At 62.0% G+C, this 57,671-nt stretch carries 42 protein-coding genes and 4 tRNA genes (2 of these 46 cut by a window edge); 26 read left to right on the plus strand and 20 right to left on the minus strand.

Going from position 1 to position 57,671, the window contains the following annotated elements:
- The 4 genes from GA645_RS04785 to GA645_RS04800 all read right to left on the minus strand — a co-directional run.
- Positions 1–565 carry the 5' portion of a PilW family protein gene (locus GA645_RS04785; RefSeq protein ID WP_152220440.1) on the minus strand. It extends 332 nt beyond the left edge of the window, so 565 of the gene's 897 nt are visible here — the first part of the coding sequence; its start codon is at positions 563–565; its stop codon lies beyond the left edge, outside the window.
- Entirely contained in the window at positions 562–1,020 is a 459-nt protein-coding gene (gene pilV, locus GA645_RS04790) for a type IV pilus modification protein PilV (RefSeq protein WP_152220442.1), read from the minus strand. Before pilV ends, GA645_RS04785 begins: the two co-directional genes overlap by 4 nt.
- Positions 1,017–1,505 carry a GspH/FimT family pseudopilin gene (locus GA645_RS04795; protein ID WP_152220444.1) on the minus strand — a complete coding sequence of 163 codons (489 nt, stop codon included), beginning with the start codon at positions 1,503–1,505 and terminating at the stop codon, positions 1,017–1,019. Before GA645_RS04795 ends, pilV begins: the two co-directional genes overlap by 4 nt.
- Positions 1,506–1,655: 150 nt before the next feature.
- Complete coding sequence (locus tag GA645_RS04800) at positions 1,656–2,168, minus strand: GspH/FimT family protein (RefSeq protein WP_152220445.1); 513 nt, start codon at positions 2,166–2,168, stop codon at positions 1,656–1,658.
- A gap of 188 nt (positions 2,169–2,356) precedes the next feature.
- Here GA645_RS04800 and thiO point away from each other — a divergent pair, with 188 nt between their 5' ends.
- Positions 2,357–3,466 carry a glycine oxidase ThiO gene (thiO, locus tag GA645_RS04805; RefSeq protein ID WP_152220447.1) on the plus strand — a complete coding sequence of 370 codons (1,110 nt, stop codon included), beginning with the start codon at positions 2,357–2,359 and terminating at the stop codon, positions 3,464–3,466.
- A 13-nt stretch (positions 3,467–3,479) separates the two neighbouring features.
- Here the strand turns inward: thiO and GA645_RS04810 are convergent, their stop codons facing one another.
- The 4 genes from GA645_RS04810 to GA645_RS04825 all read right to left on the minus strand — a co-directional run bounded on the left by GA645_RS04810 (position 3,480) and on the right by GA645_RS04825 (position 7,814).
- Positions 3,480–4,820 carry a sigma-54 dependent transcriptional regulator gene (locus tag GA645_RS04810; RefSeq protein ID WP_152220449.1) on the minus strand — a complete coding sequence of 447 codons (1,341 nt, stop codon included), beginning with the start codon at positions 4,818–4,820 and terminating at the stop codon, positions 3,480–3,482.
- A gap of 15 nt (positions 4,821–4,835) precedes the next feature.
- Positions 4,836–6,425, minus strand: a complete 1,590-nt coding sequence (locus tag GA645_RS04815; RefSeq protein ID WP_152220451.1) for a PAS domain-containing sensor histidine kinase — start codon at positions 6,423–6,425, stop codon at positions 4,836–4,838.
- Positions 6,415–6,651 (minus strand): PP0621 family protein, encoded by a 237-nt coding sequence (locus GA645_RS04820; RefSeq protein ID WP_152220453.1) that lies wholly within the window; start codon positions 6,649–6,651, stop codon positions 6,415–6,417. The genes GA645_RS04815 and GA645_RS04820 overlap by 11 nt, the downstream gene beginning before the upstream one ends.
- 137 nt (positions 6,652–6,788) lie before the next feature.
- Complete coding sequence (locus tag GA645_RS04825; RefSeq protein WP_152220455.1) at positions 6,789–7,814, minus strand: outer membrane protein assembly factor BamD; 1,026 nt, start codon at positions 7,812–7,814, stop codon at positions 6,789–6,791.
- Between the two features lie 149 nt (positions 7,815–7,963).
- Between GA645_RS04825 and rluD the strand changes: the two genes are divergently transcribed.
- From rluD to clpB, 3 genes are all read left to right on the plus strand, one after another.
- Positions 7,964–8,923: a 23S rRNA pseudouridine(1911/1915/1917) synthase RluD gene (rluD, locus tag GA645_RS04830; RefSeq protein ID WP_152220457.1), complete on the plus strand. Its 960-nt coding sequence runs from the start codon at positions 7,964–7,966 to the stop codon at positions 8,921–8,923.
- Entirely contained in the window at positions 8,920–9,645 is a 726-nt protein-coding gene (gene pgeF, locus GA645_RS04835) for a peptidoglycan editing factor PgeF (RefSeq protein ID WP_152220459.1), read from the plus strand. The genes rluD and pgeF overlap by 4 nt, the downstream gene beginning before the upstream one ends.
- Before the next feature lie 233 nt (positions 9,646–9,878).
- Positions 9,879–12,443, plus strand: coding sequence for an ATP-dependent chaperone ClpB (clpB, locus tag GA645_RS04840; protein ID WP_152220461.1), 2,565 nt, complete (start codon positions 9,879–9,881; stop codon positions 12,441–12,443).
- Positions 12,444–12,495: 52 nt separating this feature from the next.
- Here the strand turns inward: clpB and GA645_RS04845 are convergent, their stop codons facing one another.
- Positions 12,496–12,849 (minus strand): PilZ domain-containing protein, encoded by a 354-nt coding sequence (locus tag GA645_RS04845; RefSeq protein ID WP_152220463.1) that lies wholly within the window; start codon positions 12,847–12,849, stop codon positions 12,496–12,498.
- 10 nt (positions 12,850–12,859) lie between these two features.
- A complete protein-coding gene (locus GA645_RS04850) occupies positions 12,860–15,160 on the minus strand; it encodes a DUF1631 domain-containing protein (RefSeq protein ID WP_178119485.1) in 2,301 nt (766 codons plus the stop codon).
- Positions 15,161–15,373: 213 nt separating this feature from the next.
- Between GA645_RS04850 and GA645_RS04855 the strand changes: the two genes are divergently transcribed.
- The 13 genes from GA645_RS04855 to cyoE all read left to right on the plus strand — a co-directional run bounded on the left by GA645_RS04855 (position 15,374) and on the right by cyoE (position 37,918).
- Positions 15,374–15,449, plus strand: a tRNA-Asn gene (locus GA645_RS04855).
- Between the two features lie 9 nt (positions 15,450–15,458).
- Positions 15,459–15,535 (plus strand) — tRNA-Pro (locus tag GA645_RS04860).
- 6 nt (positions 15,536–15,541) lie between these two features.
- Positions 15,542–15,617, plus strand: a tRNA-Lys gene (locus GA645_RS04865).
- Positions 15,618–16,064: 447 nt separating this feature from the next.
- On the plus strand, positions 16,065–25,694 hold the full coding sequence (locus tag GA645_RS04870) for an Ig-like domain-containing protein (RefSeq protein ID WP_152220465.1): 9,630 nt from the start codon (positions 16,065–16,067) through the stop codon (positions 25,692–25,694).
- Positions 25,695–25,797: 103 nt separating this feature from the next.
- On the plus strand, positions 25,798–26,718 hold the full coding sequence (locus tag GA645_RS04875; protein ID WP_152220467.1) for an OmpA family protein: 921 nt from the start codon (positions 25,798–25,800) through the stop codon (positions 26,716–26,718).
- A gap of 231 nt (positions 26,719–26,949) precedes the next feature.
- Entirely contained in the window at positions 26,950–29,139 is a 2,190-nt protein-coding gene (locus tag GA645_RS04880; protein WP_152220469.1) for a type I secretion system permease/ATPase, read from the plus strand.
- 7 nt (positions 29,140–29,146) lie between these two features.
- Complete coding sequence (locus GA645_RS04885; RefSeq protein ID WP_372239779.1) at positions 29,147–30,451, plus strand: HlyD family type I secretion periplasmic adaptor subunit; 1,305 nt, start codon at positions 29,147–29,149, stop codon at positions 30,449–30,451.
- Positions 30,452–30,456: 5 nt separating this feature from the next.
- Positions 30,457–32,127 carry a TolC family protein gene (locus GA645_RS04890; protein ID WP_152220471.1) on the plus strand — a complete coding sequence of 557 codons (1,671 nt, stop codon included), beginning with the start codon at positions 30,457–30,459 and terminating at the stop codon, positions 32,125–32,127.
- 927 nt (positions 32,128–33,054) lie between these two features.
- Entirely contained in the window at positions 33,055–34,038 is a 984-nt protein-coding gene (gene cyoA, locus GA645_RS04895; RefSeq protein ID WP_152220473.1) for a ubiquinol oxidase subunit II, read from the plus strand.
- Positions 34,039–34,044: 6 nt separating this feature from the next.
- Positions 34,045–36,024 carry a cytochrome o ubiquinol oxidase subunit I gene (cyoB, locus tag GA645_RS04900; RefSeq protein ID WP_152220476.1) on the plus strand — a complete coding sequence of 660 codons (1,980 nt, stop codon included), beginning with the start codon at positions 34,045–34,047 and terminating at the stop codon, positions 36,022–36,024.
- A 3-nt stretch (positions 36,025–36,027) separates the two neighbouring features.
- Positions 36,028–36,657: a cytochrome o ubiquinol oxidase subunit III gene (cyoC, locus tag GA645_RS04905; RefSeq protein WP_015475724.1), complete on the plus strand. Its 630-nt coding sequence runs from the start codon at positions 36,028–36,030 to the stop codon at positions 36,655–36,657.
- A complete protein-coding gene (gene cyoD, locus GA645_RS04910; RefSeq protein ID WP_015475725.1) occupies positions 36,657–37,019 on the plus strand; it encodes a cytochrome o ubiquinol oxidase subunit IV in 363 nt (120 codons plus the stop codon). The genes cyoC and cyoD overlap by 1 nt, the downstream gene beginning before the upstream one ends.
- Before the next feature lie 11 nt (positions 37,020–37,030).
- Positions 37,031–37,918, plus strand: a complete 888-nt coding sequence (gene cyoE, locus GA645_RS04915; RefSeq protein ID WP_152220478.1) for a heme o synthase — start codon at positions 37,031–37,033, stop codon at positions 37,916–37,918.
- 183 nt (positions 37,919–38,101) lie between these two features.
- Here the strand turns inward: cyoE and GA645_RS04920 are convergent, their stop codons facing one another.
- The 3 genes from GA645_RS04920 to GA645_RS04930 form a co-directional block, all read right to left on the minus strand.
- The gene (locus tag GA645_RS04920) at positions 38,102–39,400 is read right to left on the minus strand and encodes an NAD(P)/FAD-dependent oxidoreductase (protein WP_152220480.1); all 1,299 of its coding nucleotides are present in this window, start codon (positions 39,398–39,400) and stop codon (positions 38,102–38,104) included.
- Between the two features lie 53 nt (positions 39,401–39,453).
- On the minus strand, positions 39,454–39,624 hold the full coding sequence (locus tag GA645_RS04925; protein WP_152220482.1) for a DUF3094 domain-containing protein: 171 nt from the start codon (positions 39,622–39,624) through the stop codon (positions 39,454–39,456).
- A gap of 78 nt (positions 39,625–39,702) precedes the next feature.
- Positions 39,703–40,332: a DUF1780 domain-containing protein gene (locus tag GA645_RS04930; RefSeq protein ID WP_152220483.1), complete on the minus strand. Its 630-nt coding sequence runs from the start codon at positions 40,330–40,332 to the stop codon at positions 39,703–39,705.
- 108 nt (positions 40,333–40,440) lie between these two features.
- On the opposite strand from GA645_RS04930, the gene GA645_RS04935 reads away from it, so the two are divergent.
- The 4 genes from GA645_RS04935 (at position 40,441) to GA645_RS04950 (ending at position 42,336) form a co-directional block, all read left to right on the plus strand.
- Positions 40,441–40,857, plus strand: a complete 417-nt coding sequence (locus GA645_RS04935; RefSeq protein WP_152220486.1) for a GNAT family N-acetyltransferase — start codon at positions 40,441–40,443, stop codon at positions 40,855–40,857.
- A gap of 2 nt (positions 40,858–40,859) precedes the next feature.
- Entirely contained in the window at positions 40,860–41,327 is a 468-nt protein-coding gene (locus tag GA645_RS04940; protein ID WP_256676068.1) for an FAD/FMN-containing dehydrogenase, read from the plus strand.
- Complete coding sequence (locus GA645_RS04945; protein ID WP_152220488.1) at positions 41,324–42,013, plus strand: energy-coupling factor ABC transporter permease; 690 nt, start codon at positions 41,324–41,326, stop codon at positions 42,011–42,013. Before GA645_RS04940 ends, GA645_RS04945 begins: the two co-directional genes overlap by 4 nt.
- A gap of 107 nt (positions 42,014–42,120) precedes the next feature.
- Positions 42,121–42,336: a hypothetical protein gene (locus tag GA645_RS04950; protein ID WP_152220490.1), complete on the plus strand. Its 216-nt coding sequence runs from the start codon at positions 42,121–42,123 to the stop codon at positions 42,334–42,336.
- A gap of 175 nt (positions 42,337–42,511) precedes the next feature.
- On the opposite strand, the gene yacG is transcribed toward GA645_RS04950, so the two are convergent.
- The 5 genes from yacG to pilB form a co-directional block, all read right to left on the minus strand.
- Positions 42,512–42,715 (minus strand): DNA gyrase inhibitor YacG, encoded by a 204-nt coding sequence (yacG, locus tag GA645_RS04955; RefSeq protein ID WP_015475735.1) that lies wholly within the window; start codon positions 42,713–42,715, stop codon positions 42,512–42,514.
- Positions 42,712–43,320: a dephospho-CoA kinase gene (coaE, locus tag GA645_RS04960; RefSeq protein ID WP_152220492.1), complete on the minus strand. Its 609-nt coding sequence runs from the start codon at positions 43,318–43,320 to the stop codon at positions 42,712–42,714. Before coaE ends, yacG begins: the two co-directional genes overlap by 4 nt.
- Positions 43,321–43,385: 65 nt before the next feature.
- Entirely contained in the window at positions 43,386–44,258 is an 873-nt protein-coding gene (locus GA645_RS04965) for an A24 family peptidase (protein ID WP_152220494.1), read from the minus strand.
- A 5-nt stretch (positions 44,259–44,263) separates the two neighbouring features.
- Complete coding sequence (locus tag GA645_RS04970; protein WP_152220496.1) at positions 44,264–45,481, minus strand: type II secretion system F family protein; 1,218 nt, start codon at positions 45,479–45,481, stop codon at positions 44,264–44,266.
- A 3-nt stretch (positions 45,482–45,484) separates the two neighbouring features.
- Positions 45,485–47,188, minus strand: coding sequence for a type IV-A pilus assembly ATPase PilB (gene pilB / locus GA645_RS04975; RefSeq protein ID WP_152220498.1), 1,704 nt, complete (start codon positions 47,186–47,188; stop codon positions 45,485–45,487).
- Between the two features lie 225 nt (positions 47,189–47,413).
- On the opposite strand from pilB, the gene GA645_RS04980 reads away from it, so the two are divergent.
- The 3 genes from GA645_RS04980 (at position 47,414) to GA645_RS04990 (ending at position 50,138) form a co-directional block, all read left to right on the plus strand.
- Entirely contained in the window at positions 47,414–47,929 is a 516-nt protein-coding gene (locus tag GA645_RS04980) for a pilin (protein WP_178119486.1), read from the plus strand.
- Between the two features lie 42 nt (positions 47,930–47,971).
- A tRNA-Thr gene (locus GA645_RS04985) sits at positions 47,972–48,047 on the plus strand.
- Between the two features lie 195 nt (positions 48,048–48,242).
- Positions 48,243–50,138, plus strand: a complete 1,896-nt coding sequence (locus tag GA645_RS04990) for a hypothetical protein (protein ID WP_152220500.1) — start codon at positions 48,243–48,245, stop codon at positions 50,136–50,138.
- A 361-nt stretch (positions 50,139–50,499) separates the two neighbouring features.
- Here the strand turns inward: GA645_RS04990 and GA645_RS04995 are convergent, their stop codons facing one another.
- Positions 50,500–51,066: a hypothetical protein gene (locus GA645_RS04995; protein WP_152220502.1), complete on the minus strand. Its 567-nt coding sequence runs from the start codon at positions 51,064–51,066 to the stop codon at positions 50,500–50,502.
- A 722-nt stretch (positions 51,067–51,788) separates the two neighbouring features.
- Here GA645_RS04995 and GA645_RS05000 point away from each other — a divergent pair.
- A complete protein-coding gene (locus GA645_RS05000) occupies positions 51,789–52,823 on the plus strand; it encodes an HIRAN domain-containing protein (RefSeq protein WP_178119487.1) in 1,035 nt (344 codons plus the stop codon).
- 312 nt (positions 52,824–53,135) lie between these two features.
- On the opposite strand, the gene GA645_RS05005 is transcribed toward GA645_RS05000, so the two are convergent.
- Positions 53,136–54,092 (minus strand): hypothetical protein, encoded by a 957-nt coding sequence (locus GA645_RS05005; RefSeq protein WP_152220505.1) that lies wholly within the window; start codon positions 54,090–54,092, stop codon positions 53,136–53,138.
- Between the two features lie 339 nt (positions 54,093–54,431).
- Between GA645_RS05005 and GA645_RS05010 the strand changes: the two genes are divergently transcribed.
- On the plus strand, positions 54,432–57,671 hold the 5' portion of the coding sequence (locus tag GA645_RS05010) for an ATP-binding protein (RefSeq protein WP_152220507.1). It continues 2,808 nt past the right edge of the window; only the first 3,240 of its 6,048 coding nucleotides appear in the window; the start codon lies at positions 54,432–54,434; its stop codon lies off the right edge, out of view.

Here is a 57,671-nt window from a genome sequence, read left to right on the forward strand (position 1 = left end):
AGGTGTGCCCGAAGGATGCGCCATCCACCGACACGGCGGAGCTGCTGGCCCCGGAGTTGTTGCGGAACATGTCGCATCCGATCGGGTCGGACAGGACGAGAAGCGTACCCTGGGCGATTCCGGTTGCTGCTGTCGTACTGATGCTATCGCTGGCGGAGGCTGCCGAAGGAGTCGCCCCGCTGGCTGCGGCGGCGTGCTTGATCAGGATGGCGTCCGTTCCGCTGCGGCGAGCCCCCGAGAACCAGTTCGGGATGCTCTGACCGCTCTCCCAACCCTGCAACGCCATATCCAGGGTGTAGCGTGCATCCGTGAGGTTGGTGAGATTGTTCAGTACGCTGACACATTCACCCTTGTATCCGGCGTTGCGCAGGTCATAGGTGAGGAAGGTCATGGCGAAGCGGCCGTTTTCCTGCACGCGGGAAAGGGCGGTATTGGAGCTGAACGTCTGCTTGCTGGAGAGGAATATCTGCAGCACGCCGCCGATCAGCAGGAGTCCCAGCAGCATGGCGATCATCAGCTCGACCAGGGACAGGCCCGACTGCGTTGAGTGGCGAGCGAGTTTCATAGGCGCGTCCGGTACTCGAAGGTTTCCGCGGGGGTGCTGGTATCGCTTGTCGCCTTGATGCGGGCCCGGTTGTCGTTCCAGCGTACGGCAATGGTGAAGACGTTGGCGTTCAAAGTGACCTTGCCGGTGCCGTCGGGTAGTGACTCCGCGAGCCGATTGAGCCACTCGGCCTGGTCCTTTGCTGCGCGGGTACCGGTCACGCCGTTGCTGGAGGAGGAGGCCGGGAAATCGCTCATGCTGTAGTCGCCGGCCAGAGCCTTGTCGCGGTTGGCGCGCATGCGGTCGGCCATGTCGTTGGCAAGGATGCTGGCCTGGGAGCGGTAGTACGCGCCCTGGTTGGTCTGGATGCTGGTGGCCTGTAGTCCGGCCATGCCCAGTAGCCCTACCGCGAGAATCACCACCGCAATCAGAACTTCGAGCAGGGTCGCGCCCTGTTGTGCCGGTAGTCTGGTCACTGGCAGTCCGCCTTCTCGATCTTGGTCAAGCCGCTCAGCGCGACGGATATCGTGCGCTTCTGCTTGCCGCTGCAGCTCGATTGCGAAACCGAAAGGCTGGTGGCGGTACTGACCATCCCATTGCCCTGATAGGTGACGCCGCTGTTCGGGCCGACGATGGCGACATCGGAGGGGGCTTGCCAGACCTTGATGATGTCGCCGCCGCTTTGCCGGAGCAGCCATCCAGTGCTCCAGTCGGTGCCGTTCTCGCAGTCGTCGCCCGCTGCGTTGCGGCGGCAGACTGTCACCCGATTGTGCCGCATGACGGCTTCCGATCGAGCCAGTTGCAGGGCGGTCTGCAACTCGCCACTGGTCGTCGCGACCTGGCTGTCGCGAAGGGTGCTGGTGAAGGACGGTGCGGCGACGCTGATGAGGATGACCAGGACAACGATGGTCACCATCAGCTCGATCAGCGTAAATCCAGCCAATCCCTTGGGGCGCAACATGGCGCATTCCTCGCTTCTAAAGTCGCGGCAATGCTGCCGTCTGTCGTACGAAAAGTCCTACGCGGACGGATGACCGTTCGTTATAGCGCGATGTTCGGTCATGCCGTTGGTGCATATGTGACAGGCGTCGCGGCGCGAACGTGACGTGGGTCAGCGGGGACAGACCGGGTCCATCTCTGCGGATTCCTGGCGAATTCTTCCTGCCCTGTTGATCACGATCCGGGAGGCGGACAGCGTGCTGGCGCAGAGTAGGAAGTGCCCGGAGTGGAAGGCGCCACTGGGCTGGATGCTGTAGCCGCCGGGTGTGTAGTGGACGTAGCGGCGCGACGTGCTGTCCGGAGTGACGGTGATGTGCGCGAGGGCGGCGTGGGCCGACAGCAATTGCTCGGTGGGTTCGCGAACGCCGTTGTTATTGCTGTCGACGAACAGTGTCCAGCCCCGGGCCCAGTTGCCGTCGAGTGCCGCGATGCTGATCGGTTGCCCGCTCAGCACGGCAGTCGTGCGCGCCTGATTCAGGGCGCTGTGCAACTCCTGCGTGGCAACCTGCAGGCGGTGCTCTTCGAGCAGGCGACCGAAGCCCGGCACTGCGAGGGAGAGGGCGACGGCGAGGACGGCCAGAACCACCAGCAGTTCGATGAGGCCTAGGCCGTTATGTTTGCGCATGTTCCGTCCCTGGTTTGTGGTTCCCGTCAGGGATTATCGGAGCTGCCAGTTTTGTAGTGCCTGATGCCGTCGTAGGGCGTTTCCGGGGTGTCTGTAGTTGTCGCCCGTCACCCGGTCGATCCCGTTGCCCGGTATAGTGCTCGACTGGCGATTTCCTTTGGTTTTTCGTAAGTGATGTGGGGCGTTGTATGCCGGATGTGATCGTGGTGGGCGGCGGGGTCGTCGGGTTGTTGTCGGCCTGGACCCTGGGACAGGCCGGGGCCGAGGTGCTCCTGCTGGAACGGGGCGAGACCGGGCGTGAGGCCTCCTGGGCCGGCGGCGGGATCGTTTCGCCACTCTATCCCTGGCGCTACAGCCGCGCGGTGGCCAATCTGGCGCACTGGTCGCAGGACTTCTATCCGGGTCTGGGGCAGCGGCTGCTGGCTGACACCGGCGTAGACCCGGAAGTCCATGTGACCGGCCTGTACTGGCTGGATCTGGATGACCAGGACGAAGCGCTGGCCTGGGCCCGTGCCCAGGGGCGTCCGCTGTCCGAGGTGGACATCTGCGCCGTGCACGACGCCGTTCCCGTGCTGGGTCAGGGTTTCAGCCGGGCGGTGTACATGTCTGGTGTCGCCAATGTGCGAAATCCGCGCCTGGCCAGGTCGCTGCGTGAGGCGCTGGTGCGTATGCCAAACGTTTCCGTGCGCGAGCAGGTCGAGGTGACTGGGTTCCTGTGGACGGGGGCGCGGGTACAGGGCGTCAGCACCGCTCAGGGCGATTTCGTCGCGGACTCGGTGGTATTGGCGGCGGGGGCCTGGAGTGGTCAGCTATTGGCGAAACTGGGATTGGAATTGCCGGTTGAGCCGGTCAAAGGCCAGATGATCCTCTACCGCTGCGCCCCCGACTTCCTCTCCAGCATGGTGCTTGCAAAGGGACGCTACGCGATTCCCCGGCGCGACGGCCATATCTTGGTGGGCAGCACCCTGGAGCATGCCGGCTTCGACAAGACGCCCTCTGATGAAGCGCTGGCGAGTCTGCGAGCGTCCGCCGAGGAGCTGATTCCCGCGCTGGCGGAGCAGGAGCCGGTCAAGCATTGGGCGGGGCTGCGTCCAGGGTCGCCACAGGGCATTCCGTTCATCGGCGAGGTGCCGGGGCATGGCGGCTTGTGGCTGAACACCGGGCATTACCGCAACGGTCTGGTGCTGGCGCCGGCGTCCTGCCAGTTGCTGGCAGACCTGATGCAGCAGCGTCAGCCGATCATCGAAGCGGCACCCTACGCGCCGGAAGGGCGCCTGGTGCCGACACCCATCGTCTGAGGCCGATAGGGGATCAATCGATCCCCAGCTTCTTCAGTCGATAGCGCATTGATCGGAACGTAAGCCCGAGTCGCTGCGCCGCCGCAGTGCGGTTCCAGCGGGTCTCTTCGAGGGCCTGCATGATCAGCTTGCGCTCGATGTCTTCCAGGTAGTCCTCGAGGTTGTCGATCTGCGCGAGGCTGGCCTCTGCGCTTCCGTCGCCGCTGCTGGCGGTTTCGGCCAGGCGCAGGTCCTGCGCCTGGATCACATCGTTCTCGCACAGGGTGTAGGCGCGCTCGAGCATGTTCTCCAGCTCGCGCACGTTGCCGGGGAAACGGTAGCTCTTGAGCTTCTCCACAGCGTCGGGGCTGACGGCCGCCACGGGCAGTCCTGCATCGCCGGCCAGGCGCTGGAGCACGCGGTCGGTGAGCAGTGGTATGTCGTCGCGGCGCTCTCGCAGCGGCGGAACGCGCAATTCGATGACGTTGAGGCGGTAGTACAGGTCCTGGCGGAAGCGACCGGCGGCTACTTCAGCCGCGAGGTCCTTGTGGGTCGCGCAGAGTACGCGCACGTCCACCGAGTTTTCCTGCTGGCCGCCGACGGCGCGCACGGCCTTTTCCTGGATTGCGCGCAGCAGCTTGACCTGCATGGGCAACGGCAGGTCGGCAACCTCGTCGAGGAACAGGGTGCCACCGTTGGCGGCCTGGAACAGGCCCTGCTTGTCTTCCACCGCGCCAGTGAAGCTGCCTTTCTTGTGGCCGAAGAACTCGCTTTCCATCAGCTCCGACGGAATTGCACCGCAGTTCACCGGAACGAAGGCGATGTTCGAGCGTGGGCCCTGCTCATGGATCAACCGGGCCACCAGTTCCTTGCCGCTGCCGGATTCACCGCTGATGTAGACCGGCGCCTGGCTGCGCGCCAGTTTGGCAATCTGATTGCGCATCTGCCGCATGGGAGGCGAGTCGCCCAGTAGACGGTTGTCCACCGGGGCCTCCTCGGCATCGGGGAAGCGCAGACGCAGCGCCGTGCTGACCAGCTCGCGCAGGCGTCCCAGGTCGACCGGCTTGGTGAGGAAGTCGAAGGCGCCGGCCTTGAGTGCCTGCACGGCGGTGTCCAGGCTGCCGAAGGCGGTGATCATCGCCACGGGTGTCTGCGGATGGCGCTGCTGGATGTACTGCACCAGATCCAGGCCGGTGCCGTCGGGCAGGCGCATGTCGGTGAGGCAGAAGTCGAACGGCTCGCGGGCCAGGAACTCGCGCGCTTCCTTGACGTTGCGGGCGCTTCGGGTATCCAGCTTCATGCGGCCAAGGGTGATCTCCAGCAGCTCGCGAATATCGGGTTCGTCATCGACGATCAGGGCTTTTTGACGACTCATGGTCTTTGCGTGTTCTTAGCTTTGTTTGCGTGGGTGGGCGAAGGTTATACGGAAGCAACTGCCGCCTTCGTCACGCGATTTATAGTCCAGGCGCGCCTGGTTGCTTTCACAGAGTTCCCGGGAGATGTACAGCCCAAGCCCCGTGCCCTTGCTTTCGGTGGTGAAGAACGGCTCGAACAGCTTGGCCCGTTGTTCCGCCGCAATGCCCGGGCCATCGTCCAGGACCTCAAGGACCGGCAGGTCAGTTTCGCTGTCGCGGAACAGTTGCAGCCACACCTGGCCGATGTCGTTCTTCTTGGCGCTGTACCGTAACCCATTCTGGACCAGGTTGGTCAGCACCTGGGTCAGCTGGTGCGGGTCGATGCGCGTCTGCACGGTGCCAGGCCCCGTTTCGACATGCAGCTGCTGTCCTGCGCGCAACCCTTCGCGGTGTTCGCCGGCGAATCGGTGCAGCCAGTATTTCAGGTCGAGCAGCTGTGGTTCGGCCTGGCGTCGACGGGACAATTGCAGCACGTTCTCGATCACCAGGTTCATCCGGCGCGACTGGTCCTGGATGATCTGCGTCAGCCGCCGGTCCGGCGGGTCGAGTTCTTCGGACTCCAGGAGCAGTTGCGCGGCGTGGCTGATGGCGCCCAGGGGGTTGCGGATTTCGTGGGCGATGCCGGCAGTCAGGCGGCCGAGGGCGGCCAGCTTGAGCTGTTGCGCCTGTTGTGCGATCTGAGAGATGTCCTCGAGGAAAATCAGGGTGTGCTGTTCATTGCCGCGACTCAGGGGAATGAAGGCCGGCTGCACGCTGGGGGCGGTGTCGTGGGGTTGCAGGCTTGTCGGGCGCAGGGCGGGGTTCTGCTGCCACTGCTGCAGGCTGCTGAGCAGGTCCGGATTGTGCTCGACCAGTGGGCGCCCGGTCAGCGTCTGACTGCCAAGCATGGCAGTAGCGCTCTGGTTGGCCAGCAGCACGTGTTGCTGATCGTCCAGCACCAAAATGCCCGTGCGCATGCGCTGGAGAATCAGGGCGTTGAGCTCTTCGAGGTTGGCCACCGTGGTGGCCCGTTGTTCCGCGAGGTTCTCGATGACCTGCTGGCGGCGCGCCAGCGCCTGGATCAGCAGGGCCGAGGCGAAGCACAGGGCGCCCAGGCCACCGGCCTGTACGTAATGGTTGAAGGCGACCGCCTGGGTAAGGCTGATATAGAAGGTCAGGTAGATCAGCCCGATGGACGCCAGGGCTGCGATCAGCAGGCCGATCCGGCCGCGCAACAGGATATTGGCGATGGCGACGGCGATCACCATCAGCGTGCCAATACCGCTCGGGATGCCGCCAGCTGTGTAGAACAGCCCGCTGAGCATCAGTACGTCCAGTGCCGCCAGTATGAACAGGGGCATCAACTGGCGGGGCGTTGGCATCAGCACGGCGATCAGGATGTTCACTACCAGGTAGGCCCAGCAGCCGATGTGGAACAGCTCGCTATGGGCTGGAGTGAGAACTTCGCCGTCAAGGTTGCTGGAAATCAGCAGTACCAGTACCAGGCCGATGGTCAGGCGATACAGGTGATACAGGCGCAGGACGCGCCGTCCCGGCCCGGTGAGCGAAATGCCCTCAGCGGCCACGGTCGGCGCGGTCCTGCTCGAGATGAGCGCGGCTGCAGTACCAGTTGCTTTCGTCCTGCAGGGCATTGCTGCGCGGAACATGTACCCCGCACTGGGCGCAGCGGACCATCGGCACGGTCTGCTCCTCGCGCGGCTCCGGCGGATTGGAGCGGGCAGGGCGGGTGGCCTTGCGCCAAAGCCACCAACCGAGCGCGAACAGTACGATCCAGAACAGCAGACGGGTCATGGCGTTCCCTTATTCCATTGAGAACCGCAGTGTATCCAAGGCGTGGGTTGGCGCACAGAGACGTGGTCCGCGCCGGTAGATGATCGCCCATGAAAAAGGGAGGCCGAAGCCTCCCTTGCTCAGCGCATCTTCGTCACTCAGTCGAAGATGCCAAAAGTCATGTAGCTGAACCAGGAGCGATTGCTGCTGCCGCTGTTACCTTCGGCCCCGTGCTGCTCTTCCTGCACGTCAGTCTGGTTCTCGGGCTTGAGTTCGGCCGGGATCTGCTGCTCGGCGTCTTCGTACTGCTTGATCACGTCCTTGCTCGCCTGGGTTTCCATCTGCGGCGGGGCGTCGTTGGTTTCGATCAGGCCCAGGGTCGCCTTGGCCAGCCAGGAGCGGTTGTCGGCCTCGTCTTCACGCGGGACGAACTGACCGTCTTTCAGGCTCGGGTTGTCCGGGTAGTTCAGCTTCAGGGTCTGCAGGCTGGAGTCCGCCAGGTCGTTCATGCCCAGACGTTGGTAGGCTTCGACCATGATCGCCAGACCATCGCCGACGGCCGGGGTTTCCTGGAAGTTTTCCACCACGTAGCGGCCGCGGTTGGCGGCGGCGACATAGGCCTGGCGCTTGAGGTAGTAGTGGCCGACGTGCACTTCATAGGCGGCCAGCAGGTTGCGCAGGTAGATCATGCGCGCCTTGGCGTCCGGCGAGTAGCGGCTGTTCGGGTAGCGGCTGACCAGTTGGGCGAACTCGTTGAAGGAGTCGCGGGCGGCGCCCGGGTCGCGCTTGGTCATGTCCAGCGGCAGGAAGCGCGCCAGCAGGCCACGGTCCTGGTCGAAGGACGCCAGGCCCTTCAGGTAGTAGGCGTAGTCGACGTTCGGGTGCTGCGGGTGCAGGCGGATGAAGCGCTCGGCGGCGGAACGCGCGGCTTCGGGCTCCATGTTCTTGTAGTTGGCGTAGATCAGTTCCAACTGGGCCTGTTCCGCATAACGACCGAACGGATAGCGGGACTCCAGCGCCTTCAGCTTGGCCACGGCGTTGGTGTAGCTCTTGTTGTTCAGATCGTCCTGTGCCTGCTGGTACAGCTGGCTTTCGCTCAGGTTCTCATCCACCTTATCGCCCTTGGAGGAGCAGGCGGTGACGAAGGCGAGGGTGGCGATCAGCAGCAGGTGTTTCACTTGCATGGCGGCTTGCGTCCCTGGACGGTCGGCTGTCGCGGCGGCAACCGTCTGTTATGATTGGCGCCCCAGGGGAATACCCCTGGGACAAAGGCCCAGTATTTAACCACAGCGCGCAGCTGAACCAAAAGGCCGCGCGCCCTTCGTGTCCCGTCATGTCCGATATCATCCAACTCGCGGCAGAAGTGCCGTTCGACCTCGGTGGTCAGCGTCTCGACCAGGTCGCCGCCCAGCTCTTCTCCGATCACTCCCGCTCGCGTCTGGCCGGCTGGATCAAGGACGGCCGCCTGACGGTCGACGGCGCCGTGCTGCGCCCACGCGACACCGTGCACGCCGGCTCCCGCCTGGCGCTGCAGGTGGAGCTGGAAGCCCAGGGCGAATGGAAGGCCCAGGACATCGAGCTGGACATCGTCTATGAAGATGACCACATCCTGGTCATCGACAAGCCGACCGGCCTGGTAGTTCACCCTGCCGCCGGCCATCAGGACGGCACCCTGCTCAACGCGTTGCTGCACCATGTGCCGCACCTGGCCAACGTGCCGCGCGCGGGCATCGTGCACCGCCTGGACAAGGACACCACTGGTCTGATGGTGGTGGCCAAGACCCTTGAGGCCCACACCAATCTGGTGGCGCAGCTGCAGGCCCGTACCGTCAGTCGGATCTATGAAGCCATCGTCACCGGCGTGATCGTTTCCGGCGGCACCGTCGATGCACCGATCGGCCGTCACGGCGTGCAGCGGCAGAAGATGGCCGTGGTGGATGCCGGCAAGGTTGCCATCAGCCATTACCGTGTCCTTGACCGCTTCCGCGCCCATACCCATGTGCGGGTGAAGCTGGAGACCGGCCGTACCCATCAGATTCGTGTCCACATGACGCATATCGGTCACCCGCTGGTGGGCGATCCGACCTACGGCGGGCGTTTCCGCATTCCGCCGGGCGCGAGTCCGACCCTGATCGAGTCCCTGCGCGACTTCCCCCGCCAGGCCCTGCACGCGCGCTTCCTGGAGCTGGACCACCCGGCCACCAACGTGCGCATGAAGTGGGAATCGCCGCTACCGGATGACTTCACCTGGCTGCTGAGCCTGCTGCGCCAGGATAACGAGTCCTTCGTATGAGCCCTTGGCTGACGCCTGACTGGCCGGCTCCGGCGAATGTCCGCGCCTGCGTGAGCACGCGTGCCGGTGGTGTCAGCGTGGAACCTTTCGACAGCTTCAACCTGGGCGACCATGTCGGCGATGAGCCGGCGGCGGTCGCCGAGAACCGCCGTCGCCTGACGACGGAGTTGGGCTGCCAACCGGCCTGGTTGAGCCAGGTGCACGGGATCGACGTGGTCGAGGCGGATCCGTCCGTCGTTGCCACTGCGGATGCCAGTTGGAGCTCGATGCCGGGAATCGCTTGCACCGTAATGACGGCGGATTGCCTGCCCGCACTGTTCTGCGACCGCGCCGGTACGCGTGTAGCCGCCGCCCATGCCGGCTGGCGCGGTCTGGCCAACGGCGTGCTGGAAACGACGGTCGACGCTTTAGGCGTTGCGCCGGACGAATTGCTGGTCTGGCTGGGCCCGTCCATCGGCCCGCAAGCCTTCGAAGTCGGCCCGGAAGTGCGCGAGGCCTTCCTCGCGGACCACGCCGCATCCGCACGCGCCTTCGTGCCCAGTGCCAATGCTGGCAAGTTCATGGCCGATATCTATGAGCTGGCGCGTATCCGCCTGGCAGCGAAGGGCGTGAGTGCGGTCTACGGTGGGGATTTCTGCACCTTCACCGACACCGAGCGCTTCTATTCCTACCGCCGCAGCTCCCGCACCGGCCGCCTGGCCAGCCTGATCTGGCTCGCCTGACCTGCTTTTCGTAGGAGCGAGCTTGCTCGCGAACCCATCGCGCTCCTACAGGCGGTGCGGAGCCCAAATACTGCCTTCCTAAGCTGTTTCCGTCGGCACCAACTGACCGGTGTCATGGCCAAATGGCTTGAACCGACCAAAATCGTCCTTATCTATCTGGCATCCCGGCGAGCTTTGTCGTGACCAGGAGCACTCATCGCTCCGGCTCGCTATAGAAAGGAAGGACGACCCCCATGCGAATAGACCGTTTGACCAGCAAGCTTCAGCTTGCCCTCTCCGATGCCCAGTCCCTGGCCGTTGGACATGACCACCCGGCCATCGAGCCGGTGCACCTGATTTCCGCCCTGCTGGAGCAGCAGGGCGGTTCCATCAAGCCCCTGCTGATGCAGGTCGGCTTCGATATTCCGGCTCTGCGCAGCGCCCTCAATAAAGAGATGGACTCGCTGCCGAAGATCCAGAGTCCCACCGGCGATGTGAACCTGTCGCAGGATCTGGCGCGTCTGCTTAACCAAGCCGACCGCCTTGCCCAGCAGAAGGGCGACCAGTTCATCTCCAGCGAACTGGTACTGCTGGCTGCCATGGACGACAGCAATAAGCTTGGCAAGCTGCTGGGCAGCCAGGGTGTGACCAAGAAAGCCTTGGAAAACGCCGTGGCCAACCTGCGCGGCGGCGAGGCGGTCAATGACCCGAACGCCGAGGAGTCGCGCCAGGCGCTGGACAAGTACACCGTCGACATGACCAAGCGCGCCGAAGACGGCAAGCTCGACCCGGTGATCGGCCGTGACGACGAAATCCGCCGGACCATCCAGGTCCTGCAGCGCCGCACCAAGAACAACCCCGTGCTGATCGGCGAGCCCGGCGTGGGCAAGACCGCCATCGTCGAGGGCCTGGCCCAGCGCATCGTCAACGGCGAAGTGCCGGACGGCCTGAAGGACAAGCGCCTGCTGGCGCTGGACATGGGCGCGCTGATCGCCGGCGCCAAGTTCCGCGGTGAATTCGAGGAGCGTCTGAAGTCGGTGCTCAACGAGCTCTCCAAGCAGGAAGGCCGGATCATCCTGTTCATCGACGAACTGCACACCATGGTCGGTGCCGGCAAGGCCGAGGGCGCCATGGATGCCGGCAACATGCTCAAGCCTGCCCTGGCCCGTGGCGAACTGCACTGCGTGGGCGCCACGACCCTGGATGAGTACCGCCAGTACATCGAAAAGGACGCCGCCCTGGAGCGTCGCTTCCAGAAAGTCCTGGTGGATGAGCCGAGCGAGGAAGACACCATCGCCATCCTGCGTGGCTTGAAAGAGCGCTACGAGGTGCACCACGGCGTCACCATCACCGACAGCGCGATCATCGCCGCGGCCAAGCTCAGCCATCGCTATATCACCGACCGCCAGCTGCCGGACAAGGCCATCGACCTGATCGACGAGGCTGCCAGTCGCATTCGCATGGAAATCGACTCCAAGCCGGAGGAGCTCGATCGTCTGGATCGTCGCCTGATCCAGCTGAAGATCGAGCGCGAGGCGCTGAAGAAGGAAGACGACGAGGCCACCAAGAAACGCCTCGCCAAGCTCGAAGAAGACATCGCCAAGCTCGAGCGTGAGTACGCCGATCTGGAAGAAATCTGGAAATCGGAGAAAGCCGAAGTCCAGGGTTCCGCCCAGATCCAGCAGAAGATCGAGCAGGCCAAGCAGGAAATGGAAGCGGCCCGGCGCAAGGGCGACCTGGAAACCATGGCGCGCATCCAGTACCAGACCATCCCGGACCTGGAACGCAGCCTGCAGATGGTCGACCAGCACGGCCAGACCGAGAAGCAGCTGCTGCGCAACAAGGTGACCGAGGAAGAAATCGCCGAAGTCGTCGCCAAATGGACCGGCATACCGGTGTCCAAGATGCTTGAAGGCGAGCGCGAGAAGCTGCTGCGTATGGAGGAAGAGCTGCACCGCCGCGTGATCGGCCAGAGCGAAGCCGTGGTGGCTGTGGCCAACGCCGTGCGCCGTTCCCGCGCCGGCCTGGCTGACCCGAATCGCCCCAGCGGCTCCTTCCTCTTCCTCGGCCCGACCGGGGTAGGCAAGACCGAGCTGTGCAAGGCCCTTGCCGAGTTCCTCTTCGACACCGAGGAGGCGCTGGTGCGTATCGACATGTCCGAGTTCATGGAGAAGCACTCCGTGGCTCGTCTGATCGGCGCGCCTCCGGGCTATGTCGGCTATGAAGAGGGCGGCTACCTGACCGAAGCGGTGCGCCGCAAACCGTACTCCGTGGTGCTGATGGACGAGGTGGAGAAGGCTCACCCGGACGTCTTCAACGTCTTGCTGCAGGTGTTGGAAGACGGCCGCCTGACCGACAGCCACGGGCGTACCGTGGACTTCCGCAACACCGTGATCGTGATGACCTCGAACCTCGGTTCGGCGCAGATCCAGGAGCTGGTCGGCGACCGCGAAGCCCAGCGAGCGGCGGTCATGGATGCGGTGAACACGCACTTCCGTCCGGAGTTCATCAACCGGATCGACGAAGTGGTGGTGTTCGAACCCTTGGCCCGCGAGCAGATCGCCGGCATCGCCCAGATCCAGATGGGCCGCCTGCGCAAACGTCTGGCCGAGCGCGAGCTGAGCCTGGAGCTGAGCGCCGATGCGATGGACAAGCTGATCGCGGTCGGTTTCGACCCGGTGTACGGCGCCCGTCCACTCAAGCGTGCGATCCAGCGCTGGATCGAGAACCCGCTGGCGCAACTGATCCTGGCCGGCAAGTTCCTGCCAGGCACGAAGATCCACGCCAAGGTGGAGGGCGACGAGATCGTCTTCTCCTGATCTGGAGAACCATGAAAAAGCCCCGCACTGCGGGGCTTTTTCATATCAGGCCTCAGCGGTTCTCTCGGGCCTCTTCCAGCAGGCTTAGCAGGCGCTCCAGTGACTGGGCCTGATCCTCGGCGAGGTCGATGATATGGAAACCCGCCCAACCCAGTTGACCATCGGCGCCGCCACGGCTCCAGAGGCAGTCGGCGCCCAGCTGGATCTCGCCGATTCCATCCAGGGGCGGCTGTGGGATCAGGCGGCAGTCCCAGACCGAGTCGACATTCGGTACGTCCACGCCGCAGAGCATGAAACCTTCGCTGGACAAATCGGCGAGGCGTCCGAGGCTGCGCCCGGAGTGGCGGTCGAGGACCTCCACGGTCAGCCCGGTCTGGTGCCGATTGTGTTGGCGACGTTCACTCATCGAGTGCTCCTCAGTTCTGTTCCGGGGTGCGCCCGGTGATGCGTTTCAAGATTCGGTAAACCGTACTCAGTGCGCGATCCATCAGCGGGATGGTGTGTTCCGTAGGTGCCAGACGGACCTTGCCTTCCTCCATATCCCGCGCCAACTGCACTAACGGTTTGACGGCGACGCGCTGGCCGGTGTGATCGACGAACATATAGTTGCGGGTGGTCGGGCTGAACCACGACAGTTTGAGTCGGCGCGGCGGCGTGACGTCGTGGAATTCGAACCAGGTGCCGAATTCCACCTGCGCCAATTCCTTGATCAGCCCACGGGTGTGCTCGGACAGGGGCTCGCCGGTGTTGCGGTCAAGGTTGTGGCCTTCCGCGCCGAGCATGACCCCCAGTGGGCTTTCGGGAAGGTCCTGCTTGAACTGGGCCGCGACCTGCGGCTGCTGGGCCTGGATCGCGTGCTGGCAGGCGACCAGATCCTGTAGCAGGCGGCGGATACCGTCCTCGTGGTAACCGCCCAGCAGTTCCAGGCCCTTGCGCAGCTCGTCCAGCAGGCCGAGGCGCAGCGCCTGGAGATGCTCGCGTCCTGCTTCATCCAGCGGGGTGACGCTCCAGGCCAGTTGCTCGCCGACTTCGCAGGCGCGCTTCCACTCGTCGCTGTGTTCTCCGGCCCGCAGTGAAATGAAGGTCAGCGCATCGCTCCAGCTCAGTTCGAGGAAGTTGCGCACCAGTGGCGGCAAGTCGCGGCCGCCGGTAATGGTGGCAATGGCCGCGACCGCCTGCTCGCGGGCGGCCAGCAGGCGGTCGCGGCCGCGTGCCGCTTCCATGGCGCGGCGTTCGCGCAGCTCCACCTTCTGGCGCAGGTTGGCGACAAACTCATTGAACTCGCCGAACAGCGCGTCGAACAGATCGAGGTCGCCGACGAAGTCCTGGATCACCCGCTCCACGACCCAGTGCATCTTTGCCAGCAGGCTGCGCTCTTCATCCTCGCCGCCGTAGATCACCCCGGCCTGGGCCATGGCGTTGAGCAGCTTGCGCGCCGGATGGTTATGTTGGGTGAACAGTTGTTTGTCCTGCAGGGCGACCTTGAGATAGGGCGTGTGCAGGTGGGAAAGGGTGGTCTTGCAGCTGTCGGGCAGGTTTTCATCATCAAGGATGAAGTCGAAGACCATGCCCACCAGGTCGATGACATCGGCTTCCTGGTCGGTCAGGCGGGTATTGCCGGGTTGCACGGCCCCAGCTTCCAGCTCGCGCTGCAGGTCGGCCTTCAGGGCTTCCACCGGCTGTGGCTGACGCAGGCGCTGGGCCAGTTCGTGGGCCGACTCGCGCTGCAGGCGGTTCAGTGCTTCCAGCAGCTCGCTGGCGCTGTAGGTGGTGGTGGAGGCCTCGGCGGAAGGGCCGAAGCTGACGATACTGTGACTGTTGCCGAACAGCGTGGCCTTGTTGCCCCGTCGCCGGTACTCGGCCAGCAGGACCGCCAGTCCACCGAACAGTGCGCTGCGATCGCTCGGTGGGATATCCGGCAGGTCACTGATGTTGTAGTGGTGTGGCTGCAAGGGTGGGGCACTGTCGGGCGCAGTGCTGCCCGGCTCGGGTGCGGCAGGGCGCGGCGCCGGGGCGGGCCGTTTTTCGGGCGCATGGTACTTGAGGTTCGGCAGGATGCCGGCGTCGATCAGGCGCTGGTTGAGCTGATCGTAGAGCGGCGCCAGATGGTGCATCACCTGCTGGTCGAACAGCACATAAAGGATGGTTTTGACGCGCAGGGGGAAGGCAGCCTGCGCCAGGGTCTCGCTATAAGCGCGGGCGATGACCTGGGGGCCGAAGGGATTGCGGTCTTCACCGATCCTGCTGCCGTTGTTGAGCAGCGCCATGCGCTGACCGAGGGCGAACAGCGACTGGACGCACTGCGCCTTCACCTGGTTCACCATATTGATGATGAGCAGGGTCTCTTCATATTCGTCGTGCTCGATTAGCGTCAGCCGATCCGCGTCCAGTTCGTCATAAGGGTTGTCGGCTGGCAAGGTGCCTTCGAGGAAGTCGCTCAATCCCTGGGCGATACGCTGGTGGTAATAGCGCTCCAGTGCGGGGCGTTCCCGGCGGATCTGCCGCATGGCGTCGAAGAACAGCGCCTGGACCTGATTGTTCTCGGCCTTCTCGGCACATTCGAACAGCGTGTCGTCAACCTGGGCAAAGACATTGCCGAGCAACTCGGCCAGGCGGTTCATCGCCATTTGCCTGCAGGCTTGCATCAGCTCGCCGAACCGCGGCTGGATGATGCGGTTGGCGATGGAGGAGGGTGGTGGGATGTCCTTGGTGCTCATGCTCTTCCTGTTCCTGACCGGCCCGTTACACCCGTGGTGATCACACCTGCTATTCATGCAGATATAGCAACCCGCCTGCTCCCATGCAAAGCGGAGAAAAACTTTTTGGATCAGAGTGTTGACAGACGTTTCGATATACGTAAAATGGCGCGCCTCTGATACGGGAATCCGGTGAAGCCGGAAGATAGTAGAAGAGATTGGAAGGCTCGTCGTTCCGCGATAGCTCAGTCGGTAGAGCAAATGACTGTTAATCATTGGGTCCCTGGTTCGAGTCCAGGTCGCGGAGCCAACTTTCAAACGGGGTATAGCGCAGTCCGGTAGCGCGCTTGCTTTGGGAGCAAGATGTCGGGAGTTCGAATCCCCCTACCCCGACCAACATTTGGGTCGTTAGCTCAGTCGGTAGAGCAGTTGGCTTTTAACCAATTGGTCGTAGGTTCGAATCCTACACGACCCACCATATTCAAGGCATCTGTATCGGCAGATGCTGGAAGCGGAGTAAAAGCCGCTTCACACGAAAAGCCCACCTTCATAGGTGGGCTTTTTCGTTTCTGCTCACAGCAGTCATTTCTCGCCGTCACGTCAGTGCCCGCGTGAGCTCTTGGCTACCCAGGCGCTCCACCCGGCAGGGTGCTCAGACAGAAGGGATGGCTTTGTGCGGAAGTGCACAGGGTTGATCCTTCGCTTGCCATTGCGCTTGTCGCTGCTGCTCCAGGTCGATCCTTGCGACATTATTGCGAGTTCGCATCGACTTGGAATCCCATCGTTTCGGGCCTGATTTCACAGGTGTCTGATATGGCTGATCAGAATATCCGGCGGTCTCGTCAGAGTGTTCTGATCTTTTCGCTCGTAGCAGAAAATTAAGCTTCTCACCTCGAAAACGTGTCCCTCCCGAGGTGGGTTTTAAATGGCAATTGAAAATATCGGTCTTGTCGCCGTGACCGAAAGCGCAGCCAAGAAGGTTGCACTCAAAGCAGGCGGAAAAATCAAGGCACACTCAGGTACCAAGTACCTTCTCCAGGTCGAAAACAGCGACGTTGCGCCGGAAAACGTAACCGTCAAGCGTGTTGGCAAGGATCTGCAGATCAGTTTCGAAGGTAGTGAAGAGCCTGATCTGACCATCACTGACTTCTTTGAAGAGGGTATGGACAGCCAGCTCTACGGCGTTGCCGAAGACGGCCAGCTGTATGCCTACGTCCGCACGGACGGCGAAGGTTTCGGCGGCCCGCTGCTGCTGGCCGACGGTGAGTCGGCTCCCATTGCGCTGGGCGGTGATGCCCTGGCGGACGGCGCCGCTTATCTGGCGTCCACCTTCGATGACGCAGCAGGCTTCGTTCTCTGGCCGTGGCTGCTCGGCCTGGCCGGTGTAGGTGCCGCTGCCGCGGCAATCATCCACCACAACCGCGACGGTGGCGGTCACCACGACACCCCGACCAGCCCCGCACCGACCAACATCAAGGCCATCGACGATGTCGGCCCGATCCAGGGCGAACTGCACAACGGCGACATCACCGACGATTCGCATCCGGAGATTTCCGGTAACGGCGTCCCCGGCGCGATCATCCATATCTTCGACAACGGCCAGGAAATCGGCTCCACCACCGTGGCAGCGGATGGCACCTGGTCGTTCACGCCCGATCTCGCCGACGGCGCGCACAACATCGACATCACCCAGGAAGTTCCTGGCCAGAAGCCCAGCGCCCCGGTCAATGTGGTCGACATCGTCGTCGACACCACGGCTCCCGCCGCGCCGACCGCTGAAATCGAAGGCGCCAAGACCGACGGCGAGCATACCTACAGCAACGACGACACGCCGACCATCCATGGCAACGGCGAGCCGGGCGACACCATCATCATCGTCTTCCCCACTGGCGAGAGCGTGACCACCGTCGTGGCCGAGGATGGCACCTGGGTAGCTCCGCAGCCGACCCAGCCGCTGCCCGAGGGTAACAACGACATCAAGGTGATCGAGCAGGACCCGGCCGGTAACCAGACCGAGATCATCGTTCCGGTGATCATCGACACCATCGCCCCGGCGGCTCCCGAGGTGCACCTGGACCCGGATTCCGACACCGGCATCAAGGGCGACGACATCACCAGCGACACCAAGCCGACCATTGACGGCAAGACCGAGCCGGGCGCCGATGTGACCGTCATCTTCCCCAATGGTGAAGAGATCCACACCAAGGCCGATGACAATGGTGACTGGTCCGTCACTCCGACCCAGCCGCTGCCAGAAGGCAACAACGACATCACCGTGATTGCCACCGACCCGGCAGGCAACCAGAGCGAGCCGACCGTGATTTCCGTGGTGATCGACACCACCGCGCCGGCCGTGCCGGAAGCGCACCTGGACCCGGAATCCGATTCCGGCATCAAGGGTGACAACATCACCAACGACACCACCCCGACCATCGACGGCAAGACCGAGCCGGGCGCCGAGGTGACCGTCACCTTCCCGACCGGTGAGGTCGTCACCACCACCGCCGATGCCAATGGTGACTGGTCCGTGACCCCGACCCAGCCGCTGCCCGAAGGCAACAACGACATCACCGTGGTCGCCACCGACCCGGCCGGCAACGCCAGCGAGCCGACCGTCATTGCCGTGGTGATCGATACCCAGGCTCCGGATGCACCGGATGCCTGGCTTGACCCTGCGTCCGATTCGGGCACCAAGGGCGACAACATCACCAACGAGACCAAGCCGACCATCGACGGCACCACCGAGCCGGGCGCGGACGTCACCGTCACCTTCCCCACTGGCGAAGTGATCCACACCCAGGCCGATGACGAAGGCAACTGGCACGTCACTCCGACCCAGGAGCTGCCCGAAGGCAAGAACGACATCACCGTCATCGCCACCGACCCGGCCGGCAACGCCAGCGAGCCGACCGTCATTTCCGTGGAGATCGATACCACCGCTCCGGACGCCTCCCAGCTGGCCATCACCGGCGTGCTGGACGACGTAGGTCTGGTCACCGGCAACATCGAGAACGGCGGCACCACCGACGATTCGCATCCGACCATCAGTGGCACCGGTACTGCCGGTGACGTCATCACCGTCTACACCCAGGACAGCACCGGCCATCACCCGATCGGCAGCACTGTCGTGGGCGAAGATGGCAACTGGTCGCTGACCCCGGAACTGCCGCTGAACTCCGGCCTGAACGAGCTGACCGCCGTCGAGACCGACGTAGCCGGCAACTCCACCACCAGCCAGCCGTACGACATCACCCTGGACATGTCCGCGCCGACCGCGCCGACCATCGAAAGCGTGTATGACGACGTAGGGCCGTACCAGGGCTTCCTGCAGAAGGGCGACGTCACCGACGACAACAAGCCCACCTTCAACGGCAGCGCCGAGGCCGGCAGCACCGTCAAGCTGTATGACGGCAACAACGTCCTGATCGGTAGCGCCACCGCCGACGCCAACGGCCACTGGAGCATCACGCCGGAAGCCGCCCTGGCCGATGGCCCGCACGAAGTCTATGCCACCGCCACCAACAGCGTGGGTGTGCTCAGCGAGCCGACCGGCCTGTGGCCGTTCAGCATCGACACCAGCGCTCCGTCCAACGTCACCGACCTGGTCGTGACCGACGACGTCGGCGCCGTGACCGGTCCGCTGCACGATGGCGACACCACCGATGACAACCGTCCGGACTTCAGCGGCGATGCCGAGCCGGGCAGCAAGGTCATCATCTACGACAACGGCGAGAAGATTGGCGAAGCCGACGTAGGCGACGACGGCAAGTGGGCATTCACCCCGACCGAACCGCTGGCCGACGGCGAGCACGCCTTCACCACCGAAGTGCTCGACGAAGCCGGCAACAGCAGCGGTCAGAACGACCCGCTGCACGTGATCGTGGACACCCGTGACGTAGTCGTCTCCATCACCCACGTGATCGACGACGTGGGCAGCATCACCGGCGACATCGCGCCCCATGGCGTGACCGATGACGTACGCCCGGAAATCCAGGGAACCGGCAAGTCCGGCAGCACCATCACCGTCTACGACGGCGAGGTAGAGCTGGGTACCACCATCGTGGACGCCAAGGGCAACTGGAGCTTCACCCCTGCCAGCGATCTGGCCGAGGGTGCCCATGAAATTCGCGCCACCGCCACCGACAAGTCCGGCAACGTCAGCGACCCGGCGAAGTTCGACTTCAGCATCGACACCACCGCGCCGAACAAGCCGAGCATCGACCAGGTCTACGACGACGTGGGCACCATCCAGGGCCCGATCGCGAACGGCGGCGTCACCGACGATTCGACCCCGACCATTTCCGGCAAGGCCGAAGCGGGTTCGATCGTGACCGTCTACGACAACGGCGAGAAGCTCGGCAGCGTCACCGCCGACAAGGACGGCGACTGGAGCTACACCCCGACCACCCCGCTGAGCGAAGGCGCCCACGAGTTCACCGTCGACGCCACCGACAAGGCCGGCAACACCAGTCCGAAGTCCGACCCGTTCGACATCGTCACCGACTACACCGCTCCGGACATGCCGAGCATCACCGGCGTGATCGACAACGTCGGCGAAGTAACCGGCAACATCCCCAATGGCGGCAAGACCGACGACTCCCGTCCGGTCATCCATGGCGAAGGCACTGCCGGCGACACCATCACCGTCTACGCCAACGACCCCATCGCCGGCAACCATCCGATCGGCAGCACCGTCGTGGCTGAAGATGGCACCTGGTCGCTGACCCCGGAAACCCCGCTGAACGTCGGTCTGAACGACCTGACCGCAGTGGAAACCGATGCGGCCGGCAACTCCACCCAGCCGAGCGAACCCTACAGCTTCGACTTCGACCCGAAAGAACCGGGCGTGCCCGTCATCGTCAGCGTACTCGACGACGTCGGCCCGTACACCGGCTTCCTGCAGAAGGGCGACATCACCGATGACAACAAGCCGACCATCAACGGCACCGCCGAGGCTGGCAGCACCGTCAAGCTGTATGACGGCAACAACGTCCTGATCGGCAGCGCCACTGCTGATGCCGACGGCAACTGGAGCATCACCCCGGAAGCCGCGCTGGCCGACGGCAAGCATGAGGTCTATGCCACCGCGACCAACGACGTTGGCGTGGTCAGCCCGCAGACCGGCAAGTGGGACTTCATCGTCGACACCAGCGCCCCGGACAATGTCACCAACCTGGTCGTCACTGACGACGTGGGCGCCGTGACCGGCCCGCTGCACGACGGCGATACCACCGACGACAACCGTCCGACCTTCAGCGGCGATGCCGAGCCCAATGGCAAGGTCATCATCTATGACAACGGCAACAAGATCGGCGAAGCCGACGTCGATGCCGACGGCAAGTGGGAATTCACCCCGACTACCCCGCTCAAGGATGGCGACCACGCCTTCACCACCGAAGTGCTGGACGAGGCTGGCAACAGCAGTGGCCAGAACGATCCGCTGCACGTGATCGTCGACACCAGCGCCTTGGGCGTGGTGATCACCCACGTGATCGATGACGTGGGCAGCGTCACCGGCGACATCGCGCCCAACGGCGTGACCGACGACAAGCGTCCGGAAATCCAGGGCACCTCCAAGCCGGGCAGCATCGTCAAGCTCTACGACGGCAGCGTCGAACTGGGCAGCGTCACCGCCGATGCCAAGGGCAACTGGAGCTTCACCCCTGGCAGCGATCTGGCCGAAGGCCCGCACAACATCGCCGCCATTGCCACCGACAAGGCTGGCAACGTCAGCGACCCGGCGAAGTTCCACTTCACCGTGGACACCACCGCACCGGACAAGCCGAGCATCGACTCGGTCTATGACGACGTGGGCAGCATCCAGGGCCCGATCGAGAACGGCGGCGTGACCGACGACTCGACTCCGACCATCTCCGGTAAAGCCGAAGCCGGTTCCACCGTGGTCGTTTACGACAACGGCCAGAAACTGGGTTCCGTGGTCGCCGATGCCGACGGCAAGTGGAGCTATACCCCCACTACGCCGATCAGCGAAGGCCAGCACGACTTCACCGTCGATGCCACCGACAAGGCTGGCAATACCAGTCCGAAGTCCGACGTCTTCACCATCATCACCGACTACACCGCACCGGATGCCGACAAGCTGGCCATCACCGGCGTGGAAGACCATGTCGGCACCATCACCGGCAACATCGATAACGGCGGCACCACCGACGACCCGCGTCCGGTGATCCACGGTACCGGCACCGCTGGCGACATCGTCACCGTCTACACCCAGGACAGCACCGGCAACCACAAGATCGGCAGCGCCGTCGTGGACGCCGATGGCAACTGGTCGATGAAACCTGAACTGCCGCTGGTCTCGGGCCTGAATGACCTGACCGCGGTGGAAACCGACCCGGCCGGCAACTCCACCAAGCCCAGCGACACCTACAGCATCACCTTCGACGCCACCGCGCCCCAGGCACCGGTCATCGTCAGCGTGTATGACGACGTAGGCCCGTACCAGGGCTTCCTGCAGAAGGGCGATGTCACCGACGACAACAAACCGACCATCGCGGGTACCGCGCAGGCTGGCAGCGTCGTTCGCCTGTACGACAACAACGACGTCCTGATCGGCAGCACCACCGCCGACGCCAAGGGCAACTGGAGCATCACCCCGGCAACCGCCCTGGCCGACGGCAAGCACGAGGTCTACGCCACCGCCACCAACGCCGTGGGCGTAGTCAGCGACCCGACCGGCAAGTGGGACTTCACCGTCGACACCGGCAAACCGTCCAACGTGACCGACCTGGTCGTCACCGACAACGTCGGCGACGTAACCGGCCCGCTGCACGAAGGCGACACCACCGACGACAACAAGCCCACTTTCAGCGGCGATGCCGAGCCCAATGGCAAGGTCATCATCTATGACAACGGCGCGAAGATCGGCGAAGCCGACGTCGACGCCGACGGCAAGTGGGAATTCACCCCGACCACTCCGCTGGCCGATGGCGACCACGCCTTCACCACCGAAGTGCTGGACCAGGCTGGCAACAGCAGCGGCCAGGGCGACAAGCTGGACGTGATCGTCGACACCTCCAAGGTGGGCGTACAGATCATCCACGTGATCGATGACGTGGGCAGCATCACCGGCGACATCGCGCCCAATGGTGTGACTGACGACAAGCGTCCGGAAATCCAGGGCACTTCCAAGCCGGGCAGCATCGTCAAGATCTACGACGGCAGCGTCGAACTTGGCAGCACCACCGTGGACTCCAAGGGCAACTGGACCTTCACGCCCAAGGCCGACCTGGCCGACGGTGCCCACAGCATCCAGGCCATCGCCACCGACAAGGCTGGCCAGGTGAGCGACCCGGCGAAGTTCGACTTCACCGTCGATACCACCGCGCCAAGCAAGCCGAGCATCGATTCGGTCTATGACGACGTGGGCAGCATTCAGGGCCCGGTCGAGAACGGCGGCGTGACCGACGACTCCACCCCGACTCTGTCGGGCAAGGCTGAAGCCGGCTCCACCGTGGTCATCTACGATAACGGCGACAAACTGGGCAGCACCACTGCCGACAAGGATGGCAAGTGGAGCTACACCCCGACCACGCCGATCAGCGAAGGCGAACACAAGTTCACCGTCGATGCGACCGACAAGGCCGGCAACGTCAGTCCGAAGTCCGATCCGTTCACCATCATCACCGACTACACGGGGCCGAATGACGGTTCCACGAAGCTGACCATCGACAATGTGACCAGCGACAACGCCATCAGCTCGGTCGAGTCGAAGGGCAACGTGACGATCAGTGGCAAGGTGACCGGTGATTTCACCGCGGGCGACAAGGTGACCTTCGTGCTCGACGGTACCACCTACAGCGCCGATGTGAAGGCAGACGGGACCTGGGGCGTGGACGTCCCTGGCAGCAAGCTGGTGGATGACGCAGCGCATGAGATCGATGCGACCCTGGTGGCGCACGATGCGGCGGGTAACGCGGGCACCATCACGGCTTCGCATCCGTACCTGGTGCAGCTCAACAGTGTTTCCATCACCAGCATGAGCAAGGACACCGCGATCGACCTCGCGCACGCCTCTGACTTCATCACGGCCGATGGTTCGGCTGGGCGTGGCGTATATGGCACGGTCGAGCAGACCTTGGCGACTGGGCAGAAGGTTCAGGTGTCCTTCGACAAGGGCGTAACCTGGGTCGACGCCGTCACGACCGGCACCAACTGGGTGGCGGTGGATGCTGGTGCGCATACTGCGGACTGGACCATCCAGGCACGTGTCGTCGCCAATGGCGTGGCACAGACCGATGTCGCCAGCAAGGATGTGAGCTTCCTGGGTAGCGCGGGTAATGCACCGACCATTACCGGGATCCCGGATGCAGTCGGCGTTTACACCACCGCCAAGGCGGCCGATGGCAGTGACGTGGACGTTTCCCTGACTGGCACCAATGCCAAGGTGGGCGACACCCTGCACATCGTCTGGGGCGACACCACCTATGACCAGGTGCTGACCGCCGCCGACATCAGTGCGGGTAAGTTGACCGTCACTGTTCCGGCGGAGCAGACCAAGGTCCAGGGCGGCCAATGGGACTTCGCGGTCACCGCGCAGATCGTGACTCCGGAAGGGCAGATCAGCAAGCCGAGCGAAGCCTTCCAGGTTCACAGTGAGGGCTGGACCACGCTGGCGATCGATGACCTGCAGCGCAACGTGGCCCAGATGGGCAGTGAGCCGGTCTATCAGGGGGGTGGAATTACCATCACTTCCAACTCCAACAGTCTTGCCCATTTTGCCGGAGATGCTACCGGTAACGTAGGATTGCGGATCTCCAACCCGGCAACCAACTATGCCCAGATCAACTTCACCCAGCCGGTGGACAGCTTCTCCATCAATATCGGTGGGCTGCAGAACACTCAAGGCGGTTCCCGCGTCATTGTGTATGACGTGGACGGCAAGGTCCTGTCCGACAGGATGGTGCTGGCAGATGGAACCGGTGGCGTCGCCTCCTCGGCGAACTACAGCTATTCGGCGCCGGTGGGAGTGGATATCGGTCAGGTGAAGATATACGGCGACGGTGTCGATTCGTATGGGGAGCCTGGCGGTGGTATTACCATCGATACCCTGAAATTCCATCAGGTCCACCACGCCCCAGGCTACAACGACAGCTTCACCGACGAAGTGGGCAATACCACCACGGGCGCCGGCTACCACAGCGACGAAGGGCACTTCACCCTGACCTCGCAAGGTACCGTCACCATCAAGAGTGCGCCGGAGCACAACCTGGACGGGCCTTACCTGTATATCGGTAGCGGAGCGAGTGCGATCAACAGTTCGGCGGCGATCTTTACCTTCGACCAGCCGGTGCAATCCATCGCCTATAACCTGTGGGGACTTGAGACCCAGGAAGTGATTCCTGGCAACTATTCGAAGCTGGAGGTATACGACACCAACGGTGCGCTGATCTTCAGCCGAAATGTCACCAACAACGGTGGTGGTACCTACAACTACGAGCAGATCTCCTATACCGCACCGGAAGGCATCAACATAGGCAAGGCAGTCGTCTACCAGGGTGCCCACGGCACCATGCTGGACAACTTCACTAGCATACTGGCACCGAGCGCTCCGTCTGGTCAGAAGCTAATTGACCATAACTGGGAAACCTTCTTCGACGAGGCCAGTGTGACCAAGGCCGTGTCCTGGAAAGCGCAGGTCTTCACCAACGGCGCGTTCACAGGCGACTCGTCGTTGGCCGGTTACCACAGTACCAGCGGTGATTTCACCATCAGTGGTTCGGCAACCAAGACAGCGGGGGGCGGCAATCAGTGGGTGAACGCCAACAACGGCTCCATGTTTGTAGATAACAACAAGACAGCGGTTGTGACCTTCGATTCGGCGCGCTCGAAAGTGGAGATCGGAGCCACCGGTATCGAAAAGGGGAACACCGCGTATGTCAAAGTCTTTGATGTGGCTGGCAGTCTGCTGGATACGATCACGCTGACCAACCCCAACGGTCAGTCCGACGTCCAGTGGACTTGGTATGAGACAGATGGGAACAGCATCGGCCGTATCGAGATCACGGGTGAGAGTGGTGGTACGCATATCACCAGCATCTCCTCTGCGGTGACTCAGGTGACGGCGGAACACGACGTCATCTCGATGGTGGTCGACCCGGTTGCCTACTTCGCCCAGGACTCGGCGCACATCTTCGGCAGCTCCGGCATGGATACGCTGAAGCTGACCGGCGCGAATCAGGTCCTGGACCTGACCAAGCTCACCGGCGACAACGGCGAAGCCAAGATCAGCAGCATCGAGAAGTTCGACATCACCGGCACCGGCGACAACACGTTGAAGATCTCCCTCAACGACGTGCTGCACCTGGGCGAAACCGACATGTTCCAGAAGGACGGCAAGGTTCAGGTGATGGTCGACGGCGATGCTGGCGACAAGGTGCAACTGGCCAACCTGCACGACCACGGCACCGCGCCGGGGACCTGGCAGGCCGCCGGTACCACCAGCATCGGTGGCGCAACCTACCAGGTGTACAGCTACAGCAACCTGGATGCCGAAGTCCTGATCAAGCAGGCCGTGACCGCCTCCATCGTCTAACGCAGCCCCTGGAAAGGGAGGCGGGATACCCATCCCGCCTCCCGCTCCGGACCTATTTGCTTGCTCTGCCTCAAGCGGCGGAGCCAACCAGAGAATCATCCCAATGAAATCGATCATCTCCGCAAAAGGCGCTGCTCAAGCCAAGCGCCAATGGCCCCTGGCCATCGCGGCCCTGGCCGTACTGACCAGCCTCCACGCACCGCTGAGCCTGGCCGCCGCCGGCGACCGCGACATCTACGCCGAGACCTACCAGAAGGTGGAGTCCGTCGTTCCGCAGCAGGCGCAGATCGTCATGTTCCGTGGCAAGGACAACGGCAAGGACGCGGCCCACGTCTACATCGACAGCCAGCTGCAAAGCGCCCTGATGCCCGGTGGCTACACCGTGTTCTGCACCCCGGCGGGCGAGCACTCGCTGGAGACCTACATCGGCGATGCGCCGCTGTACACCGGCAAGCGTAATCCGCAGAGCTACGCCAAGCTCGACGGTGGCCAGACCTACATCCTGGAAGCTTCGCTGACCGGCAGCACCCCGATCGTGCACACCGGCGAGGATGCCGAGCAGAGCCTGCAAGGCATGCGCCGCCAGATCCACGTGATCAGCCGCTCCAGCTCCGTGGTGCCCTGCCAGACCGAGACCAAGCTGAGCCTGCGCAGCGACGTACTGTTCAAGTTCGGCAAGAGTGGCTACAACGACCTGACTGGCGAAGGCCATGCCCAGCTGCGTCAGGTCGTGGCGGACATCAAGAGCAAGAACGAGAACGTCACCGGTATCGAGGTCATCGGCCATGCCGACCCGATCGGCAAGGCTGCGGTCAACCAGCGTCTGTCGCAGGCTCGCGCCGAAACCGTGCGCAAGGTCCTGCTGGAGAACGGTATCCAGAGCCAGCTGGTGCACGCCAGCGGCCGCGGCAGCGCCGAGCCGGTGGTGCAGTGCGACCGTACGCGCAATGCCGCGAACATCGCCTGTAACGCACCGAACCGTCGCGTAGAACTGGTCATCCAGGGCCAGCAGAACGACCAGTAAGGCTCCCTGCTTTTCCTGTAACGCCCACCTCTTTTGCCAGGGCCGCGCTTATGTCGCGTGGTCCTGGCGATTCTTTTTTCGCCTCCCGTTGCTACCTTCCCGTTGCCGTGCAATGCGGCTAATCCGGTGAAGGAAAGGTACGTCAAGCCAATCAGGCTTTTCTGATGCCGCGCGGAATGGTGCATTTCTAACATGCGCACAGCTTCTCCCTTTGCCCATGAAGGTGTGCCCATGAATCCCTCTTCAACGCCCACGGCCTCTGTCGTCGATCTGGGCGTGTCCTCCGAAAGTGACAGCCTGTTGGCGGGTGTGCGCTGGTTGTGCGCTCATTTCGAGCGACCGGCGACCCTGGAGTCCCTGTATGCCGGCCTGCCGCGTGACCAGCGCCTGAAGCCGAGCCTGGTGGTGCGCATGCTCGAACAGGCCGGTATCGGCGCCGGCTGGGTCAAGCGTCGCCCGGCCGAGCTGTCGTCCTACCTGTTCCCCTTGATGTTGCTGTTCCGCAATGGCGAGGCGCGCATCCTGGTTGCCCGCCGTGGCGAGTCGTTCGAACTGCTAGTGCCGGAAGCGGGCGGCGGCACCATCACCATGAGCGCGGAGGAACTGCAGGAAAACTACCTGGGCTACGCGCTGCTGGCGCGCCCCAAGGCGACACCCGATGCGCGCACCGAAGTCCCGCGGGAGGAGGGCAAGGGCCACTGGCTGTTCTCCACCCTCTGGAACTACCGCCGCTTCTACTACAGCGCGGCGCTGGCGACCTTCCTGATCAACATCCTGGCGCTGGCCAGCACCTTCTTCATCATGAACGTGTACGACCGGGTCGTGCCGAACCAGGCCTACGTCACCCTCTGGTCACTGGCCGCCGGGGTGGTGATGGCGATCGGTTTCGAGTTCACCTCGCGGCAGGTGCGCGCGTACCTGATCGACTCCGCCGGCAAGAAGGCCGACCTGATCCTGGGGGCGAAGCTGTTCCGTCAGTTGATGGAGGTCCGGCTGGAGTACAAGCCGCCGTCAGCGGGCTCCTTCGCCAACCAGTTCCGCGAGTTCGAGTCAGTGCGGGACTTCATCACCTCGGCCTCGCTGGCGACGCTTTCCGACCTGCCATTCTGCCTGCTGTTCGTCTTCGTGCTGTTCATCATCGGCGGCCCGCTGGCGTTGGTGCCCCTGGGCTCGATGATCGTACTGATCGGGGTGTGCGCCTATATCCAGCTCCCGCTGTCGCGCTACATGAAGCAGAACCTTCGCGAAGCCTCGCAGAAGCACGGTCTGCTGATCGAGGCCATCGAAGGCGTCGAGACCCTCAAGGCAACCCACGCCGAAGGCAGCATGCAGCGCCGCTGGGAAGACTTCAGCGCACAACTGGCCGCCTCGGGCATCAAGACCAAGGCGCTGTCGAACATGGCCGCCAACTCGGTCTCGCTGATCACCCAGCTGACCACGGTGGTGCTGGTGCTGTGGGGCGTGTACCGGATTGGTGACGGCGACATGACCCAGGGCGCCCTGGTCGGCATGGTGCTGCTCTCCGGTCGGGCGCTGGCCCCGCTGGCCAGTGCGGTTGGCCTCGCCGTGCGCTACCAGCAGGCAAAGACCGCGCTGGCCTCGTTGAACCAGCTGATGGAAATCCCCACGGTCCGCGACAGCAACCGTCGTTACCTGGAAGCGCCGAAGAACGCGACCCTGTCGCTGCGCAAGCTGAAGTTCTCCTACCCGGCGCCGCCGATGCAGCCGCGCCCGACCGTGCTGAACAACGTCAGCCTGGGCATCAAGCACGGCGAGCGCGTGGCCATCGTCGGCAGTATCGGCAGCGGCAAGTCCACCTTGCTGCGCCTGATGGCGCGCCTGTACCAGCCGGTGGAAGGCCAGGTGCTGATCAACGGCATCGACGCCGAGCAGATCGACCCGGCGGACTGGAACGCCATCGTCGGTTACGTCGGCCAGGATGCCCGGCTGTTCTTCGGCTCGCTGCGCGAGAACCTGGTCATCGGCAATCCGTCGGCAACCGGTGAAGAGATCCTCCGCGTGGTGCAACTGACCGGCCTGGACTCGGTGGTGGCTGGTCACCCGCTGGGCTTCGATCGACCGGTGGGCGAGATGGGGCAGGCGCTGTCCGGCGGGCAGCGGCAACTGGTCGCCCTGGCGCGATCGCTGCTGCTCAACCCGCAGGTATTGCTGCTCGACGAGCCCACCAGCGGCATGGATATGCAGACCGAACGCCTGTTCCTGCAGCGCCTGGAAGCAGCCACCCAGGGCCGCACCGTGGTGATCGTCACCCACCGCTTCTCGGTGCTGGAGCAGATCGATCGCCTGATCGTCGTGGACTCCGGCCAGATCGTCGCCGACGGCCCGAAGGACGAAGTGCTGCGCGCCCTGCAGGCCAACAACTCCCCCGCGCCGAGCAAGGCGCCGGCCACTACCCGGTGAGCAGATCATGACTGATACCCCCAATACGCAAGCGACGGTTCCCGCCGTCGTCGAACCCTCGACGGCGCTGGCGACCAAGGTCACGCCCTATGCGAAGGAAGTGGCGCGTCTGCGCGACAACGATATCGCCTACGTCTCGGACCTGCAGGCCGCGCTGATCGCCCAGAAGACCACGGCGAGCACGGTGGTGCTGCTGCTGATTGCGGCGGTGTTCACCGGCCTCATCGTCTGGGCCTACTTCGCCCGGGTGGAAGAGATCACCAAGGGTGAGGGCAAGGTGATTCCCTCCAGCCGTGAGCAGGTCATCCAGAGCCTGGAAGGCGGCATCCTCGAACAGATGAACGTCAAGGAAGGCGACGTGGTGGAGGCTGGCCAGGTCCTGCTGAAGATCGACCCGACCCGCGCCAATGCGAGCTACCGCGAAGCGCAATCCAAGTCGCTTGCGCTCAAGGGCCAACTGGCTCGCCTGCGTTCGGAAGCCTACGGCCAGCCGCTGGTGTTCCCGGATGACGTAAAAGCCGTGCCGTCGATCGTCAGTGCCGAGACCGAAGCCTACAACGCTCGCAAGCATGCGCTGGACGAAGGCATCGCCACGCTGCAGAAGAGCCTGTCGCTGGCCCATGGTGAGCTGACCGTCTCCGAGCGGCTGGCCAAGCAGGGCCTGATCTCGGACGTCGAGATCCTGCGCATGCGCCGCCAGGCCAACGACTTCAACCTGCAGATCAGCGAGCGCCGAAACAAGTACCGCTCCGATGCCAACGCCGATCTGACCCGCGTCGAGAGCGAGCTCGCCCAGTCGGTGGAGAACGCTGCGGGCCGCGAAGACGTGATGAAGCGCACCACGCTCACGGCGCCGCTCAAGGGCATCGTGAAGAACGTTCGCGTTACCACCATCGGCGGTGTGATCCAGCAGGGCCAGGACATCATGGAGATCGTCCCGCTGGAAGATCGCCTGCTGGTGGAAGCCAAGATCCGCCCGGCCGACGTGGCCTTCCTGCGTCCCGGCCTGCCCGCCACCGTGAAGATTTCAGCCTACGACTTCGCCATCTACGGCGGCCTGACCGGCAAGGTCGAGCTCATCAGTCCCGACACCATCAAGGACGACGAGCTGGCCCGCCAGGGGCGCCCGGATACCTCCTTCTACCGCGTGCTGATCCGCACCGACGAGGCCGAGCTGACCAAGGGCGACAAGCACTTCCCGATCATTCCCGGCATGACCGCCACCGCGGAGATTCGTACCGGGGAGAAAACCATCCTGGATTACTTACTCAAGCCCGCGCTGAAAGCGCGTGAGGCCTTCCGCGAGAGATGATGAAAATGAAAAACCTCAAACTGACTCCCAACAATCTTCGTAAACGGTTCGGCTTCGGCCGCTCGGCGCTCGCCGCCGCCGTGGCCACGCTGGCGACCCTGTCGGGTGCCAACGTCGCATCGGCGGATGAATATGCCGGGGCGCTGAGCTTCTACTCCTCATCCAAGGAGCGAGCCCAGGTCGCTGCCGGTGCTGCACCGGCGCTGCCCACCGCGGCACCCGCCGCAATGCCTGCCGTTGCTGCGGTTGAGGCTCTGGTGGCAAAGCCTGTCGCTGCTCCGGCTGTTGATCTCGCCAAGTCGGTAACTGTTGCCGTCACCGAAGCCAAACCGACCAAAGCGCCCGAGGTGCGTCCAGCGGTCACGAAGCCCGCGCTGGACCTGAGCCTGCCGAAGGGCATTGGCGCTGGTACGTCATTCGGCGCAGGCAGCGGTGTTTCCGCTTCCAGCCTGGGCACCTCGGAGGCTTCGCTGGCCTATCTGCGCCAGATGGTGGGCACCGCGTTGCAGATCAGTCCGGAAATGAAGCAGGCCGACGCCAACTGGCAGGCCGCCAAGGGTGATGTGGACCAGGCCAAGGGCGCACGCTGGCCGCAGGTGCAGGTCAGCGCTGCATCGAAAAGCTGGCAGAGCAAGAAGAGCAACGACTACGACAACAGCGGCAGCACGACAGTGCAGATGACCACGCCGATTTATGACTTCGGCGCGATCAGTCACACCATCGATAGTCGCAAGAACACCGCGAATGCCCAGCAGGAAGCGATGTCACAGTCCGAGGTGTCGGTTGCCTACAACACTGCCTCGGCGGTGGTCGAACTGGCCCACCAGCAACAGGCGCTGGATATCAGCGATCGCTATGTAACCCGGATGCGCGAACTGGTGGACATGCTGTCGAAGATCGCGCAGGTGGACCCGGGCCGTGCCAGTGAGGCGGTGCAGGCCCGCTCGCGCCTCCTGCAGGCGGAAACCGCTCGTGACACCGTACAGTCCAAGCTTCAGGAGGTGAAAACCACCTTGGCCAAGCTGGTGGGCGAAGACGTGACAGTACCGGCGAATGCGAAGTGGGACTGGGCGCCGATGCCCCTGGAGGAGGCGCTGGCACAATTGTCGGATACGCCTGCTATTCGTCAGGCGCGTTATGAGAAGGAAGCGGCTCTGGCCAATGCCGACTCGGTGAAGTCCTCGCGCATGCCGAAGCTGAACTGGGTTGTAGGGCGCAGCGCGGGCGGTAATATGCTCAACAACGACGTGCCCTGGTCGACCGGTCTTGCGGTCGAGTGGACGGCGTTCTCCGGCGGTTCGGCGTCGGCAGCACAGCGTGCGGCCTATTCGCGGGCCAGCGCAGCCGAGCAGAAGATGGAAGCGACTCGCCGCGAGTCGGAGTACTCCATCCGCAACCTCGCCCAGCAGCGTGACCTGTCGGCATCCCGAGTGAACGACTACAAGCAGCTGCTGACCGAGTCCGATCGGGTTCGCAAGATGTTCTATGACCAGTGGTATAACCTGGGCAAGCGTACCCTGCTGGATGTACTGATTGCAGAGAACGAGTACTACTCCCATCAGCTCGAGGCGTCGGATACATACTACAGCTCGGTCACTTCCGACCTGCGCATTCGCGCCCAGACCAGCGGCCTGATGGCCTGGCTGGCGCCGGGCAGTGAGTCGGCCACCCGCTGATCGCGTGCGGTCAGCGTAACGACCGTCCCCGCTTAACTTTCCCACTTCCTCCCGGCATGCCCGCTTCGGTGGTCATGGAGGGTCAGCTCGTCCCTATTGTGGGGTGGGCATGCCGAGGAGCGTCTGGATCGTCCAGTACGATCGTCACAACTTGAAGCAGTTTGACCCTTGCAAATGCTGTTGTGCGTCGATGTGTCGCAGGCTGCGCGCAGCGCTTCGAGGACTTTCGCAACGGTTCTTGATCGCCATCATGGCAAGGTCTTTGCCAAGTGCTTCACAGACTCTTTTCAAGCTTCCCGTGGCGGCGCTGAAAGCCGCGTTTTTCATGGATCTGACACAATTCCATGGCAGCCACGGGCAAGCCTTTGGCAGGCAGAAAATACCCCTTCGTACTTCGCGTGAATTGTTCGTTTTCTGATCAGTTAGGGCCGCGACTGTTTCTCAGGTTGAGAAAATATCTTGTTAAAAATGAAAGGCCGGGGCCTTGAAAGGCATTTCTGAAATGCTTTGTAATACCCGCCGTCCATTTCCTACCCCCAAATCGCTGAGTCGCACTGACGTAGATCAAGGCCAGTGCTCACCCTTCGGTGCAGCGGCATAACAACAGGGGGCTGCCATCGGTGGGCTCCTGTCATAAGACGAGTCGGGCAATCCGCTCGTGCATCCGGTGTGCGACGCGCGCGCTCTAGCGAGCCGCCAGTCCAGACACTACACGCTGAATAACACGGATCGAATCAGCTGACGAAATCGGTTTCGCATCGCGAAGACCGGGCGACCTCCCTTTGCCTGGAATCCGTGCGGCCGCGTTCGTGAATCCATGACAGCCCTGGCAGGCGGCTTGGAAAAGTCGCGGGTAACGAGTCGTCGAGCAGTGCATGGCGAGGACTCGTGGGCGGTGAAGCGATTTTCATCCACTAAGGCCGCAAGATGAAAAAAGAGCAGTACACAGGAATTTTGAAGAGACTTGCGTGGCTGCCGATGCTGATGCTCGGTGGTTGCAACATGGCGCTGTTCGACCCGAAAGGGCAGGTCGGCGCTGACGAGAAGTCCCTGATCATCACGGCAACCCTGCTGATGCTGATCGTGGTGGTGCCGGTCATCCTCATGACCCTCGGGTTCGCCTGGAAATACCGGGCATCGAACACCAAGGCCACCTACATGCCGGACTGGTCCCACTCGACCAGGATCGAGCTGGTGGTATGGCTGGTTCCCTGCCTGATCATCGCCGCACTCGGCTGGATCACCTGGGAGAGCACCCACAAGCTGGACCCGTATCGTCCGCTGGACTCCGAGGTCAAGCCGGTGACCATCCAGGCCATCTCGCTGGACTGGAAGTGGCTGTTCATCTACCCGGAACAGGGTATCGCCACCGTCAACGAAATCGCCTTCCCGAAAGACACCCCGGTGAACTTCCAGATCACCTCGGATTCGGTGATGAACTCCTTCTTCATTCCGCAGCTGGGTAGCCAGATCTACTCCATGGCCGGAATGATGACCAAGCTGCACCTGATCGCCAACGAAGAAGGCGTGTTCGACGGTATCTCCGCGAACTACAGCGGTGGCGGCTTCTCGGGCATGAAGTTCAAGGCCATCTCCACCTCCGAGCAGGGCTTCCAGGAGTGGGTCGCGAAGGTCAAGGCCTCGCAGCAGACCCTGAATCTGGATCAGTACCCGGAGCTGGTGAAGCCGACCGAGAACGTCCCGGCGACCTATTTCGCCACCGTCAGCCCCGAGCTGTTCTCCAGCGTGCTGAACAAGTGGGAACACGCCGGCCACCAGATGGCCAAGGCCCACAAGCTCGAAGAGCAGGCCAAAGGCGAGCACGGCGAAGCTGCCCATGACGAGACCGCCATGGCGGGCCACGACATGAGCAACATGCCGGGCATGCAAATGAATCCGAGCCAGGAGTAACCACAGATGTTCGGGAAACTGACACTGTCGGCCGTGCCGTATCACGAGCCGATCATCGTCATCACGCTGGCCATCGTCGCCCTGTTGGGCCTCGGTGTTTTCGGCGCGATCACCTACTACCGCAAGTGGACCTACCTGTGGACCGAATGGCTGACCTCCATCGACCACAAGAAGATCGGCGTGATGTACATCATCGTCGCCCTGGTCATGCTCCTGCGCGGCTTCGCCGACGCCATCATGATGCGCGGCCAGCTCGCGCTGGCTGAAGGCGCCAACCACGGCTACCTGCCGCCGGAACACTACGACCAGATCTTCACCGCTCACGGCGTGATCATGATCATCTTCATGGCCATGCCCTTCATGACCGGTCTGATGAACCTGGCCGTGCCGCTGCAGATCGGCGCGCGCGACGTGGCGTTCCCGTTCCTGAACTCCCTGAGCTTCTGGCTGCTGGTCGTCAGCGCCATGCTGGTGAACGTATCCCTGGGCCTGGGTGAATTCGCCCGTACCGGCTGGGTCGCTTACCCGCCGCTGTCCGAGCTGGCCTACAGTCCGGGCGTGGGTGTGGATTACTACATCTGGGCGCTACAGATATCGGGTATGGGTACCTTGCTCACGGGTATCAACTTCCTGGTAACCGTGTTCAAGATGCGTACCCCCGGCATGAAGCTGATGCAGATGCCGATCTTCACCTGGACCTGCACCTTCGCCAACATCCTGATCGTTGCGTCGTTCCCGATCCTGACCGCGGCCCTGGGCCTGCTGTCGCTGGACCGTTACTTCGACATGCACTTCTTCACCAACGAGCTGGGCGGCAACGCCATGATGTACATCAACCTCTTCTGGGCCTGGGGCCATCCTGAGGTGTACATCCTGATCCTGCCGGCGTTCGGTATCTTCTCCGAAGTCACCGCGACCTTCGCCGGCAAGCGCATGTTCGGCTACACCTCGATGGTGTGGGCGAGCGCCGCGATCACCTTCCTCGGCTTCACCGTTTGGCTGCACCACTTCTTCACCATGGGTTCGGGCGGCGACGTCAACGGCTTCTTCGGCGTTGCGACCATGCTGATCTCGATCCCGACCGGGGTGAAGCTGTTCAACTGGCTGTTCACCATCTACCGTGGCCGCCTGCGCTTCAACACCCCGATCCTGTGGACCCTGGGCTTCATCGTCACCTTCACCATCGGTGGCATGACCGGCGTTCTGCTGGCCATTCCGGGTGCTGACTACCTGCTGCACAACAGCCTGTTCCTGATCGCTCACTTCCACAACACCATCATCGGTGGTGCGGTGTTCGGCTACCTGGCCGGCTTCGTCTTCTGGTTCCCGAAAGCCTTCGGCTTCACCCTGGACGAGAAGTGGGGCAAGCGTTCCTTCTGGTGCTGGCTGGTCGGCTTCTACATGGCCTTCATGCCGCTGTACATCCTCGGCTTCATGGGCATGACCCGTCGCCTGAACCACTACGACAACCCGATGTGGAAGCCGTACCTGGTGGTGGCGTTCTTCGGCGCCGTGCTGATCTTCCTGGGCATCGCCTGCCAGCTGATCCAACTGCTGGTGTCGATCAAGAACCGCAAGCAGCTGGCCGACGTGACCGGCGACCCGTGGGGCGGCCGTACCCTGGAGTGGTCCACTTCCTCGCCGCCGCCGTACTACAACTTCGCCGAGCTGCCGCACGTCCACGACATCGACGCGTTCCACGACATGAAGCAGACCGGTACCGCGTACCGCAAGCTGCCGGCGTACAACCCGATCCACATGCCGAAGAACACCGCTGCGGGCTTCTCCATCGCCGTGTTCGCCTTCCTCTTCGGCTTCGCTGCCATCTGGCACATCTGGTGGCTGGTGGGTGTCGGCTTCGTCGGCATGATCGCTTCGGTCATCGTGCGCAGCTACGTCACCGACCTGGACTACTACGTCCAGCCGGATGAGATCGAGCGCATCGAAAACGCCAACTTCCAGAAACTCGCCACTGCGCAGGTATAAACCATGTCGACGGCAGTACTGAATCAACACCTGGTCGATACGCACGAAGCGGCGCACGACCATGACCACGCCCACGACAGCGGCGGCATGACGGTCTTCGGCTTCTGGCTGTACCTGATGACCGACTGCATCCTGTTCGCGAGCGTCTTCGCCACCTACGCCGTGCTGGTCAACCACACGGCCGGTGGCCCGAGCGGCAAAGACATCTTCGAACTGCCCTACGTGGCCGTCGAAACCGCGATCCTGCTGATCTCCTCCTGCACCTACGGCTTGGCCATGCTGGCCGCGCACAAGGGAGCCAAGGGCAAGGCCATCGCCTGGCTGGGCGTGACCTTCCTCTGCGGCGCCGCGTTCATCGGCATGGAACTCAATGAGTTCCATCACCTGATCGTCGAAGGCTTCGGCCCGAGCCGCAGCGCCTTCCTGTCGTCCTTCTTCACCCTGGTCGGCATGCACGGCCTGCACGTAAGTGCCGGCCTGCTGTGGATGCTGGTGCTGATGGCGCAGATCGGCACCCGTGGCCTGACCGCGCAGAACAACACCCGCATGATGTGCCTGAGCCTGTTCTGGCACTTCCTGGACATCGTCTGGATCTGCGTATTCACCGTCGTCTACCTGATGGGGGCTCTGTAATGACCGCTGCTGCACATCATCACGACTCCCACGGTGCCGGCCACGACAACCACGGCGCCGGTCACGGCAGCCTGGGTTCGTACGCCATCGGCTTCGTGCTCTCGGTGATCCTGACCGCGATCCCGTTCTACATGGTCATCGACGGTGGCTTCTCGCGCCACGCGACCCTGCTGACCATGGTGATCCTGGGTCTGGTTCAGGTCGTGGTGCACCTGATCTGCTTCCTGCACATGAACTTCAGCTCCGAAGGCCGCTGGAACGTCATGGCGTTCATCTTCACCGCCATCATCATCCTGCTGGTGGTCGGTCTGTCGCTGTGGATCATCTACACCGCAGACACCCTGATGATGCCGATGCCCTGAGGGCCGATGCCGTGAAACTCAAGCGTTATCTCCTGGTGGCCAAGCCGGGCATCATCTTCGGCAACCTGATCGCGGTGGCGGGGGGATACTTCCTCGCCGCTCGCGGCAGCGTTGACCCGATGCTGCTGCTGGCCACCGTGATCGGCCTGTCCCTGGTCGTTGCCAGCGGTTGTGTGTTCAACAACTGCATCGACCGTGACATCGATCGCTTCATGGAGCGTACCCGTGGCCGTGTCACCGTGACCGGGCAGATCTCGCTCACGGCGGCCCTGGCCCATGGCCTGGTGCTGGGCGTGGCGGGCTTCGGCCTGCTGGCGTGGAAGACCAACCTGCAGGCGACTCTGCTCGCTGCGTTCGGCTTCTTCGTCTATGTCGTGCTCTACAGCCTCTGGCTCAAGCGCAGCTCGGTCTACGGCACGCTGGTCGGCAGCCTCTCCGGAGCCATGCCGCCGGTGGTGGGCTACTGCGCCGCCAGTGGTCACTTCGACATGGGCGCGGCGGTGCTGCTGCTGATCTTCTGCCTCTGGCAGATGCCGCACAGCTACGCCATCGCGATCTTCCGCCTCAATGACTACCGTGCCGCCGGGATTCCCGTGCTGCCGGTGGAGCGGGGCATCGAAGCGACCAAGAAACAGATCCTCTACTACGTGCTGGCCTTTGGTCTTGCGACCCTGCTGCTGACCCTGACCGGCTTCGCCGGCTACGGTTACCTGGTGGTGGCGCTGGCCGTCAGCGCCTGGTGGCTGTTCATCGCGGTGAAAGGCTTCAGTGCCGAAGACGACCGCCGCTGGGCCCGCCAGTTGTTCGCCTTCTCGATCATCGCGATCAGCGTGCTGAGCCTGATGATGTCCATCGACTTCCAGGCCATCCCGGCCCAGTCGATGCTGGCGGCGCTGTAAGGCTGCTCGGCTGCAACGAAAAAGCCGCCCTTCGGGGCGGCTTTTTTGTGGGCGGAGCATTTACCGGTGCGTGCCATATCTCGTGAACGGCTGCTCTTCGTAGGATGGTGTAGAGCGCAGCGAAACCCATGCTGTTGGCACAGGGATCGATGGGTTTCGCAAGCTCTACCCATCCTACGGGCATTAGTGCAGCTTCAATCGCGGCTCGGTACTGCGCCCGATGCGGTCCGCGATCATCAGCAGCGCCGTGCGGAACGGTCCGTACAGCGCCATCTGGTGCATGCGGTACAGCGACACGTAGAACATCCGCGCGAGCCAGCCTTCGAGCTTCACACTACCCATCAGGTTACCCATCAGGTTGCCTACCGCGCTGAAGCGCGACAGCGAGATCAGCGAGCCGTAGTCGGTGTAGCGATACTCCGGCAGCGGCTTGCCCTCCAGGCGCGCCACCAGTCCCTTGGCCAGCAGCGAAGCCTGCTGGTGCGCGGCCTGGGCGCGCGGTGGCACGGTGCGTTCGCTTCCATCGCCCATGGGGCAGGCGGCGCAATCACCGAAGGCGAAGACGTTGTCGTCGCGGGTGGTCTGCAGGGTAGGGCGGACCACAAGCTGGTTGATGCGGTTGGTCTCCAGGCCGTCGATCTCCTTGAGCAGGCTCGGTGCGCGGATGCCCGCCGCCCACACCTTCAGGCTCGCCGGAATGAACTCGCCCACCGCCGTGCGCAGGCCTTCAGCGGTGACTTCCTGCACCGCCGAACCGGTGAGCACGCGCACGCCGAGTTTCTCCAGCGTCTGGTGCACCGGGCGGCTGATGCGCTCGGGCAGCGCCGGCAGCACGCGCGGGCCGGCCTCGATCAGGGTGATGCGCATGTTCTGCGGCTGGATGCCGGTCAGGCCATAAGCCGCCAGTTCCTGCGCGGCGTGGTGCAGCTCGGCGGACAGCTCCACCCCGGTGGCGCCGGCGCCGACGATGGCGACGCTGATCTGGTCGTCCTTGTCCTGCCCGGCGTGGGCACGCAGGTAATGGGTCAGCAGCAGCTTGTGGAAGCGCTCGGCCTGCTCGCGGGTATCCAGGAAGATGCAGTGATCCGCGGCGCCCTGGGTGCCGAAGTCATTGGTGGTGCTGCCGATGGACAGGACCAGGCTGTCGTACTCAAGGCTGCGCGCCGGAACCAGTTCCGCGCCCTGCTCGTCGAGCGTGGCGGCGAGCTGGATGCGCTTGCCGGCGCGGTCCAGGCCATTGAGACGGCCGAGCTGGAATTCGAAGTGGTTCCATTTCGCCTGGGCGACGTAGTTCAGCTCATCTTCGGAAGAGTTGAGCGAGCCGGCGGCGACTTCGTGCAGCAGGGGTTTCCAGATGTGGGTGAGGTTGGCGTCGACGAGCGTAATGCGCGCCTTGCCCTTTTTACCCAGGGTGCGGCCGAGACGGGTCGCGAGCTCCAGCCCGCCGGCGCCGCCGCCGACGATCACGATACGATGGGACATGTTGCATTCTCATAGCTTAAGGAATCCTGTATCGGCCCGTGGCGGCACGGCGCTCACGCAAGGTAGGCCAGGAGGCGGCTCAGCAGGCCCAGGCCGATGACCACAGCGAGCAAGGCTCCCATCATCAGCCAGGGTTTGAACGGCGCGCGTTCGACCTGGTGGACGGGAGAGCTGAGGTACTGATCGACCTTCTGCTGGTCTTCGGGGCTCAAGCGACTGGGCATGGGCGGCCTCCGTTTGTAATGCCCTGCATTCTAGTAGGGCTCGGGCGGCCCCTCAATGCACAAAGGGGCCAGCGGCTCTCAAAGACCCACGCCCATATCGAACAGCACTGTGCGTCCAAGGCTGCCGCGCAGAAAGTCAGGCGCGTCGGTGTGGGCGAACAGCACCCGGGCGAAGGTAGGGGCGACGATCGAGAGGGAGCGCCAGCCCTGGCGCAGGTATTCCGTGGGGGGCGGAAAGGGGGTGTTGAAGTCCGCCGTCTCGCGCTTGAGGCTGACGAAGGCGAGCAGGTCCAGGTCGCGCACGTCGATGCCGCGCTCGCTGTAGTTGTGCGCCTTCTTGCGCAGCGTCGGCGCCAGGCGCGCCTGCAGGTCCGCACAGGGGATCCGTCGCGGGCGCTGCTCGCGGCGGATCAATTGGTTGATGCTCTGCGCCATGCGCCGGCGCAGCAGTTCCTCGCGCCATTCCTCGTTGAGCCGGCGGCCCTGGTCGAGCACGAAGAACACCTCGAAGCTGGCATCGCGAAACAGCACGTCCGGCGGTTGCTGTGCCGGCGCGATGAAGTCTTCCTGGCGATAGGGGACTTTCAGGGCCTGCAGCAGGCGCTGGCAGGCCCAGCACTCCCGCTCCCACTTGCGGCCGTTGGAGAGGAAGTCGTTGGCTTGTTCCGCCTGGCGGGTCAGCAGGCGCAGGTAGTCGGACTCATTCATGTCTTCAGCATAGTTGCTGTGCATCGCAGGGGCGTTGCCGAGTCGACGGGGCGGCGTCGGGAGGGACGCCCGGTGTAGACTGTCGCGAGCCATGACACCGAGGTCGCGATGCTGCTGCGCTCCGCCGTTCCCGACGATCACGCCGCCCTCCGCGCCCTGTGGGAGCGCACGCCGGGCATCCAGCTACGCCGTGATGACGACTACGAGCCTTTTGTGGCCTACCTGCGTCGCAACCCCGGCCTGAGCCTGGTACTGGAGAATGGAGGCCGGGTAATCGGCAGCCTGCTGGCCGGTCATGATGGACGCCGGGGCTATCTTCAGCATCTGGTGGTCGACGAAGCGTTCCGTGGGCGAGGACTGGCGCGGGCACTGCTCGAGGAGGCGCTGGCGCGCCTGGCCAGCGAGGGGATCGGCAAATCCCACGTCTTCGTGCTCAGGGACGCTCCTCGGGCCCTCGCATTCTGGGAGGCCCAGGAAGGCTGGGGGCGGCGCGAGGATCTACAGGTTTTCTCCGTGGGAGGTTGAGCGTGAAACGAATGCTGAGCGGACTGCTGTTCCTGCTGCTGGCGGGCTCCGTGGTGGCGCAGGACGCGACCGTGGTGGGCGGCTGGACATTGCTGGACCAGTTCGACAAACCCTACACGGTCAACGCCGAACTGCGAGTGGTGCTGATCGCCCGTGACATGGCCGGCAGCCAGCTGGTCAAGTCAGCACTCGAAGGCCGCCCCGCCGGCTACCTCGAAGCTCGGCACGTGGTGTTCGTCGCGGACATCAGCCGCATGCCCGCGCCGATATCGGCCATGTTTGCCGTACCCGCCATGCGCGACTACAGCTACCGCGTGTTGCTCGATCGCGACGCGCGAATCGCCAGCCGCTTCACCGCTCAGCCTGAAGTCGTGACCTGGCTGCAGGTGGAGCGGGGCAGGGTGGTCGACATCCGCCGTTTCGACAGTACCGACACGCTGCGCCAGGCGCTGGAGCGGGGCGCGCCGTGATTGCCGCACACCTGCTCTCCGAAGAAACCCTGGAGCTGGGCTGGGCAATCTATCTGCCCGTTCTGGCCTGGGCGGCCTGGCGCGCCCCCTGGCTGGAGCTGATCAGCGACTTCCGCCGCCAGCACCTGGTGTTCGGCACCATGCTCGGGCTGTTCCTGTTGTGGCTGGTGCGGCGGGATTTCGCCTCGGGCGTGTCCTTCCACTTCATCGGCATGACCGCCGTGACCTTGCTGCTGGACTGGCCGCTGGCGATCATCGTCGGCCTCGCGGCGCAGATCGGCCTGTGCGTGCTCGACCGCCAGGACTGGGCCGCCATCGGCATCAACGGCATCCTGCTGGTGCTGATCCCGGTGCTGATCACCGAGCTTGCGGCGATCTTCGTCGAGCGCCGGCAGCCGCGGAACCTGTTCGTCTACATCTTCTGCTCGGGGTTCTTTCCCGCCGCGCTGGCCGCCCTGTGCAGCCTGATGCTCGGCCTGGGCCTGCTGTGGATGGATGGCCTGTTCCCGATGCCGCCGTGGATAGAAGACTTCATCGGCTACCTCTGGCTGATCATGTTCCCGGAAGCCTTCATCAACGGCACCATCGTCACCGGGCTGGTGGTGTTCTATCCGGACTGGCTGGAAACCTTCAATCGCACGCGTTACCTGCAGGCGCCCTGGAAGGACGACGATGAGTCGCGCTGATGTTCGGCCATCGACTAGGCGCATCGCCTCCGGCGATTGATCCAGGTCAGTTCGGAAAAGTCCTGCGATCGGGGAAGCTTGGCCCCCCATTCGCGAGGAGATTGCCGATGAGCATTCATAGCTGGGCAGAGCAGCGTCTTCAGGAGCTGCTGATCGAGGCGGAGGCAGCGGGGCAGGACCCGCAACTGGTGGTACGTGCGCTGCTCAGCGCAGTGGTGCGGGCCAATGCGCAGGTCCGCACCGAGGAAGACCTGGGGCACGAACTGCATTTCCTCGCCGATAACCTGGATGAGGAAAAGGACTACTCCTTCATGCGTCCCTGAACGAAAAGGCCCGCTGATGCGGGCCTTTTCTTTTCTGTAGGAGCGAGCCTGCTCGCGAACCGCCCGATCGCAGGTATCGCCAGTAAAAGCGTTCGCGAGCAAGCTCGCTCCTACACTGGACGGCTATACCGAGCAGAAAAAGAAGCCGCCCATTGGGGCGGTTTCTTTGTCTGCTTCAATGTCCGCGCGGCTTTTCCAGGTCACCGGAAAACAGCTCGTCTTCCAGGTTGTCACCGGGGATGGCGTGTTCTTCCGCCGCCCAGGCACCCAGGTCGATCAGCTTGCAGCGGTGCGAGCAGAAGGGGCGGAATTCGCTTTTCGCGCTCCACTCCACGGGGGCACCGCAGGTGGGGCATTCCACGGTCATAGGTTGGCTCATGGTTGTCCTCCACGCAGGCCGAGATAGAACTGATGCAGGCGCTCGACCTGCTGGTGCAGGTGCGCGAGGTCGCCATCGTTGAGCAGCACGTCGTCCGCGTGCTTGAGTCGGTCTTCGCGCACGGCCTGAGCCTTGAGGATCGCGCGGACCTGTTCTTCGGACACCTTGTCCCGACGCATGGTGCGTTCCAGTTGCAGGTGTTCCGGGGTATCCACCACCAGCAGGCGCTGCGTCATGCGGCGCTGCCCGGACTCCACCAGCAGTGGCGAGACCAGGATGGCGTAGACCGATTCGGCGCGTGCCAGATTGGCGGCGATTTCTTCACCGATCAGCGGGTGCAGCAGTTGCTCCAGCCAGCGGCGCTCTGCTTCCGAGGCGAAAATGCGCTCGCGCAGGGCGGCGCGGTTGAGCTGGCCATCCGGCAGCAGCACGGCATCGCCGAAGCGGTCGACGATCTTGGCCAGGGCGGGGCGGCCGGGTTCGACCACCCAGCGCGCGGCATGATCGGCGTCCACCATGTGTACGCCCAGCGCGGCAAAGTGTTCGGCGGCGGCACTCTTGCCGCTGCCGATTCCGCCGGTCAGGCCCAGAATCCAGGGTTTCATGGCTCTCCTTCTTGCCGGCCCAGCGACCGTCAGAGCGCGCCGAACGAACTCGGCGCGAGGGAAGGCTAGTGGAAACCGGCGAACTGCAGATAGGTCGCGGTTATTTGACCACCCCAGAGCAGCGCAATCCAGCCGGCGATGGCGAGATAGGGGCCGAAGGGGATCGGCGTACTGGTCTGGGCGTTGCGCAGGCGCAAGGTGATGATGCCCAGCACCGCGCCTACCAGCGACGACAGCAGGATGGTCAGCGGCAGCACCTGCCAGCCACCCCAGGCGCCCAGCATGGCCAGTAGCTTGAAGTCGCCGTAGCCCATGCCTTCCTTGCCGGTGAGCAGCTTGAACAGCCAGTACACCGACCACAGGCTCAGGTAGCCGAACACCGCGCCCCAGAGCGCGTCACCCAGGTGGGTGAACAATCCGAAGTAGTTGACGATCAGCCCCAGCCAGAGCAGGGGCAGGACCAGCGCGTCGGGCAGCAACTGGTGATCGACGTCGATCATGCTCATCGCCAGCAGGCCCCAGCCGAGCAGCAGCATGGCGCCGGCTTGCCAGCCGAAACCGTAGTGCCAGGCGATGAAGGCCGAGAGGGCGCCGCACGCCAGCTCGACCAGCGGATAGCGCTTGCTGATCGGAGCCTTGCACGAAGAGCACTTGCCGCCCAGTGCCAGGTAGCTCACGACCGGGATGTTTTCCCAGGCCTTGATCTCATGGCCGCAGTGCGGGCACTGGGAGTTCGGCAGGATCAGGTTATAGGTGGGCAGCGGCTCGCCTTCCGGCAGATCCAGCGCCACGCGTGCCTCGCGCTGCCAGTCGCGTTCCATCATCCGCGGCAGGCGATGGATCACCACGTTGAGGAAGCTGCCGACCAGAAGCCCGAGTGCGAGCGCGCATAAAACAAAGGCCAGCGGGGTGCTGGCCAGGAGGTCGAAGACGGACATGTGGGTTATACGACGTTGCCCAGTTGGAAGATCGGCAGGTACATGGCGATGATCAGGCCGCCGACCAATACGCCGAGCACGGCCATGATCATCGGCTCCATCAGCGTGGTGAGGTTATCGACGGCGTTGTCGACTTCTTCCTCGTAGAAGCTCGCGACCTTGTCGAGCATGGCATCCAGCGAACCGGACTCCTCGCCGATGGCTGCCATCTGAATGGCCATGCTCGGGAATACTCCCGTAGTGCGCATGGAGAAGTTCAATTGGGTACCGGAGGAGACATCCTGCTTGATCTTGTTGACCGCATTGCGGAAGACCACGTTGCCGGTCGCGCCGGATACCGAGTCCAGGGCTTCCACCAGCGGAACACCCGCGGCGAACGTCGTGGATAGCGTTCGGGCGTAACGGGCTACGGCGGACTTGTAGATGATGTCGCCAACGACCGGCACCTTCAAAACAGAGCGATCGACCGAATCCCGGAACTTCTCCGAGCGTCGATGGGCTTCACGCAGGGTGAAGGCGATGGCGAACAGGACGATGAGGACGATGAACCACCATTGCTGCAGCACTTCCGAGGCGGAAATGACCATGCGGGTAAATGCAGGTAGTTCCGCGCCGAAGTTGGCAAACACCGCCTGGAACTGCGGCACCACTTTGATCAGCAGAATGGCCGAAACGATAATGGCCACCAGCACGACCGCGATGGGGTAGGTCATGGCTTTCTTGATCTTGCCCTTGAGCGACTCGGTCTTTTCCTTGTAGGTCGCTACGCGGTCAAGCAAGGTTTCCAGGGCGCCCGACTGTTCGCCCGCATCGACCAGGTTGCAGTACAGGTCGTCGAAGTACAGCGGCTTCTTGCGCAGGGAGTTTGCCAGGCTGTTACCGGCGGCAACTTCCTGTTTGATCTCATCCACCAGCTTGCGCATGTTCGGATTATCAAAGCCCTCGCCAATGATGTCGAAAGACTGCAGCAAGGGGACACCCGAGCCCATCATGGTCGCCATCTGCCGCGTGAACAGGGCGATATCGATCGGCTTGATCCGCTTGCCCCTACCCAGCAGCGAGATGCCTTTCTTGCGGACCTTGGTGGGGTTGATGCCCTGCTTGCGCAGTTGGGCCTTGACCAACGCGGTGTTGGTCCCCGAGAGCTCCCCTTTGATCTTCCCGCCCTTTCGGTCAGTGCCTTCCCAGGTGAAGATACTGGTCCGTAATGTTTTTTCCGCCATGGATTAATCCTTGGTCACGCGGTTGATTTCCTCGAGGCTGGTAATGCCCTGCATAGCCTTCAGCAGGCCCGAGGTGCGCAGATCGTTGAAGCCTTCTTTGCGGGCTTGTTCGGCGATCTGAATGGAATTGCCTTCTTCCATGATAATCCGCTGTAGCGCCGGCGTGATTTTAACCACTTCATAAATACCTACACGCCCCTTGTAACCGTTCTTGCAGTTTTCGCAGCCAACGGGCGCGTAGAGCTTGAACGTACCGATCCGGTCTTCCGGGAAACCCTCGTGGCGAAGCGTTTCATGTGGGACGTCATGCTCTTTCCGGCAGCTGGGGCAAAGCTTGCGTGCCAGACGCTGGGCAATGATCAGGTTGGTGGAGGTGGCGAGGTTGAAGGAGGCAACCCCCATGTTCAGCAGGCGGGTCAGGGTTTCCGCGGCGCTGTTGGTGTGCAGGGTGGACATCACCATGTGCCCGGTCTGGGCCGCCTTGATGGCGATTTCCGCCGTTTCCAGGTCGCGGATCTCGCCCACCATGATCACGTCCGGGTCCTGACGCAGGAAGGCGCGCAGGGCCTGGGCAAAGTCCAGGCCTTGCTTCGGGTTGACGTTGACCTGGTTGATGCCTTCCAGGTTGATCTCCACCGGGTCTTCCGCGGTGGAGATGTTGATGTCAGGGGTGTTGAGGATGTTCAGGCCGGTATACAGCGATACCGTCTTGCCCGAGCCGGTGGGGCCGGTCACCAGGATCATGCCTTGCGGCTGCTTCAGTGCATTGAGATAGAGCTGTTTCTGCGCCTCCTCGTAGCCGAGGGCGTCGATCCCCATCTGCGCGCTGGCCGAGTCGAGGATACGCATCACGATCTTTTCCCCCCACAGCGTGGGCAGGGTATTGACGCGGAAGTCGATGGACTTGGTCTTGGATACGCGCATCTTGATGCGGCCGTCCTGCGGCTTGCGACGCTCGGAAATATCCAGGCCCGCCATTACCTTGAGGCGCGCGGAGATGCGGCTGACCAGTTGGACCGGCGGCTTGGCCACTTCCTGAAGCATGCCGTCGGTACGGAAGCGGACGCGGTAGATCTTCTCGTAGGGTTCGAAGTGCAGGTCTGACGAGCCGCCCCTGATGGCATCCAGCAGCATCTTGTTGACGAAGCGGACAACGGGGGCGTCATCGGCGTCGCCACCGATGGGATCATCCTTGCGTTCGGTGTTGCCGTTCTCGACGTCCAGGCCCTCCAGATCGACATCGGCCAGGTCGTCCAGCCCGCCGGTGGCGCTTTCGAAGAGCTTCTCGATGGCATCGCCGAGTTTGTCGTCCTCGACCAGGATGGCCTCGGTGGTCAGGCCGGTGCTGAACTGGACGTCGGTAATCGCCTGGTGGTTGGTCGGGTCCGAGAGGCCGACGAAGAGCTTGTTGCCGCGCCGCCAAAGGGGAAGGACGCGGTGCTGGCGAACCAGTTTCTCGCTGACCAGGTCCTTGGGAAAGCTCTCCCGGTCCAGGCTGCTCAGGTCGCAGAAGGCGACGCCAAATTGATCGGCCGCCAGCTCCGTCAGGGGCCGGCTTTTCACCAGTTTGTTCTGTACGAGGTAAGTCACCAGCGACAGCTTGTTGCGCTGGGCCTGTTGCTGCGCCTGCTGGGCGCTCTTCTCGTCGAGCAGTTGAGATTGCACCAGTTGCCGGGCAAGGCCGGACAGGACGACTTGATCGTTCATGGAGAATGGCCGGAGGAATAATTGAAAGCCTTATAACGCAGTTGTGTGGAGGTGCCAAATAAGGCCTGCACCACTGTCGAAATTTGTCACTTCCTGCGTAATTTCGCTTCCTGTTGTCTGAAGTTGCTTATTAAAGCTTGAGTTTTGGCTGTAAGCGACCTGGCATGGATGCTGCTTACTCAGGAATTAGGTCCAAGGACCGCATCCCAAACCTGGAGAGAAATTATGAAAGCTCAAAAAGGCTTTACCCTGATCGAATTGATGATCGTGGTAGCGATCATCGGTATCCTGGCCGCCATCGCCCTGCCGGCTTATCAGAACTACACCGCGAAGGCTCGTTTCTCTGAAGTGATCCTGGCGGCCTCGGCTTGCCGTACCACTGTTACCGAAGCCGTTCAAACCATGAACGTCACCACCACCGGCACCCTGAACCAATGGGGCTGTGAGCAGAACGTTGCTGGTGCTGCAAACGCTGCGCCGACCAAATATGTCCTCAGTGTGACCACTGACCAAAGCGGTATGGTAACCGTAATGACCACTTCTGGTGCCTTCGGCAACACCGCTCTGGATGGCAAGTCGATTACCCTGACTCCGTACTCCGACCTGGCTCTGACTAAGCCCATCGATGTCTCGGCTGCCAACAAAGACCAGGGCAAAGTCATCGCAGGCTGGAAGTGCGCTCCGCTGGCGGCTGACGCTGCTGCACTGGCTCCGTACCTGCCGGGCTCCTGCAAAGGCTAACGTTTGAGGTTGCAGGGGCGAGGTGATAGTCTTCGCCCCGCCGCCGGTGTAGCTCAGTCGGTAGAGCAGCTCATTCGTAATGAGAAGGTCGGGGGTTCGATTCCTCTTACCGGCACCAGAAAAATAAAGGCCCGCAGCGATGCGGGCCTTTTTCTTTTTTGGAGCGGGCTAACACGGGGCTAACGTCAGCGCAGGAATTCGCAGGGCTTAATAGCCAGGCTCCCATGACAGACCATCACAACGGTCCGTTGTGTTGACCCTAGCCCCATCCTCTTGTACTAAGACAGCTCGTTGAACGACCCCACGTCTGGTGATGATGCGCCCCGTCTGGTATCTGCCTCTGAGTGAGGAGCTTGGCAAAGCTTTAGTCAGCGGAGTGTCGCTAGACTCGGAACAACCATGCCGCTACGAAATGGCGGCGATTCTCTACCTGCTCCAGGTCCCGAAGCTGACGGAACGACCGCAGTCTCCGTTGGAGATGGAGCGCATTTTTGCCAGGCTGTTAGCGCACCCATCTGATCTTTTAGCCTCAGTGCTAGCCGAGTCCTACAACCGAGATGCTTTCGCCGCTGGTCTGTTGGCTGCATCCTCCTTAGGCATCGGCCTTATCGATCAGAAAGCGGTGACGCTGCGCCAGTACGTCCATGGTGATGGATCGTGGAATTTCGACTTCGCCAGGACCTATGCTCGAGCCTCTAGCACCGTCAATCGTGACCACCTTCGGTCTGATGGGCAGACTGTCCGATTGAGTGATCCGCAATACCGATTAGTCGAAACTATCCGCGCGAACCCTGGAGATTCCATCGAGACTCAGGCGTATGCCGGGGCGGGAAAGACGTTCGTTCTGAGGGAAGTAGTCAGCATCCTTCACGACAGACGATGCCTGTTTCTGGCTGACGTTGAGAGCAAGCTTTGGCCGGTCAAAAAACAATTCTCTCACCAGATCCATGCACTGACCTTTGCCAAGCTCTCAAGCCTCATCCTGGCTCGTGGCAATCCGCGGCTGGAGGAGAAGATCAGGCTGGCCGCCAACCGCCGCTTCTCGGACGAAAGCGTGGCGGAGCGGCTGAATATTTCTTCCGTGGGCAATTTAAGTGGTCCGCAGATCGTTCGCGCGCTGTGTCCGGCGATCAATAAGTTCTGTCTGTCGAATGACACGGAAATTTCCGCCCAGCATCTGCCAAACGCGCTGCAGGCGTCACTCTCCTTGGCACAGCAGCAAGTGCTGGTGGCGCTTGCCAAGCAGCTCTGGTCGGTAATGATTGATCTCGATCGCCAGGACTTGGCCATCCGTGTAACCGGTTGGCACCGGCTGAAGCAGATTGCCCTAATGGGCCTCAATATCCCGGATTCGTATCAGGTGGTGGTGATCGACGAGGGGCATGACTTGATCAGTCCGCTCGTTGAAATACTCGATCGCTCGCCGCAGGTAGTTATTACCTTGGGGGATCAGTTCCAGAACCTTCAAGGCCGCTATGTTTCCCATGCGGCCAAGATCCGACACCGCGAGATGACGCTATCGCTTCGTGCCGGTCCACAGCTCGTTAACTACCTGAATCCTCTAATTGACGCTTTCCCAGGGGCGCGGGTCGAACCTTTTATCGGTAATGCCGAGAAGGAAACGGTGATTGCTGAGTACCGGGCAGAGCAGTTTCCGCCGGAGCCTTCAGCCATTCTTGTGGCAGATGAATGGGGTGTATTTGACTGGCTAATCCGGAATCGGTACCAGGGCAAGGGCGCAGCGGTGGCCTACAGCGTGGATCTGGGGACTTTTCTGGAGGATTGCCTCGGTCTCTATAGCGGGCTGGCGATGCCGCAGCATTTCAAGCTGGCAGGGTTCCGATCTTGGAGTGAGCTGCGCACCAGAATGGCATGGAACCATGCCTTCTTGCGGGTCGAGGACTGGTTGGAGAAGGTCGGCACCAAGTTTGGGGTATCAGGCCTATACAACGGCGCTGAGCTCGACGAGCTCGGTCGAGGCACGCCGAGTCGGCACCTGATAGTCACGGTTGCCTCCTCGAAGAACTTTGAGCTTCCCAGGGTGGCGATATCCGAGGACATTTATTACTTCGATAACTTGCGGAGCAAACAAGAGATGTCGCAAAAATTGGCGTTGCTCTACACCGCGATTACTCGTTGCTCCGGAAAAATCTTCTTCCCCGCCACCCATCACGAGTGGATGAACTGCATTCTGCTCGCTAGGCACTGAAGGCTAAATGGCGTTGCCGATCCCTTTGCCCAGAGAGCTGGGGCAAACGTCTGGAGCTGCTAAGTAAGATCTGAGGCCTGCTCGCGAGCGCATCACGGCGAATCTTGATGCTTTCGCTGTTCACATAATAGCAACAGCGAGCCCCCTGGCGACGAGGATCGACTCCAAGCGTCGCCTTTACACCGTAATGTTTGATGTAGGCACCAGTCGCAAGACGCTTGAAAATTTCACCAGTGCCAGCCATTCCCGAAGCGAGCAGATGGAAATTGATAGTTAAGAGGTTTGGAACCCCTTTACACAATTGGACCTCAACGTTCAAGCTCTCAGAGACCCGGCGAGTGGGCCGGGTTTTCACTTATGGCTATACCGGCTCAAATTCGGGATGGTCCTCGTCAATCTTTTCATCGGCAGCACCTACCATCTGGTCGACCCAATGCCTGCAATGGGCATCTATTGCGTTACAAATTTCGAAAAGCGGGCTAGTACCCAGCACTCCTGGATCGTTTTTTTCGTAGATGTACCGCCATTCAACGAATACTTTGTCGTACCGCTGCAAGCCTTCCGCGATATCGCCCCCATAGCCTTCTGCCCTTGCGAAGCTCTTGATGGATTCCTTTGTATCGCCTGGCAGCTTTTCGTATAACTTACTGAGATAGTGACCTTGACCTCCGGGCTTAATAACAAGACTCTCGTCTCGTCCCATTGAGACAACCTCGCCGTCTTTCTCATCCAGAATGTAAGTCATAGTCGCATTGAGCGACTTAAGGAAAATTTCGGTTGCCAGGCAGATGTTTATCATACCCGGAACGAATAGGTTGTTCTGTTTAGAGTCAATCAGATTTCTTCCAGCTTCACCAAATGCTAGTCCTTGGTTGTATATTGCACCTAGGCAGTGGAAAGTGATCACGCGCTTATATACTGACGTCACTATCTAATCCTTTTATCTGGTCAGAGGGGCTTGGCGGCTGCCCAATTTTCCCACCGGTATTCATAATTACTGGAGCGCATATCTGTGCTCCAACAGCGTTGTGGCGCAAGCATGATGGCATGTCGTGACATGTCTGAGGGGGGGGAACGACGCAGAAAATTACGAATGGCGTCGCACGGTGGGTAATTGCACTCCACTTGCCACCCATTTGCATTCGACTTGACCAGTCGTTTGACTCGCCCCTAGCTCCATCGACACTCCTGAGCGTCCGTATTCTGGCCGTTCTCTGCCGGTCGTGACTGGCAGAAGTCGACCAGAATACGGACGTTCAGGAGCGCCTACTTCAGAGTCATCCCAGCTGCCCTCGTTTTTCGACGAGAAGGTCGACCAGCGCCCATACCTTCGCCGGCATCTGGGAGCGCGTGGGGACGTACGTGTCGGGCATGGCCAGATCATGGAGGCCATGAGGTGGCTGGTACTCCACGACACAGGCCTAGTCGACGGCCAGACCATGATGGATTTCCGCGCCTCCGATAGCGACCAGCAGGGCCATATCGCGAACTGCTCGAGCACCGAACTGGAGCACCCCACTACTAAGTGTAAGTGGAAGCTGACTCTCCACCGCAAATGCTAGGCTTGCCGACAGTTTCCGAGGTTGAAGGCAGTGTAGGTGGCGAATGCGCGTATCAGTTGATCTCGTTGTCAAAGGAACTAAGTACTACATGGCCCAAGGGCTCTTCGATAGGGGCTCTCTCACTCATGGTTTGCCGATTCGGCTAGAGCACCAAGCCAGCAATCCTCACGATAAGAATGCGGTTGCGGTGAAAGTGAAGAGCTCGGGCGCAATGCTCGGGCATATTTCAAGGGAGCTGTCTAGCAAGTATTCTTTGCTCCTCAGGGGTGGGAATATTCTTGAGGCTAGTATTTATGAGGCCAATAAGTCAGGCTTTTACTTAAACATCACTATTAGGGTTGTTTATGAGGAGTCTAAAGAGAGTCTGGAGGAGAAGCATCAGTCTCGTCTTTGGAAGTCGCTCAGTGCTATGCCATCAAAGCCAGGGGTCTATGCGATCCGGAATATTGCCTCAGGAAGGCAGTACATCGGCTCTTCGATCAACATCAAGGATCGAGGTCGTGAGCACTTTAGAGACCTTTCTCAAGGGCATCATGATAACCATGCTCTTCAGTCGGATTTTTCTAAGTTCAGCAGCGATAATTTTGAGATAAGAGTTCTAGACCTGGTGTCATCCTCGTCACCGTCCTCATCCTTGGCTGCGTCGGAGGCCAGCAGGATAAGCCAGTTGCTGAATTCAAGGGCTGCGCTGTACAACCTGACCGAGGATGGACAGGGGGTCTCGTTCCACACGCGCGGCTACAAAGAATCTGAGGCGATATCAGATAAACGCGAAAGACGGATTGCCGAAGCGGAGCAGCAGCGTAAGGAGAATGACGCTTCCGTGCGGAAGAATGTCGTAATTGCAGACTATGACGCGAAACTTGCCTTGCTGATCCCTGAGTCCAATTTTTGGATGTATTTTTGCCTCGCCGTAATTCCAAATTTTCTAATCTTGATGCTGTTATTTTCAGCCGCTGGCTTTATGGTTCCAGTCGTTTTTTCGGCAGTCATTTCCTATGTTTCAGCGAATTTAATGGTAGGTCGAGATCAGAAGAAGGTAAGGAATTCCAATGAGTATCAGCGACTGATTAAGCAGCGAGACGAAAAATTAAAAGAAATTAATGAGGAGTGCCGACCCTAGTGTGAGATGGTGTTGCGCTTAAGACTTAAGAGCTTCGTCAGCTCATCCAGCGAGATGGTTCAGATCGCGCTGCATTACGTGGACCTCCCCCCAGCAGCAAGAGCCTCGAGGACTACAAGAAGGCCCAGGAGTTGCTGCTGAATATCCGGCATTACGTGCGCTACGTCGACTCCACGAAGTTCGTGACCGACCTGACCAGAGGCGACATGTGCTTGGCGATCTGCTGGCGCAGTGACGTAGCGAGGGCAGCTATCGGCCAAAAGCAGACAGCTGTCCTAAATTTGGAGCATCAGGAGGGCAGCCCCTACTGGGTTACTTCGAATGATCCCAGAATTGGTGGTTCATGTTGGTTTCAATTTCCCGGATGGATTTAACCAACTCCTTTGCTTTTTCCCTAGGAATGGTGCCTTTGTTAGCTGCCAACTGAATTTCTTTGATCTGGGCTTTCCGGTCTTCGAAGCGCTTGCGATTAAGCTTGAGCCCTTCAATCATGAGTTTGGAGACGACACTCATCAATTTGTGGTACTTGAAGCAGAACTCAATCGCGGGTCTGACTTGCTCAGTGACGTCTTCCCACTGAGGATGATTGTCAGCCAGTTCATCAAATTTTCCTGGACTCAATACGCTGTCATTCGGGATGCCGATCCCCGTAACACCTGTATGCAGAAACACCTTCCGGGCCAATTCAGAGCAGTAGGCTGCGGCTTTCATTGGCTTTTTGGAAGGCAGGATTTTGTAGGGCTGCGCCAGATAGAACGCACATGCCTGGTAAATTCTATCGAGGTGTTCCGAACCAAGTTTCTTACACCGAATTACCCGCCAATCAGGTTTCACATCGCTCAAGACATCTGACACCAGCCTATTGGAAACACCCAGGCCAGGCATAGCATCGACGCAGACGAAGTCTGCATGAACCAGAGCGACGTGACTTGATCTTGCGTCCTTATAGCCAAGTTTTTGCCCCTTGGTGATAATTTTCGCGCCGGTCGTGTTTCCGGTGCTCAGAATTACATCCCCAGCTTTAAGCAGGTTGTTTACGTGGCTCAGTTCGTCGTTGAAAGGATTGTCCTGGCCTCTCACCATGGCCCGATAGATCTCCAACTGGTCGGCTGGAATCCCTTCATAACGAGCGCCGAGATCTATCATTGCATCAGACTGCCCGCGAACTTGAGCAAGTAGCTGTTGGCTCTTCTCCTCGGATGACATAGCCGCAAAAATACCCGCTGCGGCATTGTGCCGAGCGTTCTGTAGAATTTGATCCAGATCCATGTGGGGCACTCTTTCAGTAAAAGGGCATCTAGGCGCCGTGCTAGTTGAGAATGCTGTAATGGGGGCACGATCCTGTGACTGCAAGATCTTTTTGACCGGAGAAAAGGGGACAGAGGCAACCGTCTGCTATTGGCCGGTAGCTGCTCTCCGCCAACGTCCGCTACCACCCCATCTCGTGAATGACCGCTCCGATTGGGGCTGGCCAGGCTCCGTTTCAGAGCAGCGCTCAATGACTTAGCCGCATCTACCGTCTGTTGCTGGACGCCTCGGGTTATGCTGAAGCAGTTTTCTTGGTATCAGTTGGCGTCAACTACCTAATCCATTCGTATGGCTCCAAAAATGTCCAAGAAGCCGAATCCATCAACCTCTGTAGCTCCTGCAACTGCGCCGGCGGAGGGCGAACGTCGAGCACTCCGTGGATACATTGGCCAGTACGAGCGGGCGGGCGCTGCCATTTATGCTGCGCTCGAGCGCGACGAGCTGCTCTGGATCGGCGTCGCAGACCGCAACGCGGGTATTGCCGACGACTTGGTGCTCGGTTTCGATGGGTTGGTGGTCGGCCACCAGTTCAAGACGTCCCAGTTCCCAGGCACTTTCACTGTTGAGACGCTGTTTACTGGTGCCAATGGCCTCTTGAGGCCCCTGGTTCATGCTTGGCAGTGCCTGCGCAAGGACAACCCGGGAAGCCGGGTCGAGATTCGCCTGGTTGTTAATGACTTTCCGTCGATTACTGACAAGCCAGGCGATGGCACGCCGCCCCACAGCGCGGCATTTCTTGAAGAACTCCAACAGCATCCAAATCGGCCGCTAGCGGATTGGTACACGCAGGAATGGAGTCGACTGATCAACCACCTGCGCCGTGAAGCCGGCCTGGGCGATGACGACTTCGAACAGTTCTTGCACAGCCTCCGTGTGGTGTGCGGAGCTGCGGCCAACTTCATCCAGTCGCACAAGTTGAACGCCGAGCAGGCGCGGCAGGCATCCGAGATTGCAAGCGTACTGCCCAAGCTGGTCGCCGATGCCCGCGACAAAGACAGGTGGACGCGTGAAGAGCTGCTTAGTGAGCTTGGCTGGCGCGATCCTGCCAAGACGCTGCTCATCCACCGGTTCCCGGTCGGCGCCTATGTCCAGCGCAACCGCGACACTGAGGTCAAGCTGCTAGCCGCGCTGCATGCCGCCGACCAGGGCTATGTTTCACTCATAGGACCGCCTGGCTCCGGGAAGTCCACTCTCCTGCAGATTGCGCTGGCCACTGAAGCAAATGTCCGGCTCGTTCGCTACTTGGCGTACGTGCCGGGCGCTGCTCAAGGCGTGGGTCGCGGGGAGGCCGACAACTTCCTGATCGACGTCGGCACGCAGCTGCGCAACAGCGGTTTGGTTGGACTTCGTCTTCGCGATGACTCGCTGCATGAGCGCCGCGAACAGTTCGGAGTCCTGGTGCGGCAGGCTGGTGAACGCTTCGACCGCGACGGGATCCGAACAATCATAGTCGTCGACGGGCTCGACCATGTGCCTCGCGAAGAGCGGCCGACCAATTCGCTTCTGGGCGAGCTGCCTCTTCCCGCGGCCATCCCCAACGGGGTTGTGTTCGTGCTCGGCACACAGCGGCTGGATCTCGCGAATCTGAAGCCCGCCGTAAGAGAGCAAGCGGAGAAGAGCGAGCGACAGGTTCTCATGGGGCCGCTCGGCCGCGAGGAGGTCGCCCGGATGGCGGATGCGCTTGGCCTGCCTGCCGAGATTCCGAGGTTGGATCTAAGCAATCTCACGCATGGCCACCCGCTGGCAACGCGTTACTTGATTCAGGCGCTGTTGCAAGCGGACGAAGCCGGCCGTAAGCACCTTCTCAGCGGCGGGATGCCGTTCGACGGCGATATTGAGACCGTGTACACCGCTGCTTGGCGCGAGATCGCAAGCGATGTCGATGCCATGGACGTGCTGGGCTTCATCGCTCGGGCTGAGGCACCCATGGACCTGCGGCTGCTGGCCACGATGGTCAAGGAGTCCGCGATTGAACGCGCCCTGATCGTTGCACGGCACCTGCTCCGCAGTTCATCCCAGGGGTGGAGCGTCTTCCACAACAGCTTTAGGCTGTTCGTCATCGCTCAACCGCGAACCCGCCTCGGAAGCGTCGACGCCGAATACTCGCAGCGCGTGTACCGTGACCTCGCCCAGTTGGCGAAGAACGCGCCGCCCGAATCGGCGCAGCACTGGCTTGAGCTGCGCTACCGCGCCCGTGCCGGCGACGGTGCCGATGTACTTGCACTGGCGATGCCCGCTCGCTTCAGGCAGCAACTGGCTGACGGGTGTTCTATCGCCGAGATCCACGCCGATATCCGCCTGGCTCTGCTGGCAGTGCGTGGAACGCACGACGCGACCGCCTTCGCACGGCTGCTGCTGTGTCGTGACGAAGTGGGGCGGCGGGAAACTGCCCTTGAGTACGCCAATCAGCTTCCGCTGGCGATGCTGGCGGTTGGGGACATTGATGCAGCCCTGGCCTTCGTGCAGTACTTCCCCAGCCAGGGCTACGAGGTCGTCGACGCCCTGTTAGCGCGAGGGGACTTCCAGCGGGCGAAGGAACTGTTTGAAAGCCTCGAGCCACTGTCGCAGCTCCATACGTCCAAGTTCCAGGACCACGGGCACGACCACAACATAACGGAATTCGAGAAGTGGGCAAGGCGCGCCGTCCACTTCCGAGACACCGAGCAGATCCAGATAGCGATTGACCACCTCGCCGCAGAGGGGCTACGCCAGCCCGAAAAGGTGGATCCGCAAACTGTCGCCGCGCTGCAACTGCATCTGAGGAGGGAAGCCGCAGAGGCGATGCTGCTTCAGAAGGTTGGCGCCGATCCACAAGACCTCTGCAGCAAGCTCGGGGTAGCCAACGAAGGCAGGCCTACGGTGATGGTTCACGCAGGTCTTGTGGCCAGTCGGCGTGGCGACGTTGCGCAAGCGCTTGCCCTGTTTGATGCTGCCGCCGCCCTTCCTGGCTTCGTAGAGGTACCCAACGGCTACCGACGCCGGATGGCACTAATTTCATTCGAAGCTGACCGTCGTGACCTAGCCGAGGCCCTGTTCGACAAGTTGGTCGCACCGATGATCTCTATGTGCGACGACGAGACGGACCTGGCTGGGCTGGGTAATCTGGTAGGCGCGGTGATGCATCACGCGAGGCTTTGCACGCTGCTCAATAAGCCGCTGCCAAGCCCGACACCATCGAAGCACACCTTCCTTCATCCGTTCCAGCAGCACGCCTCGACGATAGGCGTGCTTCTAGGTCGCGCCACCATCGACATCGCGTCCTTGCCGGCTGGCATCATCCAGGACGAAGCTCGTATTGCCCTTGGGTACGTCCTACGTCTGACTTCAAAAGGCGGCAGCGAGTCATATCGCATTCAGCAGGCCTTCAAAGCGGTCCCCATTCTCGCGCAAGCGCTGCTGAGGCTCGGTGCCATACGCGGCGAGACTGAGTACCGCGCGGTACTTCGGGAAATTGACGCAGCCATCGCCTCATCGACACTGGGGGGCACTGCGTACCTGCGACGCAGATTGGCCGTCGATGCGTATCGCGTTGACGGTGAC

The organism is Pseudomonas sp. SCB32, from assembly GCF_009189165.1.
Taxonomy (GTDB): domain Bacteria; phylum Pseudomonadota; class Gammaproteobacteria; order Pseudomonadales; family Pseudomonadaceae; genus Pseudomonas.

Bases quoted from the DNA above. Each gene is read 5' to 3' on its own strand.
- thiO (WP_152220447.1), top strand. From the start codon at position 2,357: ATGCCGGATGTGATCGTGGTGGGCGGCGGGGTCGTCGGGTTGTTGTCG.
- GA645_RS04890 (WP_152220471.1), top strand. From the start codon at position 30,457: ATGAAAAACCTCAAACTGACTCCCAACAATCTTCGTAAACGGTTCGGC.
- GA645_RS04930 (WP_152220483.1), bottom strand. From the start codon at position 40,332: ATGAATGAGTCCGACTACCTGCGCCTGCTGACCCGCCAGGCGGAACAA.
- GA645_RS04980 (WP_178119486.1), top strand. From the start codon at position 47,414: ATGAAAGCTCAAAAAGGCTTTACCCTGATCGAATTGATGATCGTGGTA.
- cyoD (WP_015475725.1), top strand. From the start codon at position 36,657: ATGACCGCTGCTGCACATCATCACGACTCCCACGGTGCCGGCCACGAC.
- GA645_RS04885 (WP_372239779.1), top strand. From the start codon at position 29,147: ATGACTGATACCCCCAATACGCAAGCGACGGTTCCCGCCGTCGTCGAA.
- GA645_RS05000 (WP_178119487.1), top strand. From the start codon at position 51,789: ATGGCCCAAGGGCTCTTCGATAGGGGCTCTCTCACTCATGGTTTGCCG.
- GA645_RS04820 (WP_152220453.1), bottom strand. From the start codon at position 6,651: ATGACCCGTCTGCTGTTCTGGATCGTACTGTTCGCGCTCGGTTGGTGG.
- GA645_RS04880 (WP_152220469.1), top strand. From the start codon at position 26,950: ATGAATCCCTCTTCAACGCCCACGGCCTCTGTCGTCGATCTGGGCGTG.
- GA645_RS05005 (WP_152220505.1), bottom strand. From the start codon at position 54,092: ATGGATCTGGATCAAATTCTACAGAACGCTCGGCACAATGCCGCAGCG.
- GA645_RS04990 (WP_152220500.1), top strand. From the start codon at position 48,243: ATGATGCGCCCCGTCTGGTATCTGCCTCTGAGTGAGGAGCTTGGCAAA.
- cyoC (WP_015475724.1), top strand. From the start codon at position 36,028: ATGTCGACGGCAGTACTGAATCAACACCTGGTCGATACGCACGAAGCG.
- coaE (WP_152220492.1), bottom strand. From the start codon at position 43,320: ATGAAACCCTGGATTCTGGGCCTGACCGGCGGAATCGGCAGCGGCAAG.
- GA645_RS04825 (WP_152220455.1), bottom strand. From the start codon at position 7,814: ATGCAAGTGAAACACCTGCTGCTGATCGCCACCCTCGCCTTCGTCACC.
- GA645_RS04850 (WP_178119485.1), bottom strand. From the start codon at position 15,160: ATGAGCACCAAGGACATCCCACCACCCTCCTCCATCGCCAACCGCATC.
- cyoB (WP_152220476.1), top strand. From the start codon at position 34,045: ATGTTCGGGAAACTGACACTGTCGGCCGTGCCGTATCACGAGCCGATC.
- GA645_RS04875 (WP_152220467.1), top strand. From the start codon at position 25,798: ATGAAATCGATCATCTCCGCAAAAGGCGCTGCTCAAGCCAAGCGCCAA.
- pgeF (WP_152220459.1), top strand. From the start codon at position 8,920: ATGAGCCCTTGGCTGACGCCTGACTGGCCGGCTCCGGCGAATGTCCGC.
- GA645_RS04870 (WP_152220465.1), top strand. From the start codon at position 16,065: ATGGCAATTGAAAATATCGGTCTTGTCGCCGTGACCGAAAGCGCAGCC.
- GA645_RS04970 (WP_152220496.1), bottom strand. From the start codon at position 45,481: ATGGCGGAAAAAACATTACGGACCAGTATCTTCACCTGGGAAGGCACT.
- yacG (WP_015475735.1), bottom strand. From the start codon at position 42,715: ATGAGCCAACCTATGACCGTGGAATGCCCCACCTGCGGTGCCCCCGTG.
- GA645_RS04925 (WP_152220482.1), bottom strand. From the start codon at position 39,624: ATGCCCAGTCGCTTGAGCCCCGAAGACCAGCAGAAGGTCGATCAGTAC.
- GA645_RS04810 (WP_152220449.1), bottom strand. From the start codon at position 4,820: ATGAGTCGTCAAAAAGCCCTGATCGTCGATGACGAACCCGATATTCGC.
- cyoA (WP_152220473.1), top strand. From the start codon at position 33,055: ATGAAAAAAGAGCAGTACACAGGAATTTTGAAGAGACTTGCGTGGCTG.
- GA645_RS04950 (WP_152220490.1), top strand. From the start codon at position 42,121: ATGAGCATTCATAGCTGGGCAGAGCAGCGTCTTCAGGAGCTGCTGATC.
- GA645_RS04920 (WP_152220480.1), bottom strand. From the start codon at position 39,400: ATGTCCCATCGTATCGTGATCGTCGGCGGCGGCGCCGGCGGGCTGGAG.
- clpB (WP_152220461.1), top strand. From the start codon at position 9,879: ATGCGAATAGACCGTTTGACCAGCAAGCTTCAGCTTGCCCTCTCCGAT.
- rluD (WP_152220457.1), top strand. From the start codon at position 7,964: ATGTCCGATATCATCCAACTCGCGGCAGAAGTGCCGTTCGACCTCGGT.
- GA645_RS04965 (WP_152220494.1), bottom strand. From the start codon at position 44,258: ATGTCCGTCTTCGACCTCCTGGCCAGCACCCCGCTGGCCTTTGTTTTA.
- GA645_RS04800 (WP_152220445.1), bottom strand. From the start codon at position 2,168: ATGCGCAAACATAACGGCCTAGGCCTCATCGAACTGCTGGTGGTTCTG.
- GA645_RS04795 (WP_152220444.1), bottom strand. From the start codon at position 1,505: ATGTTGCGCCCCAAGGGATTGGCTGGATTTACGCTGATCGAGCTGATG.
- GA645_RS04845 (WP_152220463.1), bottom strand. From the start codon at position 12,849: ATGAGTGAACGTCGCCAACACAATCGGCACCAGACCGGGCTGACCGTG.
- GA645_RS04935 (WP_152220486.1), top strand. From the start codon at position 40,441: ATGCTGCTGCGCTCCGCCGTTCCCGACGATCACGCCGCCCTCCGCGCC.
- pilB (WP_152220498.1), bottom strand. From the start codon at position 47,188: ATGAACGATCAAGTCGTCCTGTCCGGCCTTGCCCGGCAACTGGTGCAA.